This window comes from Paraburkholderia sp., assembly GCF_050742655.1.
GTDB lineage: Bacteria > Pseudomonadota > Gammaproteobacteria > Burkholderiales > Burkholderiaceae > Paraburkholderia.
The window spans coordinates 227135-283385 of record NZ_JBOIGG010000008.1 but is presented as its reverse complement, the minus strand read 5'-3'; the positions used below and the strand labels follow the sequence as shown (position 1 = coordinate 283385).

The 56251-nt window shown below is 63.0% G+C and carries 43 protein-coding genes and 1 pseudogene (1 of these 44 only partly in view); 19 read left to right on the top strand and 25 right to left on the bottom strand.

Going from position 1 to position 56251, the window contains the following annotated elements:
- The first annotated feature begins 469 nt into the window (after positions 1-469).
- Entirely contained in the window at positions 470-802 is a 333-nt protein-coding gene (locus ACREXZ_RS14305) for a DUF4148 domain-containing protein (protein WP_431764737.1), read from the top strand.
- 193 nt (positions 803-995) lie between these two features.
- Here ACREXZ_RS14305 and ACREXZ_RS14300 read toward each other — a convergent pair whose 3' ends face one another.
- Positions 996-2066, bottom strand: a complete 1071-nt coding sequence (locus ACREXZ_RS14300; protein WP_431764736.1) for a purine-nucleoside phosphorylase — start codon at positions 2064-2066, stop codon at positions 996-998.
- A gap of 298 nt (positions 2067-2364) precedes the next feature.
- On the opposite strand from ACREXZ_RS14300, the gene ACREXZ_RS14295 reads away from it, so the two are divergent.
- A complete protein-coding gene (locus tag ACREXZ_RS14295; protein ID WP_431764735.1) occupies positions 2365-3345 on the top strand; it encodes an aldo/keto reductase in 981 nt (326 codons plus the stop codon).
- A gap of 5 nt (positions 3346-3350) precedes the next feature.
- A complete protein-coding gene (locus ACREXZ_RS14290; protein WP_431764734.1) occupies positions 3351-4352 on the top strand; it encodes a LysR family transcriptional regulator in 1002 nt (333 codons plus the stop codon).
- Positions 4353-4381: 29 nt separating this feature from the next.
- Here the strand turns inward: ACREXZ_RS14290 and ACREXZ_RS14285 are convergent, their stop codons facing one another.
- From ACREXZ_RS14285 to ACREXZ_RS14265, 5 genes are all read right to left on the bottom strand, one after another.
- Positions 4382-5209 carry an oxidoreductase gene (locus ACREXZ_RS14285; protein WP_431764733.1) on the bottom strand — a complete coding sequence of 276 codons (828 nt, stop codon included), beginning with the start codon at positions 5207-5209 and terminating at the stop codon, positions 4382-4384.
- 229 nt (positions 5210-5438) lie between these two features.
- Positions 5439-6269, bottom strand: a complete 831-nt coding sequence (locus ACREXZ_RS14280) for a hypothetical protein (protein ID WP_431764732.1) — start codon at positions 6267-6269, stop codon at positions 5439-5441.
- Positions 6270-6342: 73 nt separating this feature from the next.
- Positions 6343-6807 carry a hypothetical protein gene (locus tag ACREXZ_RS14275; RefSeq protein ID WP_431764731.1) on the bottom strand — a complete coding sequence of 155 codons (465 nt, stop codon included), beginning with the start codon at positions 6805-6807 and terminating at the stop codon, positions 6343-6345.
- Between the two features lie 330 nt (positions 6808-7137).
- Entirely contained in the window at positions 7138-8058 is a 921-nt protein-coding gene (locus tag ACREXZ_RS14270; protein ID WP_431764730.1) for a cation diffusion facilitator family transporter, read from the bottom strand.
- 72 nt (positions 8059-8130) lie between these two features.
- The gene (locus ACREXZ_RS14265; RefSeq protein ID WP_431764729.1) at positions 8131-12981 is read right to left on the bottom strand and encodes an NAD-glutamate dehydrogenase; all 4851 of its coding nucleotides are present in this window, start codon (positions 12979-12981) and stop codon (positions 8131-8133) included.
- A 469-nt stretch (positions 12982-13450) separates the two neighbouring features.
- Here ACREXZ_RS14265 and ACREXZ_RS14260 point away from each other — a divergent pair, with 469 nt between their 5' ends.
- The gene (locus tag ACREXZ_RS14260; protein WP_431764728.1) at positions 13451-14776 is read left to right on the top strand and encodes an acetate kinase; all 1326 of its coding nucleotides are present in this window, start codon (positions 13451-13453) and stop codon (positions 14774-14776) included.
- A 29-nt stretch (positions 14777-14805) separates the two neighbouring features.
- Here ACREXZ_RS14260 and ACREXZ_RS14255 read toward each other — a convergent pair whose 3' ends face one another.
- From ACREXZ_RS14255 to ACREXZ_RS14230, 6 genes are all read right to left on the bottom strand, one after another.
- Entirely contained in the window at positions 14806-15420 is a 615-nt protein-coding gene (locus tag ACREXZ_RS14255) for a hypothetical protein (protein WP_431764727.1), read from the bottom strand.
- Positions 15421-15428: 8 nt separating this feature from the next.
- Positions 15429-16124, bottom strand: coding sequence for a C39 family peptidase (locus ACREXZ_RS14250; RefSeq protein ID WP_431764726.1), 696 nt, complete (start codon positions 16122-16124; stop codon positions 15429-15431).
- Positions 16125-16127: 3 nt separating this feature from the next.
- On the bottom strand, positions 16128-16610 hold the full coding sequence (locus ACREXZ_RS14245; protein WP_431764725.1) for a hypothetical protein: 483 nt from the start codon (positions 16608-16610) through the stop codon (positions 16128-16130).
- A 170-nt stretch (positions 16611-16780) separates the two neighbouring features.
- Positions 16781-18034 (bottom strand): hypothetical protein, encoded by a 1254-nt coding sequence (locus ACREXZ_RS14240; protein ID WP_431764724.1) that lies wholly within the window; start codon positions 18032-18034, stop codon positions 16781-16783.
- Between the two features lie 691 nt (positions 18035-18725).
- Positions 18726-19514 (bottom strand): alpha/beta fold hydrolase, encoded by a 789-nt coding sequence (locus ACREXZ_RS14235; RefSeq protein ID WP_431764723.1) that lies wholly within the window; start codon positions 19512-19514, stop codon positions 18726-18728.
- Positions 19511-20545: a M14 family zinc carboxypeptidase gene (locus tag ACREXZ_RS14230; RefSeq protein WP_431764722.1), complete on the bottom strand. Its 1035-nt coding sequence runs from the start codon at positions 20543-20545 to the stop codon at positions 19511-19513. The genes ACREXZ_RS14235 and ACREXZ_RS14230 overlap by 4 nt, the downstream gene beginning before the upstream one ends.
- 261 nt (positions 20546-20806) lie before the next feature.
- On the opposite strand from ACREXZ_RS14230, the gene phnC reads away from it, so the two are divergent.
- The 3 genes from phnC to phnE are packed head-to-tail and all read left to right on the top strand — an operon-like array spanning position 20807 to position 23514.
- Positions 20807-21682 (top strand): phosphonate ABC transporter ATP-binding protein, encoded by an 876-nt coding sequence (gene phnC / locus ACREXZ_RS14225; RefSeq protein ID WP_431764721.1) that lies wholly within the window; start codon positions 20807-20809, stop codon positions 21680-21682.
- A gap of 51 nt (positions 21683-21733) precedes the next feature.
- Complete coding sequence (phnD, locus tag ACREXZ_RS14220; protein WP_431764720.1) at positions 21734-22696, top strand: phosphonate ABC transporter substrate-binding protein; 963 nt, start codon at positions 21734-21736, stop codon at positions 22694-22696.
- A complete protein-coding gene (gene phnE, locus ACREXZ_RS14215) occupies positions 22693-23514 on the top strand; it encodes a phosphonate ABC transporter, permease protein PhnE (protein WP_431764719.1) in 822 nt (273 codons plus the stop codon). The genes phnD and phnE overlap by 4 nt, the downstream gene beginning before the upstream one ends.
- Positions 23515-23520: 6 nt before the next feature.
- Here phnE and ACREXZ_RS14210 read toward each other — a convergent pair whose 3' ends face one another.
- Entirely contained in the window at positions 23521-25038 is a 1518-nt protein-coding gene (locus ACREXZ_RS14210) for a PLP-dependent aminotransferase family protein (RefSeq protein ID WP_431764718.1), read from the bottom strand.
- Between the two features lie 155 nt (positions 25039-25193).
- On the opposite strand from ACREXZ_RS14210, the gene ACREXZ_RS14205 reads away from it, so the two are divergent.
- Positions 25194-26477 carry a 4-aminobutyrate--2-oxoglutarate transaminase gene (locus ACREXZ_RS14205; protein WP_431764717.1) on the top strand — a complete coding sequence of 428 codons (1284 nt, stop codon included), beginning with the start codon at positions 25194-25196 and terminating at the stop codon, positions 26475-26477.
- Between the two features lie 103 nt (positions 26478-26580).
- Positions 26581-28041 (top strand): NADP-dependent succinate-semialdehyde dehydrogenase, encoded by a 1461-nt coding sequence (gene gabD, locus ACREXZ_RS14200; RefSeq protein WP_431764716.1) that lies wholly within the window; start codon positions 26581-26583, stop codon positions 28039-28041.
- 40 nt (positions 28042-28081) lie between these two features.
- Here gabD and ACREXZ_RS14195 read toward each other — a convergent pair whose 3' ends face one another.
- Positions 28082-29683, bottom strand: a complete 1602-nt coding sequence (locus ACREXZ_RS14195; protein ID WP_431764750.1) for an ABC transporter substrate-binding protein — start codon at positions 29681-29683, stop codon at positions 28082-28084.
- Positions 29684-29930: 247 nt separating this feature from the next.
- Between ACREXZ_RS14195 and ACREXZ_RS14190 the strand changes: the two genes are divergently transcribed.
- Positions 29931-32381, top strand: a complete 2451-nt coding sequence (locus tag ACREXZ_RS14190; RefSeq protein WP_431764715.1) for a patatin-like phospholipase family protein — start codon at positions 29931-29933, stop codon at positions 32379-32381.
- Here ACREXZ_RS14190 and ACREXZ_RS14185 read toward each other — a convergent pair.
- The 3 genes from ACREXZ_RS14185 to ACREXZ_RS14175 all read right to left on the bottom strand — a co-directional run bounded on the left by ACREXZ_RS14185 (position 32375) and on the right by ACREXZ_RS14175 (position 35272).
- Positions 32375-33565: an ATP-binding protein gene (locus tag ACREXZ_RS14185; protein WP_431764749.1), complete on the bottom strand. Its 1191-nt coding sequence runs from the start codon at positions 33563-33565 to the stop codon at positions 32375-32377. The genes ACREXZ_RS14190 and ACREXZ_RS14185 overlap by 7 nt on opposite strands.
- Before the next feature lie 42 nt (positions 33566-33607).
- The gene (locus ACREXZ_RS14180) at positions 33608-34405 is read right to left on the bottom strand and encodes an alpha/beta hydrolase (RefSeq protein WP_431764714.1); all 798 of its coding nucleotides are present in this window, start codon (positions 34403-34405) and stop codon (positions 33608-33610) included.
- A gap of 156 nt (positions 34406-34561) precedes the next feature.
- Complete coding sequence (locus ACREXZ_RS14175) at positions 34562-35272, bottom strand: response regulator (protein ID WP_431764713.1); 711 nt, start codon at positions 35270-35272, stop codon at positions 34562-34564.
- A gap of 241 nt (positions 35273-35513) precedes the next feature.
- On the opposite strand from ACREXZ_RS14175, the gene ACREXZ_RS14170 reads away from it, so the two are divergent.
- The 3 genes from ACREXZ_RS14170 to ACREXZ_RS14160 all read left to right on the top strand — a co-directional run bounded on the left by ACREXZ_RS14170 (position 35514) and on the right by ACREXZ_RS14160 (position 38713).
- Positions 35514-36467 carry a DUF535 family protein gene (locus tag ACREXZ_RS14170; RefSeq protein ID WP_431764748.1) on the top strand — a complete coding sequence of 318 codons (954 nt, stop codon included), beginning with the start codon at positions 35514-35516 and terminating at the stop codon, positions 36465-36467.
- 177 nt (positions 36468-36644) lie between these two features.
- Entirely contained in the window at positions 36645-38069 is a 1425-nt protein-coding gene (fliD, locus tag ACREXZ_RS14165) for a flagellar filament capping protein FliD (RefSeq protein ID WP_431764712.1), read from the top strand.
- A 272-nt stretch (positions 38070-38341) separates the two neighbouring features.
- Entirely contained in the window at positions 38342-38713 is a 372-nt protein-coding gene (locus tag ACREXZ_RS14160) for a DUF2917 domain-containing protein (RefSeq protein WP_431764711.1), read from the top strand.
- 98 nt (positions 38714-38811) lie between these two features.
- On the opposite strand, the gene pcaF is transcribed toward ACREXZ_RS14160, so the two are convergent.
- The 3 genes from pcaF to otnI form a co-directional block, all read right to left on the bottom strand.
- Positions 38812-40014 (bottom strand): 3-oxoadipyl-CoA thiolase, encoded by a 1203-nt coding sequence (gene pcaF, locus ACREXZ_RS14155; protein WP_431764710.1) that lies wholly within the window; start codon positions 40012-40014, stop codon positions 38812-38814.
- Between the two features lie 227 nt (positions 40015-40241).
- Positions 40242-41222, bottom strand: coding sequence for a D-erythronate dehydrogenase (gene denD / locus ACREXZ_RS14150; protein WP_431764709.1), 981 nt, complete (start codon positions 41220-41222; stop codon positions 40242-40244).
- 24 nt (positions 41223-41246) lie between these two features.
- Complete coding sequence (gene otnI / locus ACREXZ_RS14145) at positions 41247-42035, bottom strand: 2-oxo-tetronate isomerase (RefSeq protein ID WP_431764708.1); 789 nt, start codon at positions 42033-42035, stop codon at positions 41247-41249.
- Positions 42036-42253: 218 nt separating this feature from the next.
- On the opposite strand from otnI, the gene ACREXZ_RS14140 reads away from it, so the two are divergent.
- Positions 42254-43078: an IclR family transcriptional regulator gene (locus ACREXZ_RS14140; RefSeq protein WP_431764707.1), complete on the top strand. Its 825-nt coding sequence runs from the start codon at positions 42254-42256 to the stop codon at positions 43076-43078.
- Between the two features lie 36 nt (positions 43079-43114).
- Here the strand turns inward: ACREXZ_RS14140 and ACREXZ_RS14135 are convergent, their stop codons facing one another.
- On the bottom strand, positions 43115-43990 hold the full coding sequence (locus ACREXZ_RS14135) for a lipid A biosynthesis lauroyl acyltransferase (protein ID WP_431764706.1): 876 nt from the start codon (positions 43988-43990) through the stop codon (positions 43115-43117).
- Between the two features lie 597 nt (positions 43991-44587).
- Here ACREXZ_RS14135 and ACREXZ_RS14130 point away from each other — a divergent pair.
- Positions 44588-45736, top strand: a complete 1149-nt coding sequence (locus tag ACREXZ_RS14130) for a hypothetical protein (RefSeq protein WP_431764705.1) — start codon at positions 44588-44590, stop codon at positions 45734-45736.
- A 69-nt stretch (positions 45737-45805) separates the two neighbouring features.
- Here the strand turns inward: ACREXZ_RS14130 and ACREXZ_RS14125 are convergent, their stop codons facing one another.
- From ACREXZ_RS14125 to ACREXZ_RS14110, 4 genes and pseudogenes are all read right to left on the bottom strand, one after another.
- Positions 45806-47095 carry an MFS transporter gene (locus ACREXZ_RS14125; RefSeq protein ID WP_431764704.1) on the bottom strand — a complete coding sequence of 430 codons (1290 nt, stop codon included), beginning with the start codon at positions 47093-47095 and terminating at the stop codon, positions 45806-45808.
- Positions 47096-47186: 91 nt separating this feature from the next.
- On the bottom strand, positions 47187-48386 hold the full coding sequence (locus tag ACREXZ_RS14120; RefSeq protein WP_431764703.1) for a M20 aminoacylase family protein: 1200 nt from the start codon (positions 48384-48386) through the stop codon (positions 47187-47189).
- Between the two features lie 153 nt (positions 48387-48539).
- Complete coding sequence (gene argG, locus ACREXZ_RS14115; protein ID WP_431764702.1) at positions 48540-49874, bottom strand: argininosuccinate synthase; 1335 nt, start codon at positions 49872-49874, stop codon at positions 48540-48542.
- Positions 49875-49917: 43 nt separating this feature from the next.
- A pseudogene (locus ACREXZ_RS14110) lies at positions 49918-50247 on the bottom strand (hypothetical protein); the annotation flags it as partial.
- A gap of 174 nt (positions 50248-50421) precedes the next feature.
- Between ACREXZ_RS14110 and ACREXZ_RS14105 the strand changes: the two are divergent.
- The 4 genes from ACREXZ_RS14105 to ACREXZ_RS14090 form a co-directional block, all read left to right on the top strand.
- Entirely contained in the window at positions 50422-50955 is a 534-nt protein-coding gene (locus ACREXZ_RS14105) for a hypothetical protein (protein ID WP_431764701.1), read from the top strand.
- 1564 nt (positions 50956-52519) lie between these two features.
- Positions 52520-53440, top strand: a complete 921-nt coding sequence (locus ACREXZ_RS14100) for a CPBP family intramembrane glutamic endopeptidase (protein ID WP_431764700.1) — start codon at positions 52520-52522, stop codon at positions 53438-53440.
- 67 nt (positions 53441-53507) lie between these two features.
- Positions 53508-54770 carry an HlyD family secretion protein gene (locus tag ACREXZ_RS14095; RefSeq protein WP_431764699.1) on the top strand — a complete coding sequence of 421 codons (1263 nt, stop codon included), beginning with the start codon at positions 53508-53510 and terminating at the stop codon, positions 54768-54770.
- A gap of 14 nt (positions 54771-54784) precedes the next feature.
- Positions 54785-56251 carry the 5' portion of a peptidase domain-containing ABC transporter gene (locus ACREXZ_RS14090; protein WP_431764698.1) on the top strand. It continues 720 nt past the right edge of the window, so the window shows 1467 of its 2187 coding nt (coding positions 1-1467); its start codon is at positions 54785-54787; its stop codon lies off the right edge, out of view.

The window sequence follows — 56251 nt, the reverse complement described above, 5'->3', positions numbered from 1 at the left end:
CCGCGGGGTGGGCGGGCCCCGTGTCACTCCGGTTTGCGACGCGAGGGACGATCTCGTCTCGGACCACTACCGTGTCAGTGCGAGGACGACACTTAGGTGCGGGCCATCTCGGGCTACGCGCGGAAAGGACCTGGTAACGTCTCGAGCGGCTTTCTTTGCCTCCTTTCTTTGCCGCGGCAAAGAAAGGAGGTGCCGCCCCGCACAGGGGCAACGCCTGCGCCGCGAGGCGCAAATTAGCACCCGCCCACCAGGGCAAACAGCCAAAAAGCAAACCCAACACCACCGCCCACGGCAATAAAAAAAAACTAAAAACCTTATACAGAACAAGGAAAAAGCGATTTCGATTGTTCCACCCCACCAACAATTCATTTCGCGAATCCGCGATTTATCAAAACCAGTTCAAAGCATAAATTTCACCCTGCCGCAGCGCCAACCCTTCGGCGCCGCAATCGAATCACAGGAGTGAATCATGAAACGCCATCTCGTCGCCGGTCTGCTTCTCTCGATGCTCGCGAGCACCGCTGCCTTCGCAGGCGGTGGCGGCGGCATCGGCCGCGCAGGCACCTACAACGATTATTCGTGGGCCCACATCGATACGCAGCACGCTAAAACACGCGCCGAAGTCCACGCCGAACTCGTGCAGGCCTATCGCGACGGCTCGCTGCCCGCACTCAGCCGCAACAGCTATCCGGACAAGAGCCTCATCGCTCGCACGCAAGCCGAACGTCTCGCGATCCAGTCAAACGACGAAGACGCAACCCGCCTCGCACGCGACCAGAAGCAACCGGTAAGCGACCAATAAGCGCTCACCATTCACCCATACCACGCGTGTCCAGCATCCATCCGCCTGCCGGACACGCCTCTCTCACAAGGAGCCTGCCATGAATCCGTCCGAACTCGACGATTGGTCCACCGATGCCCCGGTGTGGACGCCCTATCGCGCCCACTGAGGCGCCCACCAAGACGCCCACTGAAGCACCGGCGGTACAGCGAGGTTAGCGGCGCGGCACACCGTCGCGCCACTCGCTCCAGTGCGTAACGATGTCCTGCACGAGCGGATTGCCCGCACGGTACAGGTTGTCGACGGCGATCGAGAAACCGCCCTGCGCCGCGTAGTTCAGCAGATTGTCCGCGCTCGTCTGGCCGTCGTACGGCCGGTCGAAATCGGACCCCGAACGCAGCACCGCAACACGATTCAGGTCGACGCGGTTGACGCTCGCCGCACGCTTCAACGCTTCATACGTGGCGTTGTCTTCCTGCTGCGTCGTGCAGTACACGCCCTTGCCGTCGGTCAGGATTTTCGTCCAGTCGCGGGCGCGCTGGCCGAGGTCGGTACCCGACCACCACGTGTCGCCAGCAAGCGTGTCGCATTGAATGACCTTTGGCGACTGGTTCGCGGGCGCATACGAGAACTTCGCACGCGCCGCTTGCGCCTGTGCGTTGTCTTCGAGCGTGACGTTGCGCGACAGCGCGAACGCGGCATCGGCGAGCTTTGTGTTCAGCTGGAATACTTCGGTGCGATAGTCGAGCGGCGGCTTCTGCGTCGGGCTCGTCGTGTTGATGCCGAGGTAGCCGGTGGTCCAGCCCGGCGGAATTTCGCGGCCATCGAGTTCCCATTGAATACCGAAATCGACCAGCCACTTCGCCCACGCCGCGGAGCCCAAGGTGCCCTGCTGCGGATCGATACCCGCGATGCCGGCCACCATGAAGTATGTATGCCGCAGATCGAAGCGCGGCGAGAACGTCAGCGCCATCGTCGACGTCGCAGCGTTAGCATGACCCATGCCGGTCGTCATCACGCAGATGTCCTGCTTGTTGCAGCTGATCGTCGGGTAATCCGGCGACAGCCCCGCGACGGTAATCTTCTCCCACGGCCCAAGATGGTCGAGCCACACCTGCCCTTCCGGGGCAAACATCGAGATGATCATCACTTTGACGTGACGGCCGTGCGACGAGTCGCCTTGGGCAAAGCTGTCGCCGTCATCCGCATTCGCGGAGAGCGGCGAAACGGCCGCGCACGCGGCCAGCATCAACGCAGGGACAACACTGAAGGTACGGGTCAGCATAATGGGGCCTTCCTTTGTTCTATGTCGCGTTGGGAGGAACTGCCTGATGTGCTGCGGGTGCAGCAGGACGCCGGCACGCGTCTCGACGCTGCTGACCGCAGACGAAGTGAAGCGGTACAAGTATAAGTGCAGCGATTTTTTTTGCCACCCGACATTCGCGTGCAATCTGCGTCATTATCAAATCTGCCTCAGCAATCTATGCGCGCCGGCTTGTCAATTCCGGCGCCCGGATTTCTATAATCGAACGCTCGCCTTTGCTTGCCTTTCCCTCCAGCACGTTTCGACAGGAGCAGCACAAATGGACTACATCAAACTCGGCCGCACCGGCCTCGACGTCTCGCGGCTGTGTCTCGGCTGTATGAGCTATGGCGCGCCGGACCAGGGCACGCACGCATGGTCGCTCGACGAAGAGCAGGCCCGCCCGTTCATCAAGCAGGCACTCGACCACGGCATCAACTTCTTCGACACCGCCAACGTCTACTCGGCGGGCACGAGCGAGGAGATCGTCGGACGCGCGCTGAAGGACATGGCGCGCCGCGACGAGATCGTGCTCGCCACCAAGGTCTTCAACCGGATGCATCCAGGCCCGAACGGCGCGGGCCTGTCGCGCAAGGCGATCTTCGCGGAGATCGACGCGAGCCTGCGGCGTCTCGGCACCGATTACGTCGATCTCTACCAGATCCACCGCTGGGACTACGACACGCCGATCGAGGAAACAATGGAAGCGCTGCACGACGTCGTGAAGGCGGGCAAGGCGCGCTACATCGGCGCGTCGTCGATGTACGCGTGGCAGTTCTCGAAGGCGCTGCATGTCGCGGAGCGGCACGGCTGGACGCGCTTCGTCACGATGCAGAACTACGTGAACCTGCTGTATCGCGAGGAAGAACGCGAGATGCTGCCGCTGTGCGAAAGCGAAGGCATCGGCGTGATTCCGTGGAGCCCGCTTGCGCGCGGACGTCTCACGCGCGACTGGGACACCACGAGCGCGCGCTCGGAGACCGACGAGTTCGGTCGCACGCTGTATCAACAGACGGGCGACGCGGATCGTCGCATCGTCGAGCGGGTCGGCGAGATTGCGGCGGCCCGCGGCGTGCCGCGCGCGCAGGTCGCGCTCGCGTGGGTGCTGCAGAAGAAGCCGATCAGCGCGCCGATCGTCGGAGCAACGAAGCCGCAGCATCTGGACGATGCGGTGGCCGCGCTGTCGCTCGAACTGACCGCCGAAGAAATCGCGAAGCTCGAAGAGCTGTACGTGCCGCACGCGGTCACTGGCTTCAAGTAAGCGCTATGGAACCGGATGCACTCGACGGGCTCGGCGTCTTCGTGCGTGTCGCCGAAGCGCGTAGCTTCACGGCGGCAGCGATCGCGATGGGCGTCACGCCGTCCGCGATCAGTCACACGATCCGCCAGCTCGAAAATCGCCTCGACGTGCGGCTATTCAATCGCACGACGCGCAGCGTCAGCCTCACCGAGGCCGGCGCCGCGTTTCTCGCGCGCATCCAGCCGCTTGTCAGCGAACTGAGTAACGCGGTCGAAGATGTTGCGGGGTCATCCGGCAAGCCGGCCGGCATCGTGCGGCTGAACGTGCCGCGCACCGCCAGCATCGTGCTGCTCGAACCGCTGCTGCGCGAATTCCTCGATGCGCATCCGGACATCGGCCTCGACATTACGCTCGATAACGGACTCACCGACGTCGTGAGTCAGGGGTTCGACGCGGGCATCCGCTTCGGCGATGTGCTCGAGAAGGACATGATGGCGGTACCGCTGCAGCCGGATCTGCGCGTCGCGATCGTCGCGTCGCCAGACTATCTCGCGCGACGCGGTGTCCCCGACCATCCATTCGCATTGCGCGAACACGATTGCGTGCACTTCCGGATGGGCAGCACCGGCACGCTGTACCGCTGGGAATTCGAGCGCGGCGGCGAGAGTGTGCAGATCGAAGTCGGCGGACGGCTCACGACGAACGATTCGCTGGTGGTCCTGCAGGCAGCGCTCGACGGCGTCGGCATCGCGTATCTGTTCGACCGCTACGTGGAGCGTTTTATCCGTTCGGGGCAACTGGTGCGCGTGCTCGAAGAGTGGAGCCCGACGGCCGGGCTCTACCTGTACTACTTCAATCGCAGCAGCATGCCGCCGAAACTGCGCGTGCTGATCGACTTCCTGAAGGACGCGCTCGCGCGGCCGAAGCCCGCGCGGCACGCGTTGTCCGCGTTGCGCACGACGTCGCCCGTGCCGACGGAAATACCCGCGTCGAAGCGTGCGCCCGCACGCAAGCGGCCGGCACGCTGAACTCCTACCCGCGTACCGGCCGCCCCCGTTCAATCGAAATCGGTGCTGGCCGACACCGGCGCCCACTTCATCACTTCAGCCTGCAGCGCGCCGAGCTTCTGCCCGACGAACAGCAGCGCATCCTTGCCAAGCAGCAGATGCAGCGGCGGCTCCGGTGCGTCGACTGCACCGATGATCGCATCGGCGGCCTTGCGCGGATCGCCGGGCTGACGGCCGCTCATCTCCTGGCGGCGTTTGCGCGCAGCGCCCACGGTCGAGTCGTAGTCGTCGATCGGGTTCTCGATGCGCGTCATCGACGCACCCGCCCATTGCGTGCGAAAACCGCCCGGTTCGACGAGCGTCACCTTGATGCCGAGCGGCGCAATCTCCTTCGCCAGCGACTCGGAAATGCCTTCGAGCGCGAACTTGCTGCCGTGATACAGGCCAAGGCCCGGAAACGTCGTGATGCCGCCCATCGACGACACGTTGACGATATGTCCGGCGCGCCGTTTGCGCATATACGGCAGCACTGCCTGAATCGCCGTGATCGGGCCGAACACGTTGACCTCGAACTGGTGACGCGCCTGATCGAGCGTCACTTCCTCGACGGCGCCTTCGAGCCCGAAGCCCGCGTTGTTGACGAGCACGTCGATGCCGCCAATGCGCGCTTCGGCGGCGTCGATCGCGCGGTGCACCGCTGCCTCGTCGGTGACGTCGACGACGACGCCGAACGAACGGTCTGGTGCCAGCGCGTCGAATGCGGCGGCGCCGGCGTCGTTGCGGAAGGTGCCGACGACGCGTTCGCCGCGCTCGACAAGACGTTCGGCGAGCGCGCGGCCAAAGCCGCTGCTGACGCCGGTGATGAACCATGTACGCATGAAAGGCTCCTGCAGTTGAATGCGAAACAAGTAGCGGGAAACCGACGGCGCTTCACCGTCGATCTGTGCTCCATTATTCGCATCGCCCATCGCCGCATCAACCGCCTCGCGTGCAATGCCCTATTGAGATTCGCTAACAAATCCGGTCATCCGAAGACGCGACAGAGACGCTACTTCATTGCGGCCAGCGCTTCGGCCCGGATACTGCTTTGCGGCGAGGTGCAATCCTTCATTGAGTCCTGGTCTGCGGACAGGCCTCACGCGCGGCCTGAAGCCCATCGGCATAAGCCGCTTCAAACACGCTGGTCTTCATGTTCGCACCGAATTGCGCCTGCAGCCGCGCCCTCGACCATTTACCGTTTCCTGCCGCTGCCGCCAGCAAGTCGAATGCAATCGCCTGCGACGGGTCCTGCGCATTGAATCTCCCCGAGCTGTAGTTCGTGGCAAGCAATCCGGCTGCGAGCGGATCACATTGCCCGGCCGCATCCTTCAGATGATCCAACGCATCATCCTTCCAGCGCTTGACATCGGGACTATCCGGATCGGTTTCCGCTGACGGAATTTCTCCCGTTCCATCGGGTCCCTCCAGAAAGAAGTCGACCTGCGCGCCCGCCTGACCGGTTCGTGCGGCCAGTGCGAGAAATTGAAGGCGCTCCTGAACTTCAGCGGGCGTAACCGCCGCACATAGATGCGCCTGATCGACAGGTACGGCAGATGAAGCACGATCGCCCTGAGTCGAATCGCGTCGTGCGGAACCCGCGGCACAAAGCGACTCGGCAAGATAGACCTTATAGGCGGCGGCCGCGTCACCGAGGCGCGCGGCGCCTTCGTACCGGGCAACGTACTGCGCGACAGTTTTGCCGCCCAGATCGACTATACGGCCGCTGCTGCCCGTCAAGGACGGTCGCGCCTGGTTAGCCGTTCCTGTTGCAGCCGACGGCTCGAGCTGCGAGAAAACCGAGGTACCGCCCTCGCCGGTTCGCAAGCCGGGGGCTGACACAGCGGCCGGCACCATCGGCGCCGGCCCACGGGCGGTGTAATAGACAGTGGCCAGGACCATACTCGTGAATCCTGCCGCGGCGAGGAGTGCACGCTTCTTATTCATGAGAATGGCCTGACCTTGCGCGCGTCGCTTACTGCCAGAGATAACAGTACGTTTCGCTGCTCTCGAGATTGTTGCCCAGCGCGGGCTGCGACAGGTCGCGGGTCCAGCCGTTCGGATCGGTCGGCGTCGGCGTGTCGCCACAGTTCGTATGGACCCAGTGGATCCCAACGTCACCGCCCGTGTAGAGTTCCCCGCAGAGTTCGAGTTGATCGCCGACAAGGATCTTGTTCAACGGAGACGGCACGCTAGCCTGGTTTCGTTGATAACCGTTGGCGAAAACGTCGTCCATTGCGACGTCGTACACCTGGCCGTCGGTTCCCTGCAAACTCACGTGCGTGTGATCCAGATAGATGCCATTGAGTTGCGATCCCGGTTTGTATGTGGGCGCAGTTAGAACAGTACCGGTCAGCAAGGTGCCTCCTTGACAGACATCGGCTGCCAGCACGGGAAGGGATGCAACGGACAATGCCAAAGCAAGAAGAATGTTCTTCAATTAAACCCCCTCGAAGGTTGAACGGAATATACGACGTGGAATCCTTTCACATCTTTCGGACGCGACGTGTGCAGTCATATAGCGAGTCGCATTCCTTAAGATTCCGCTCTTGAAGATACAGAAGAGATAATGACCATGGAATGAAATTCCTTGCGGATAAATGCATCCCGCATGCAGTGATTTTTTCTGACGCAGATTTGATTCAGCTTAAAGATGGACAACGCCTCGCCGAAGAGCCAACGGCACGTGAAGAGCAGTCGAAGTGCTGCAGCACCTCGAAATCTCAATCTTTCTCAACACCGGGTTAGTGGCAGGACTAAAGCATCAATCTCATCGATCGGCAGCAGCGACGCGCGGCACGTCCGGTTCGAAAAACACCCATTTAACCTGCGGAAACGTCGCCTGCAGATCGGCTTCGACCACGTTGATCGCATCGACCATCGCGCGGCCGCTCGCGTAATCGATCATCTCGGCCTGCACCGCAACCACGACGTGCTTGCCCCATTGCAGCGTGATCAGGTTGATGATGCTGCGGATCTCGCCGCGCGCGCGCAAATGCGCTTCGATCGCGCGTCGCACTTCCGGGCTCGCCGATTCGCCGATCAGCATCGACTTCACTTCGCGCGCGACGAGCCACGCGATCACCATCAGCAGCACGCCGACGCCGATCGAACCGAGCGCGTCGTACACCGGATTGCCGCTCACCATGGTCGCCAGCACCGCGACGAACGCGATCGCGAGACCTGCTAGCGCCGCAATGTCTTCGCCCGCGACAACCAGCAGATCGGACTCGCGCGTTTCGCGGAACCAGCGCCACATCGATTTGTCGGGGTACTGCTTGCGGATCTCGCGAACCGCGCCCATCAGCGAAAACGTTTCGAGCACGACCGATACGCCGAGCACAACGAGCGCGACGAACGCATGCGACAGCGGTTCGTGCGCGACGAGCCGGTGCAGCCCTTCGTACACCGAGAACGCGCCGCCGACGAAGAACAGCAGCAGCGCGACGATCAGTGAATAGAAGTAGATCGCGCGCCCCGCGCCGAGCGGATGCAGCACGGTTGCGGGACGGCGCGCCTGCCGCAGCCCGAACAGCAGCAGCAACTGGTTGCCGCAATCGGCGGTGGAGTGGATCGCTTCGGCGAACATCGAGCCGGAACCGGTGAACGCCGCGGCCGCGAACTTGCAGACGGCGATGCCGAAGTTGGCAGCGAGTGCGTAGAAAATGGCTTTCGGCGATTCTTCTGTCATCGTCGGACGGTGCGGGCGGTCGTGGAAGGAAACGCCTTTGTATCACAACCGCTCGTGCGCCAAACCATGTTGTCAAGCGCGCTCCAGCACCGCCATGTCGCGCACCACGACGAGCAGCATCGACAGGCTCGCGCCGCCCGATGCACGCAGATCCGCGAGCAGTCGTTCGTAGCGTTCGAGCGCAGCCGCGCGATGTTCGCACCATGCATCGACAAGCGCGTCCGGTGTAGCCGCATGTTCGTCCTGCGCAAGCGCGCTTGCCGTCAACGCTCGCTTGAGCCGCGCGAGTTCGGCGAGCGCCGTGGCGCGCGCGAGCAGGTCCCAGTGCGTCGGTGTCGGCAACGTGGCTGCACGCTCACCGATCCAGCCGTAGTTCAGCCGCGTGCCGAGCGCGAAGTACACACCCGCGACAAGTTCGAGGTCGCGCCCGCTCGTCGCTGCCACTTCGGCGATGTCGAGCAGCGCCGCCGAGTTCTCACCGCTCGCAACCCGCACCGCGAGACCACTGTCGACGCCCGCATCGACAAGTTCGCGCTGTCGCGCCGATAACGCATCGAGATCCTCGTGCGGCAGCAGTGCCGGCCATTGCGGCGCGAGCCGCTGCGCCGCGTCGCGGCATCGTTCGAGCAGATCCGTCACGCCACCATCGCGCACCGCACCGGACAGCAGCTGGCGCAGGAACCATAGCGCCGAGCGTTCGAGCAACCGTGCGACCTCGACGAACATGCGCGCCTGCACGTCGTCCGCGACGCGGTTGTCGAGCGCATCGATGTCGGCCCATACGCGGTCGAGATCGAACACGTCGCGCGCCATCAGACACGCACGCACGATATCGCCCGGCTGCGCGTCGGTCTCCTCCATCAGCCGGTGCACGAACGCACAGCCGACACGATTGACGAGCGCGTTCGTCAGATAGGTCGCGAGAATTTCTCGACGCAGCGGATGGCGCCGCATCGGCTCCGCGAAACGCTGACGCAACGGCTGCGGAAAATAGTCGACCAGCATCCCGCCAACGAGCGGATCTTCCGGCAAGTTCGATTCGAGCAGCGTGTCGTACAGCCACATCTTGCTGTACGCGAGCAGCACTGCGCGCTCCGGCGTCGTGAGGCCGAGCTTCGCGGCCTGGCGCTCGGCGAGTTCGTCGTCGGCAGGCAGAAATTCGATCGCGCGATTGAGCCGGCCCGCGCGTTCGAGCATGCGCATCAGCCGCGCTTCCGCATCGAGCTGTTCGACGCCGTAGCGCCCGGCGATCGATAGCGCCTGGGTCTGATAGTAGTTGTCGTGCAGCACGAGCAGGCCCACTTCGTCGGTCATTTCCGCAAGCAATGCGTTGCGTTGCTTCGCGGTCATCTCGCCGTCGGCCACGACGAGGCCGAGCAGAATCTTAATGTTGACCTCATGGTCCGAACAGTCGACACCCGCTGAATTATCGATCGCATCGGTATTGATGCGGCCGCCGCGCTGCGCGTACTCGATACGACCCAGTTGCGTGAGGCCGAGATTGCCGCCCTCGGCGACCACCTTGCAGCGCAGCTCCGCGCCGTTCACACGCACCGCGTCGCTGCTGCGGTCGCCGACCTGCGCATGCGTCTCGCGCGTCGCTTTCACGTAGGTGCCGATGCCGCCGTTGTACAGCAGGTCCACCGGCGCGAGCAGCAGCGCGCGGATCAGATCGTTCGGCGCGAGCGCGGATGCGCCGATGCCGAGCACCGCCTGCATCGCGGGCGACACAGGGATCGTCTTCGCGGTGCGCGGAAACACGCCGCCGCCCGCGGAAATCAGCGCGGGGTCGTAGTCGGCCCAGCTCGAGCGCTCGAGCGCGAACAGCCGGCTTCGCTCGGCGAAACTCGCGGCTGCATCGGGGTTCGGGTCGAGGAAGATGTGCCGGTGATCGAATGCCGCGACGAGCCGGATGTGCGGCGACAGCAGCATGCCGTTGCCGAACACGTCGCCCGACATGTCGCCGACGCCGACCACGGTGAAGTCCGTCGCCTGCGTGTCGACACCCATCTCGCGGAAATGCCGCTTCACCGATTCCCACGCGCCGCGCGCGGTGATCGCCATCTTCTTGTGGTCATAGCCGACCGAGCCGCCCGACGCGAACGCATCGTCGAGCCAGAAGCCGTAGTGCTGCGAGATCGCATTCGCGTAATCAGAGAACGTCGCGGTACCCTTGTCCGCGGCGACCACGAGGTACGGGTCGTCCGCATCGAGGCGCACGACATCCGTGGGCGGCACGATCGCGCCGGCCACTCGGTTGTCGGTCAGATCGAGCAGCCCGCGCAGGAACGTCTGATAGCACGCGATCCCTTCGCGCATCCACGCTTCGCGGTCGCCGGGCGGCGGCGGGTTCTTCACGACGAAACCGCCCTTCGATCCGACCGGCACGATCACGACGTTCTTCACCATCTGCGCTTTCATCAGCCCGAGCACTTCGGTGCGGAAATCCTCGCGACGATCCGACCAGCGCAGGCCGCCGCGCGCAACGCGTCCGCCGCGCAGATGCACGCCTTCGACGCGCGGCGAATACACCCAGATTTCGAACATCGGTTTCGGCTCGGGTAAGCCGGGCACCTTCGATGGATCGAACTTGAACGACAGATACGCTTTCGGTTTTCCCTCTTTGTCGCGTTGATAGTAATTCGTGCGCTGCGTCGCACCGATCACGCCGAGAAACTGCCGCAGAATGCGGTCCTCGTCGAGATTCGGCACCTTGTCGAGTGCGCTTTCGATGTCCTTGTGCAGTTGTGCGGTGCGCGCGTCGCGGACCTGCGGTGTGCCGGTCGTGGCCGGGTTGAAACGCGCGACGAACAGATCGACGAACCCGCGCGCAATCGCCGGATTGCCGGTCAGCGCGCGCTCGATATACGCATCGCTGAACGTCGAACCCACTTGCCGCAGATACTTCGCATACGCGCGCAGGATCGTCACTTCGCGCGCACCGAGATGCGCGCGCAGCACCAGCCGGTTGAAGTCGTCGTTTTCGATCTCGCCGGTCCACACCTGCTCGAACGCGTCCTCGAACAGATCCTTCACGCGCTCGATGTCGAACTCCGCATCGTCCGCGAGTTCGAGCCCGAAGTCGTGAATCCACGCGGGCTTCGCACCAGGCGCTTCGATCAGGTACGGCCGCTCCTCGTCGACGCGCACGCCGAGATGCTCGAGCATCGGTAGACTGCGCGACAGCGCGATCGGCTCGCCGGTCCGGTACACCTTGAAACGGAACGCGCGTGGGCCCGATTCGATCGGTCGATACAGGTTCATCGCGAGCCGCTCGCTGCCCTGCACGCGTTCGATCAGTTCGATGTCGCGTACCGCCGTGCGCGCCGGATAGTCCTCGCGATAGCCGGCGGGAAACGAATCGGCGTAGCGCTGCAGCAGCCGGTTGCCCTGCTCTTCGCCGGACGCATCGAGCAGCGCATCGGCGAGATCGTCCTGCCAGCGGCGCGTGACCTGCACGAGCCGCGCTTCGAGTTCGCGCGTGTCGACCTCGGGCATCGTGCCCGACTGCGCATGCACGACGAAATGAATCCGCGCGAGCGTCGATTCCGACAGGAGCGGGGTGAACTCGACGGTCGCACCGTTGAACGTGTCCGTCAGCAGCGCGGCGATGCGTCGTCGCAGATCGGTGTTGTACTTGTCGCGTGCGACGAACACGAGGCACGACACGAAACGGTCGAAGCGGTCGCGCCGCACGAAAATCCGCGTGCGCTGATGTTCCTGCAATCGCAGCACGCCGAGCGCGACGTCGTAGAGTTCGTCTTCGTCGGCCTGGAACAGCTCGTCGCGCGGCCAGGTTTCGAGCACCGTCACGAGCGACTTGCCGAGATGGCCCTTCGGCAGGAAGCCCGCGCGCCGCACGATGTTCGCGCACTTGCGCCGAACGATCGGAATTTCCGCGCTCGACACCATGTAGGTCGTGGACGTGTACAACCCGATGAAGCGCCGCTCGCCGCGCACGTTGCCGTCTTTGTCCGTGAGTTTCACGCCGACGTAATCGAGGTAGCCCGGCCGGTGCACGGTCGCGCGCGAATTCGCCTTGGTCAGAAAAATCGGCGACGCGCCGCGGATGATTTCAGCCGCGGCCGGCGGCAGCGGTGTGATCTCGGCGGCGCCCGGCTCGCGCAGCGCTTCGCGCAGGATGCCAAGGCCGGAGCCCGGCACGCCGCGCAGGCCGAGGCCGTCGCCATGCGCGACGAGTTCGTAGTCGCGCTGGCCGAGGAACGTGAAGTGATCGGCGGCCATCCATTCGACAAACGCACGCGCCTCGACGCCTTCGGCGCCGGTCTCGCGGGCCTTCATCTCCTTGATCGTCGCGCGCGCCATGTCGACGATCTTCGGCCAGTCTTCGACGGCTGCGCGTACGTCGCCGAGCACATGCGCGATGTCGTCGGATAACGCCGCGAGCCGCGCCGCATCGCCACAGCGGTCCACCTCGAAATGAATGAACGATGTCAGATGCGAGTGCGTGTCGCCCGCCTCCTCGCCGCCCTGCGCGACCCGGGCGATCGTGCCGTCGGTGTTGCGCCACAGCCGGAACACCGGGTGCACGACCGAATGCAGCGCGAGCCCGAGCCGGTTCACCGCCATCGATACCGAGTCGACGAGAAACGGCATGTCGTCGTTGACGATCTCGACAACCGTGTGATCGGAATGCCAGCCATGCTGTTCGAGAATCGGGTTGTACACGCGCAGGCGTTCGGTGCCGGGCGCGAAGCGCTGCGCCGTTTGCCAGTGCGCCATCGCGGCGCCGTAGAGATCCGCGATGCCGCGACTATGCAGGTCGTCCGCGTCGACGAAGTCGTAGTAATGCCGCAGAAAAGGTTCGACGACGCCGAACGCGGGCTCGGGCAACCGGCCTCGTGCGAATTCGACGATGTCGTTGAACAGATGCGCGACAGCATCTTCGTTTTTCGCTTGCATGACGTCCTCCACAGCGGGCGACTATCGATTGCATCGTCGGGATGGGCATTATGCGCCCGGCTCGTGGAAAAGCGATGTGCATCCGCACATCGCTTTTCCACCGACCGCTCGCTGCAACGTTGCACTGCGAAAAATGCCTGAAAACATGATGTGTTCTGTTATGCAGCGATCACAGACGAGGGTTCGCCTGATTGGCGGGCCACGTATGCCGCGATAGTCTTTGAACGTCGTCGACGGGCTGCTTTGCACGCCTCGAAGCGACGTTCGAAATTCCGATCTTCTTAGCGACACACATAGCGACACACGACCGTTCGATGGGTCGCAACGCCAGGCCAGGCACTTACCGATTTCGCCAGTAGACGGCACGTCTCCTGATCGCCCGCTCAGGCCCGGCATCCGTGTCCGCGCAATGTCGCGGCCGGCTTTCTCGTACCGGGGTAAACCTGCAGGCCTCGTCATGGAGACCCCCATGAAGCGCATGCCATCTCGCTGCGTCCGAACGCTGGGCTACACCGCTGTGCTGCTGTTCAACGCGGAAGCGTTCGCGCAGTCGCTGGAAGATCAAACCCCGCAGGAAAACGTCGCGACGCTGCGTCAGGAACTCGACCGGCGCGTGCAGGAACTCGACGCGCTGAAGCGCAGACTCGCCGATCAGGAAGCGGGCCTTGCGCGGTTGAGCCGCGCGCTGGACAGCGGTACGCTGGGGACGTTGCGCGGGGCTGGCGAGGGCGAGCCGTCCGGCAATGCGCCGGCCGCTGGCGCCGCGCAAACGGCACAGCAGTCCGCTCAGCCTGTGCAGCCGTCTCAACCCGTCGGCCAGGCGCCGGTGACCGACAGTGCTCCGCCCGCAGTCGCGCCGATCTTCGATCAGCCCGGCGTGCTCACACCGCGCAACAAGTTCGTGCTGGAGCCATCGTTCCAGTTCAGCTATTCGTCGACGGATCGTGTCGCGCTGGTCGGCTATACGATCATTCCCGCGTTGTTGATCGGACTCATCGACGTGCGAGAGGTCAAGACAACAACGCTCACCGGCGGGCTCGCACTACGCTACGGGATCACGAACCGGATGGAAATGGAACTGCGCGTGCCCTACGTCTATTCGACGAACGACACGGTAAGCCGCGAGATCTTCACGGGCAGCGCGCAGGACAATGTGTTCAGCAGCAACGGACGCGGCATCGGCGACGTCGAGATGACACTGCGCTATCAACTGAACGAGGGCGGCCCCGACAGGTTCTACTACATCGGCTGGTTGCGCTTCAAGACGGCGACCGGCAAGGGTCCCTTCGACGTGGTCACCGATTGCGTGACGCGCTGCGTCGGCAACACGACCGGCACGGGTCTGCCGCTCGAACAGCCGACCGGGTCCGGCTTCTATGCGGTACAGCCGGGGCTCACATGGCTGTTCCCGAGCGACCCCGTCGTGTTCTTCGGCAACTTCAGCTATCTGCACAGCTTCGCGCGCAGCAATCTGAGCCTGACGATTCTCGATGGCGAAAAGGACTTCGTCGGCCGCGTGCAACCGGGCGACATCTGGGGCTTCAATGTCGGCATGGGGCTCGCGCTCAACGAGAAAGCGTCGGTCAGTCTCGGCTACGACCAGAGCATCGTGTTGCCGACCAAACAGAACGGGCAGACTGTACCGGGCTCGGTGCGCGTGATTCTCGGCACGCTGCTGCTCGGCTACTCATACCGGCTCTCGCCGAAGACCACGCTGAATTTCACGATCGGCGCGGGCCTCACACGCGATACGCCGGATCTCACGTTGACGGTGCGCGTGCCGATCTCGTTCTGATGACGGCGGTGCGCTGTCGAGCCGCGCGATCAGTGCGGATGCACCGCGTTTGCGAGCGCGCCGGTCAGCGTCGACATCACGTTCATCCCTTTGAACATCGACAGCGAATTCACCGACGTGTCGATCGTCGTCATCGCCTGGATCTGCTGGTTGTTCAGCGAGTTCTGCAGCACGGAGCCGGTCAGCGCGGGCAACGCGCCGGCCTGCACGACGTTGCCGTGACCGACCTGTACCAGTGCGCCCGCGTTCGCGGCGATCAGCGCCTGGGCCTGCTGCGCGGTAATCGCGCTGACATCGGGGATGTTCACACTGGTTGTCGTGACGAGGTTGCCATTCACGTACGCGACACGCGAAATGCCGAACGACACCTTGAGCCCCGACGGCAAGTCGAAACCGCCGCGCATTGCATCGAGCCGCGCTTCGCCGAGCGCGACGGTTGCGGTGCGAGGGGGCCACTGTGGGTCGTCGGGTGTGCGGGTGGTGTGAGACTGCTCGACAGGTGGCTCCGGTCCGTTGTGCATGACGACAATCTCGCCAGTCGCAACAGCCGGCGAATCGTTCCCGGTCGCGCCCGTGACGAGCGACGACGCCGCGCCGCCCATCACGGCGGCGAAACAGGCCAGCATTCGCATTGCGGTTTTCATGATGGTTCTCAGAAATCGCCCGGACCGAGCTTGGGTATCGTGACGTTATAGAGACTGTCGCGACTGATGCCGGTATACAGCGGCGCAGCAGGCGCGACGCGCCAGTCGCGCGGATCGTTGAACAGCGCCTGCCCCGGTTTGTTGTGGATCACGAAGAACACGTGGTCCTCCCATTTCTCCTCGAAGCTCGCGAGCGGAATCGGCCGCGTGCCGGTCGCCGGATCGCCGACGAGCACACGTCCGTTGCGCAACCCTTTGACGACGACGAAGTGGTGATAGCCATGCTCGGTGATCAGCACGATCGCGGGCGTGTTCGTCTCCGCGAGTTTTTCTAGTGGCAGCTCGTAGCCATCCGCGACGAAACCGTTCGCGTCGAGAAAGCGCCGGATGTCGAGCAGCGAAAAACCCTGCTGACGGATCTTCGCCTGATCGCCGTGCTCGTACATCTGCGCGAACGCGGTCTGTTCGCTGACCGGATAGTCATACTGATAGGTCAGCAGCGTCGCCACCGCCGCGGACCCGCAACTGAAATCGTATTGCTGCTTGATGGTTCGCTTGAAGCGCGCTTCCTTCAGGCTCGTGACGTGCATCGTATAGCCCGCGCCGGCCGCATCGACGACGTCGATCGGGTCGGCCCGTGCGACGCCCGCGAGCAACCCGCACGCAAGCGCGGGAAACATCAGCCGTGCGACGCGCGGATTCATCGCTCAGTTTCCGAAGCGGACGTTGAGGATCGTCGCGTTCTGGATCAGCACGTTCGCGCCGGAGTTCTGGATCACCGTCGGCAGCCCGCTCGAGTTAGCGAACGAGCCTTGCGTGATCGCGTTGGAACCCGTCGTCACGTTCTTCGCGCTGTTGTCCGACACAGCACCGGTGAGCGTCATGTTGCTGATCGTCTGGTCACCGCCGCGATGAGTGTCCAGTTGCTCGGGCGTCATCGCAACGCCGAAGCTGGAATCGGAGTCGGGCTGCGTCGGCGCGGCGCGCTGCTCTGCAACCGGAGCAGCCGGCGATCGCGCGTCGGACGTTGTGGCGGAGACATTGCCTATAGCAGGCACAGCCTCCTCGATCACGCTGCCCAGTGCAGGTACCGGCGCGGCGACCTCGGCCGCACAGACATCGACCGCAACAGCTGTCCATCCGATCGCGACAGGCAGCATCCACTGCGCAGCGCGTCTGAACGCTTGCATGATTGTCTCCTTGCCCCGCGTGAGCCGGCCGGCTCGCTGCGGGTGCGTTTCTGGTCTCGCCTCGTGCGAAAACGCCGGGACGATCCGTTGACACGCCGCGAAGCGCTAAACCTCGCGGCGTGCCGGGTACTGCTGAAGATGCTGAAACTGCTATGGGTTGGCCAAACGACTCAATGTCCGACGGTCAGATTCGCCTGCACGGTGACCGCCTGCTGCACCAGCGAAGCAAGACCGCTGTTCTGGTTCGCGACCATGATGCCCGCCGCGGACTGTCCGACACTCGCCATGCTGTTGGACATGTTGAACGTGCCGGCATCGACCGCAACGGCCCCGCCCGCGCCGCCCGTACCGCCGGCCGCGCCATTGCCTACGCCGCCGTTGCCTACGCCGCCCGCGCCACCTGCCGCACCCGCGGCACCGACTGCGCCGTTACCCGCGGTCGCGCTGCCGTTGCTCGCCATCGTCGACGAGCTGCCGTTGGTCGCCTGACCGCCGGTGCCGGTACCGCCCGTGCCGCCCGCACCGCCTGCGCCGGCCATGCTCGTTGCCGCCCCGCCTGCACCGCCCGTGCCCGAACCTGCTCCACCGGTTCCTGAGCCCGCGCCGCCCGAGGCTGTCGCCGTGCCTGCCGAGCCTGCACCGCCAGTGCCGGTCGCTGTGCCCGAACCGGTGCCGGTGCCGGTGCCTGCACCGGTGCTTGCCGTTGCGGTACCGCCACCGCCGCCGGCATGCGACGTGCCGTTACCCGACGAGCCGCTGCCGGCGCCGAGGCCCGCAGCAAGACCGCCGCCGCTGCCGCCGGCCGCGCCGCTTCCCGCCAGCGCGCCGCCGCCCGTGCCGCCTGCCGAGCCACCGCTGCCGGTGCCCGTGCCGCCCTGCGTGCCACCCGCGTGCGCGCTGCCGCCGCGTGCGCCGCGACCGCCGTTGCCGCCGAGGCCGTCGCCGGCCGTGGCACCGCCGTTGCTCGCGTAGCCCGCCGACGCGCTGCCGTTGGTCGCGCTGCCGCCGCTGCCACCCGAGCCGCCTGCGCCACCGTTACCGCCATTGCCGCCAAGGCCGGCGCCGCCGTAACCCGCGCCGCCCTTGCCGCCCTTGCCGCCGCTGGCGTTGCCCCAGTTGCCCGCCTGGTTGCCGATGCCATAGACGCTGACGTTGCTCACGTAGCCGTCCAGCTTGCTGAGCGCAACGACCTTGGTGCTATTGAAGGAGTCCTGGTAGACCTGTGCGCCGGACGTCACTTCATTGGCGTTGGCGCCGGTGGTGCTGGTCTGTGTCGAGGTTGCCGCATTGCTGAGTGTGTTCGCGCCGCTGGTGGATTTCTGGGTGCAGGACGCGTCCGAGTTGTCGCTGCATGGATTTGCCATCGCGTAGCCGCTGAGACCGAGGGCAACGGCCGCAGCGGACGCCATTAAAGTCTTTCGCATGGTTTCCTCCTGATGTGGTGGGACGGTTTGGCCGACTACGCCAATCCGCGGCACCACGATGCATAGAAGGTGCCATGCACGTAATCTGTCGAAAGGTAAAAGGGTCTGCGGAATGTCGGCCGAGCGAAGGCTTATTTAAGGTGCACAAATGCGTATTTATGTTTCTTGTTTGAAACGCACTAAATACGCGTTACGCGAATTTCAGAAGAATAATTTTAAGATACATTTATTTTAATTCATGGATTTAGTTCTATTTTTTAGAGTGAATTCACATGAATTTAAAATGTTTCTGTTTTGCTGCATTTCCGTAGCACTTCTGGCCCGCTTATCTTCATCGCGGTGCGTGCCATGCCTGTTGAGTCTTTCAAAACCTTACCGACAGAGGCTCACAAAGCTTGACTGCCCGCTTTTGGCATGTTTTACGGCAGTTCGAAAACGTATCTTTTACGATCTGTTTTGTCTGTGAGGTCAAAATTTCCTGAATTTAGACTTCACAAAATGCGTAATTCACCAGATAAATTATTATGATAATAATATAGAGGAATTTGAAACGCCGCCACTAAATTCGCATTTCGTCAATTGGCGCGAACAAAGAATCAGACGAAACAATTTAATACAAATATAGCAGGTTCAAGTCCGTCGAATTGTTAATTCACGCACGATAATTGCATGGATTTTTAACCGGACTAATTCACTGCTGGTTGCCGGACACTGCACCGACCTCACCGGCGGATTCCTTCAGCCATGACGTCACGGCGCGAACGACCCACTCGGGATCGTCGTGCGGCAGATCGTGTCCCGCCCACGGGTGACGAACATGCGACGCGTCCCACCCCGTCGCGAGCTTCGCCGAACACACGGGGTTCACCAGTTGATCCGCATCCGACGACAGGACCAGCGTCGGGCATCGAGGCGGACTCGCCGCTGCGCTGAAGCGCGCCGCCGCCCACAGCTGACTCAACGCATTGAGCCGCGTGACTGGTGCGTGTTCGCGGATCGCGGTCCAGTCGGCGAGATCGCGCACCCACGTATCGCGACGGTTGCACGTCAGCCGGTGAATCGCTTCTTCCGCCGCATACGCTTCGCGCCAGTGCAGCGCGACGTTCAGCAACGTGGGCCAGGCTCGCGGACGCAGCCGCTCCGTTACGCGACTGAACGGCCGCATGCTGGTGTTGATCAGCACGAGCCGCTCGATCTCGCGCGGATACTGCTGCGCCCACGCGGTCGCAACCATTCCGCCGAGCGACATCGCGAACAGCCGGTACGGCGCCGGTGCACCGCTTTGCAGTGCAGCGAGACGCACGAAGCCGACGGTCCGCGCGACGTCCGCCGGCGAGCGCAGCTGCGCGAATACGCCGTTGCCCGGCAGGTCGATACGCAGAACATCGCTCACCCCTGCTGCGTCGCGCAGCAGCGAAGGTAGCGGCCCCCAGTGCCGCACTTCGCGAGTCAGACCGCGCAACAGGATCCACGTGCTCATGTGCCGGCCTTGCGATACCAGTACTCGATCGCGCGCTGCTGCAGTTGCTGTCGACGCGGGCCTTGTGGCAGCCAGCGCTGCGATGCGAACGCAGCGCGCGTGAGAAAGTCGAGAAGGTTCGCGTGACGCCGCAACACACGTGCGGTGCGATGCGCCTTCAGCGGGTTGAACATGCCCTGACGCGAAAAGATCTGCCGCGGATTCTTCTTGATCCACACCCACGAACCGAGTTCGAGCGTCATCGGCAGGAAGACGTTTTGTGCGGGCGCGCGATCGTACGCGAAGTCCCACAGGTCGCCGTGCAGCAGGTATTGGTGGCTTTGCGGCTCGAACATGTAGCCGTGATGCGGATGCGCGCCCTCGAACATCGTCTTCAGCGCAAACATTTCGGGCAGATGCGACATCGCACGACGCGTGCGCGCATACGGAAACCAGATGCTGTCGCTCCAGCCGTAGCCCGAATGGCAATCAAGCGCGAGACTGAGCGGCCGCGACGCGAGTTCGCGCTCGACCACGTCGAGCAGCGCCGCCGCTTCGCATTCCATCGGCGCGCCACGTTGCCCGCGATACCACGGCAGCCATGCGCCGAGCCGCTGGCCGCCCGCGAGCAGCGGCACGCGAGCATCGGCGTCCTGCGGCGCGTTGCGCATCAGGTCGACACCGTTCGGGTTCGCGCGGGTCGCGGCCCACATGCCGCCCGGATTGACGATCGGCATGAAGATCAGACGAATGGATTGCAACTGGCGTACTAACAGTTCATCCCATTCGAGCCGGCCGAGCAGCGCGCGCATGTAGTCGAGCACGAGTTGCGAGCCGATGCGTTCCAGCCCATGAATGCCGCCGAAAAAACCGATGGCCGGCGCCTGCGGATCGCTCGAACCGAGGCTCGCGGTTTGAACCTCGAATGTCCGGCCGTGTACCTGCGTTTCGCAGACGGTCTTGATTTCGAAGATTGCACTGCCGTCGTCGAGAATCGACTTCAGGTCTTCGTACTCCGCGAAACTGTCGGGAAGAAAACTGAGCGCCTGCATGACGGTGCCGTTTGCGAACTGCAAGGTTTTTGGGGACGGCTCACGCTGATATGCGCAATATAGCCCGTACGCGACGAACAATACATGACATGTCATCGACGCTGCTGGTAACTGTCACGCGAAAGTCATGGTGACACGCGCGTGACGCTCAAAAAGATATAGTCGTCTAGACGTCGCGATGCCTTCACTCAATAGTCATAGTCGCTTCCTAGAATGGGCCGCATCGCTCAGGGATGGTCCGGGCGTGATGGCGAGGTATTCATGGAAGCAATCCGCATCGAGCGCCTGTCGAAGACGTTCAACAACGGCCGCAAGGCGCTCGACGAAATCGACCTGCGTGTCGAGCCCGGGGAAATGGTCGCGCTGATCGGCGCGTCGGGCTCGGGCAAATCAACCCTGTTGCGGCACATCGCCGGCTTTACCGTCGCGGACCCGCAGCCGTCGCGCATCGAGATTCTCGGCCGCCCGATCCAGCAGGACGGTCGTCTTGTGCGCGAGGTTCGCAGCATTCGCCGCGACATCGGTTTCGTTTTTCAGCAGTTCAATCTCGTGAACCGTCTGACGGTACAGACCAACGTGCTGATCGGCGCGCTGGCACGGCTGCCGTTCTGGCGCCGTATAACAGGCCTGTTTCCGCGCCACGAACGCGAACTCGCGTTGACCGCGCTCGCCGAAGTCGGCATCGACGGACACGCAGGCGAACGCGCGGCGAATCTGTCGGGCGGCCAGCAACAGCGCGCGGCTCTTGCCCGCGCACTCGTGCAGCGCGCGCGCATCATCCTCGCCGACGAACCGATCGCCTCGCTCGATCCGGAATCGTCGCGTCGCGTGATGGAGATGCTGCGCGCACTCAATACGAACCATCAGCTAACCGTACTGGTCTCGCTGCATCAGGTGGACATCGCGATGCAGTATTGCGTGCGTACCGTCGCGCTGCGCCAGGGCAAGGTCGTGTACGACGGACCGTCGGCATCGTTGACGCCCGTACTCCTGCGCGAACTGTACGGCAGTGCCGTGCGCGAACTGCTCCACGGCGCTGCAACGCCCGACGAGATCACCGATGTGCCCGTCGCCACGCCGGCCGGCACACCACCGGCCACCACACCATCGCCGTATGCCTTCGCGCATTCGGTCTGAACGCTCACCGCTCTCCCTTTCTTATCCGCTTCACCACAGGACTCCCGCTCGATGAAATTTCTCCGCACCCTGATCGCAGGCATCGCCGCATTCGCGTGCGTCGCCGCTCATGCCGAAGACCTGAACTTCGGCATCATCTCGACCGATTCGTCGGCGGTGCTCAAGCAACGCTGGCAACCGCTGATCGACGATCTGAACAGGCAGACCGGCCTCAACGTGAAAGCGTTCTTCGCCACCGACTACTCGGGGATCATCGAAGGCATGCGCTTCAACAAGGTGCAGATCGGCTATTTCGGCAATGCGTCGGCGATCGAAGCCGTCGATCGTTCGAATGGCGAAGTGTTCGCGAAGATGCAGTATGCGAACGGCGATGCCGGCTACTACTCGCTGCTGATCACGAACGTGAACAGCCGCTTCAAGACGCTCGACGACGTGTTCCGCAACACGAAGGACGTGACGCTCGGCTTCGGCGATCCGAACTCGACGTCGGGCACGTTGATCCCCGGCTACTACCTGTTCGCACAGCGCCATGCGCCGGTGAATACGTCGTTCAAGACGGTGCTGCCGTCGAGTCACGAAGCGAACCTGCTTGCCGTCGTGAACAACAAGATCGACATCGCGACGAACAACACGGAAATGCTCGACACGCTGAAAAAGCTGCATCCGGACAAGTTCGCGCAGGTGCGTGTGCTGTGGAAGTCGCCGCTGATTCCGTCCGATCCGCTCGTGTGGCGCAAGGACCTGCCGCAGGCGACGAAGGACAAGCTGCGCAACTTCTTCGTGAACTACGCGAAGACCGATCTGCATGAAAAGCAGATCATGGGGAACATCACCGGCTACAGCGGCTTTGCGGCATCGACGGATGCGCAGTTGCTGCCGATTCGCCAGGTCGCGCTGTTTCAGCAGAAGCAGAAGATCGAGGCCGACACGCATCTGTCCGACGACGAACGCAAGACGCAGATGGCGGCGCTCGACGCGAAGCTCGCCGCGCTCGACACAGCAATCAAGCAATGAACGCCGCCGATCTCGACGCAGCCGCTGCAACGGGCGCAACGCAAGCGGCCAGTGCCAAGGCCGGCAAGCGCGGCTGGCTGTCGCTCGTCGGCTGGATCGTCGCGATCGCGGTGCTGGGCCTGTCGTGGCGCGGCGCCGACATGCGTCCGCTCGATCTGCTGTCCGACTCCGGCAACATGGGGCAGTTCGCGAAGGACTTCTTTCCGCCCGACTTCGGCGACTGGCGCATCTACGTGCACGAACTGGCGATCACGCTCGCGGTCGCGGTGTGGGGCACCGTGCTCGCGGTCGTCTGCGCGATTCCGTGTGGTCTGCTGTCGGCGCGCAACATGGCGCCGCAGTGGGTCGTGCAGCCAGTGCGTCGCGTGATGGATGCATGCCGCGCGATCAACGAGATGGTGTTCGCGATGCTGTTCATCGTCGCAGTCGGCCTCGGCCCGTTCGCCGGCGTGCTCGCGCTGTGGGTGCACACCACCGGCGTGCTCGCGAAGCTGTTCGCCGAAGCGGTCGAAGCGATCGATCCACGTCCCGCCGAGGGTGTGCGTGCGACCGGCGCGACCGGCCTCGACGAGATCGTCTACGCCGTGCTGCCGCAGGTGCTGCCGCTGTGGATTTCATACGTGCTGTACCGCTTCGAATCGAACGTACGCTCGGCGATGGTGGTCGGTATGGTCGGCGCGGGCGGGATCGGCGTCGTGCTGTACGAGGCGATCCGCTCGTTCGACTACGCGCAGACCGCGGCGGTAATGATCATGGTCATCGTGGTCGTGACCGCGATCGATCTGATGTCTGCGTGGCTGCGTGAGCGGGTGATCTGAACGGCCTCACGCGGACAACGCGATCCGCTCCAGCGGCCCTACCGTGGCGTCGAGCGCATCGGCAAGCGTGTTGAACGCAGGCGCGATCTCATCGTCCGGCACGCACGCGTAGCCGAGCAGCAGCCCCGACGGCGCGCTCGCAGGCTGCGCGTAATAGCCGGACAGCGCGCGCACGACAATATTGCGTTCGAGCGCCACCGCAGCCGCCGCGCGATCGTCGGTGCCGTCCGGCAGGCGCATCACCAGATGCAGCCCGGCATCGCCGCCCACTGCCGCGAACGCGTCGCCGTAGCGCTGCGCGGCGGCATCGAGCAGCGTCTGCCTGCGCTGCCCGTACAGTGTCCGCATCCTGCGGATGTGCGACGTGAAATGCCCCTCCGCGATGAACTCCGCGAGCACCGCCTGCTGCAGCAGCTGCCCCTCGCGATACAGCTCCGCGCTCGCGGTCGCGAAGCTCTCGGCGAGCGCTTCGGGCACGACCAGATAGCCGACCCGCAGCCCCGGAAAGAGCGTCTTGCCGAAGCTGCCCACGTAGATCACCTGCCCCGCCGTGTCGAGCCCCTGCAGCGATGCGAGCGGCCGGCTGCCGTAGCGGAATTCGCTGTCGTAGTCGTCCTCGATGATCCAGCATTGATTCTGCCGCGCGTACTCGAGCAGCATCCGGCGTCGCGCGAGACTCATCACCATCCCGAGCGGGTACTGATGCGACGGCGTCACGAGCATCAGCTTCGGCGGCTGCGCGAGATCGGCGGACGATGGTGCAATCCCTTCGTCGTCGACGGGAATCGGCCGCGACTGCAGCCCCGACACGTGCAGCACGCTGCGCACGCCCCAGTAGCACGGGTCCTCGGTCCAGATGACGTCGCCGGGATCGGACAGCAGCCGCACCGCGAGATCGACCGATTGATGGATCCCGGTCGTGATGACGATCTGCTGCGGCGTGCAGCGCACCGAGCGCGACGTATGCAGGTAATCGGCGAGCACGTGACGCAGCAGCGCGAGACCGCCGCCGGGCGCGTAGGTGAGCAGTTCCGGCCGCGGCGCGCGCCAGTACTTCGCGTTGAGCCGGCTCCACACGCGCGCCGGGAAACGCGACACGTCCGGCACGCCCGGCATGAACGCGCCGCCCTGGCGCCTCGACACGCCGGCCCCGGCGATCAGCCGCGCGCCGCGCGTCGACAACGTGCGCGGCGCGTCGGCCGACGTCGGCGCGACCATCTGTTCGGGCGCGGCGTCGAGACCGATCACGTCGTCTGGCGCGCTTTCGGCGACGAACGTGCCGCGCCCCGTCGCCGACGTCACGTAGCCTTCGAGCACCAGTTGCTCGAACACCTGCGTCACTGTATTGCGCGCGATGCCCAGCTCGGCCGCGAGCAGCCGCGACGACGGCACGCGGCTACCGGCCGGCAGTTCGCGCGACAGGATCGCCTGCTGCAGCAGCCGGTGCAGCTGCCGGTAGACCGGCTGGCCGCTGCCGCGGTCGAGGCGCTGCGCCAGCCAGTCGGACAGAACACTTGCGCGCATGAATTGGCTCCTACGTTTTTATTGAAATGGCTCTAAAGATAAGAGCCAAAGTTGATTATAGTCGTAGCATGCGGCGCGGCGACCTCTCTCGCCCGGCCGTCCCATCCGACCGGGTACGACACACCTGCGACCCACCGAAAACCAAGGAGATCGACGTGAAGAATGCCGAACTGAAGAGCCGCAAGGACGCCGCCACCCCGCGCGGCGTCGGCGTGATGTGCGATTTTTATGCGGAGCGCGCCGAGAACGCGGAGCTTTGGGACGTCGAGGGCCGCCGCTACATCGACTTCGCCGCCGGCATCGCGGTGAACAACACGGGCCACCGTCATCCGAAGATCGTTGCCGCGATCCGCGAGCAGCTCGATCACTTCACCCACACTGCGTATCAGATCGTGCCGTACGCGTCGTACGTCGAGCTCGCAGAGAAAATCAACCACCGCGCGCCCGGCGACCATCCGAAGAAAACGGCCTTCTTCACGACCGGCGCCGAAGCGGTCGAGAACGCGATCAAGATCGCGCGTGCGGCGACCGGCCGCCCCGGCGTGATCGCGTTCACCGGGGGCTTCCACGGTCGCACGATGATGGGCATGGCGCTGACCGGCAAGGTCGCGCCGTACAAGCTCGGCTTCGGCCCGTTCCCGTCGGACGTGTTCCATGCGCCGTTCCCGAACGCGCTGCACGGCGTCTCCGTCGAGGACTCGCTGAAGGCGATCGAATTCCTGTTCAAGGCCGACGTCGATCCGAAGCGCGTTGCCGCGATCATCTTCGAACCGGTGCAGGGCGAAGGCGGGTTCTATCCGGCGCCCGCGGAATTCGTCCGCGCGCTGCGCAAGCTGTGCAACGAGCACGGCATCCTGCTGATCGCCGATGAAGTGCAGACCGGCTTCGCGCGCACCGGCAAGCTGTTCGCGATGCATCACTACGACGTCGTGCCCGATCTGATGACGATGGCGAAAAGCCTCGCGGGCGGCATGCCGCTGTCGGGCGTGGTCGGTCGCGCGGAGATCATGGACGCAGCCGCGCCTGGCGGCCTCGGCGGCACGTATGCGGGCAACCCGCTCGCGGTCGCGGCCGCGCACGCGGTGCTCGACATCATCGACGAAGAGCAGCTGTGCGAACGCGCGGTCACGCTCGGCAATCGCGTGAAGGCCGCGCTCACCGCGTTGCAGCGCGACGTGCCGCAGATCGCCGAAGTGCGCGGTCCGGGCGCGATGGTCGCGGTCGAGTTCTGCAAGCCGGGCACGCACGAGCCCGACGCGGAATTCACGAAGCGCGTGCAGACGCGCGCGCTCGAACGCGGGCTGCTGCTGCTCGTGTGCGGCGTCTATTCGAACGTGGTGCGCTTCCTGTTCCCGCTGACGATCCAGGACGCGGTGTTCGACGAAGCCATGTCGATTCTCGACGAAGTGCTGAAGGAAAGCATCGCGGCAGCCGCCTGACGCATCGCGTTCCACGCTTCAGTCTTTCGTCTGCGGCGGCGCGGCTTCGCGCCGTGCCGCCGCCTCTATTTCCTTTCTCTTGCATCGACTCTGCGAGACGACCATGACCGCACCGCTATTTAACGACCCCTCCCTCTTCAGACAGAAGGCCTACGTGGCCGGCCAGTGGGTCGCATCCGACGACGAAAAAAGCTTCGCCGTGAACAACCCTGCGACCGGCGAAACGCTCGGTAGCGTGCCGAAGATGGGCCAGCAGGAAACCCGTCGCGCGATCGAGGCGGCCAACGCCGCATGGCCCGCATGGCGCACGAAAACTGCGAAGGAACGCGGCAGGATCCTGCGCACGTGGTCCGATCTGATGCTCCAGCATGCGGACGATCTCGCGCTGCTGCTGACGCTGGAACAAGGCAAGCCGCTCGCCGAGGCGAAGGGCGAGATCCAGTACGCTGCGTCGTTTTTCGAGTGGTTCGGCGAGGAAGCGAAGCGCGTGAACGGCGACACGATTCCGACGCCGGCGAACGATCGCCGGATCGTCGTGACGAAAGAGCCGATCGGCGTGTGCGCGGCGATCACGCCGTGGAATTTCCCCGCGGCGATGATCACGCGCAAGGTCGGACCCGCGCTCGCGGCTGGCTGTCCGATCGTCGTCAAGCCCGCCGAAGCGACGCCGTTCTCGGCGCTCGCGCTCGCAGTGCTCGCCGAGCGCGCGGGCGTGCCGCCTGGTGTGTTCAGCGTCGTCACCGGCGACCCGCGCGCGATCGGCGCGGAGATGACCGGCAACCCGATCGTGCGCAAGCTGTCGTTCACCGGCTCGACGCCGGTCGGCCGTCTGCTGATGGAGCAATGCGCGCCGACGGTCAAGAAGGTCTCGCTCGAACTGGGCGGCAACGCGCCGTTCATCGTGTTCGACGACGCCGATCTCGACGCGGCGGTCGCGGGTGCAATCGCGTCGAAGTATCGCAACAGCGGACAGACCTGCGTGTGCACGAACCGTTTCTACGTGCACGATAAAGTCTACGACGCGTTCGCCGCGAAGCTGAGCGCGGCCGTCGCGCAGTTGAAGGTCGGCCGCGGCACCGATGAAGGCGTGACCCAGGGTCCGCTGATCAATGAGGCCGCAGTGCTGAAGGTCGAAGCGCACATCGAGGATGCGCTTGCGAAAGGCGCGCGCGTCGTCGCGGGCGGCCACCGGCATGCGCTCGGTCACGGCTTCTTCGAACCGACCGTGCTCGCGGACGTCACGCCGGCGATGAAAGTCGCGCGCGACGAAACCTTCGGGCCGCTCGCGCCGCTATTCCGCTTCTCGTCCGACGACGAAGTGATCCAGTTCGCGAACGACACCGAATTCGGACTCGCCGCGTATTTCTACAGCCGTGACATCGGCCGTGTTTGGCGCGTCGCGGAAGCGCTCGAGTACGGAATGGTCGGCATCAATACCGGGCTGATCTCAAACGAGGTCGCGCCGTTCGGCGGCGTCAAGCAGTCGGGGCTCGGCCGCGAAGGGTCGCAGTATGGGATCGACGATTACGTCGTGATCAAGTATCTGTGTATGGGCGGGATTTGAAGCCGACGCCGGCGTTGGTCTTGCCAACGAGCCTATATCGCTAGTCCAGCGACACCCCATCGAACCGATGGCTGCCGAGCGGCGACAGCAGCATCCCCTTCACGCGCTTCGACACCGGCAGCGACACGATCGAATGCGCGATCGGCGTGTACGGCACTTTCTCCTTGAACACGACCTGCGCCTGCTCGTACAGCGCGGTGCGTTTCGCCGTGTCCGGTTCGGAGCGGGCCTTGACGATCAACGCGTCGAAGGTCGGATCGCACCACTTCGACACGTTGCTGCCGTGCACGGCGTCGCAGCCGAGCAGCGCGCCGAGCCAGTTGTCCGGATCGCCGTTATCGCCCGACCAGCCGTACAGGATCGCGTCGTGCTCGCCGTTCGCTTTCGCGCGGCGATTGTATTCGCCCCACTCGTAGCTGACGATCTTCGCGCGCACGCCGATCTTCGCCCAGTCCTGCTGGATCAGCTGCGCCATCAGTTGCGCGTTCGGGTTGTACGGACGCTGCACGGGCATCGCCCATAGCGTGAGGTCGAAACCGTTTGGAAAGCCCGCCTGCGCGAGCAGCGCCTTCGCTTTCGCGGGATCGTACGGCGCATCCTTCAGCTTCGCGTTGTACGACCATTGCGCGGGCGGCATCGGGTTGGTCGCGATGCTCGCCTTACCCGCAAAGACCGAGCGGATGATCGCCGGCTTGTCGATCGACATGTCGAGCGCACGCCGCACATCAACGTGATCGAGCGGCGGATGCTGCGTGTTGTACGCGACGAAGCCCACGTTGAAGCCGACACCCGACACGAGCGTCAGCGACGGATTGTGCTCGACGGTCGCGAGATCGGCCGGCCGCGGAAACGCGGAGACCTGGCATTCGCCGGTCGCGAGCTTCTGGATGCGTGCGGCCGGATCGGGCGTGATCGCGAAGACCAGATGCGCGACCTTCACGTCGGCGGGAAGCCAGTAGTCGGGATTCGCGTCGAAGCGGATCAGCGCGTCCTTCTGGTACGAGCGGAACACGAACGGCCCGGTGCCGACCGGCAACTGGTTGATGTCCGCTTCGCGGTGCGCGGCGCTCAGCTGCGCCGCGTATTCAGCCGACAGGATCGACGCGAAGCTCATCGCGAGATTGCGCACGAAGATCACGTCGGGCGCTTTCAGATGGAAGCGCACCGTGTAGTCGTCGACCTTCTCGATGCGCTCGATATTCTTGTCGAAGCCCAGATCGCTGAAATACGGAAAGCTGACTGGGTACGCCTTGCGGAACGGCAGATCGGGATCGAGCATCCGGTTGAACGTGAACAGCACGTCGTCGGCGTCGAAGTCGCGGGTCGGATGGAACCACGCGGTGGTCTGGAATTTCACGCCGTGCCGCAGATGGAACGTGTACGTGCGCTGATCGGCGGACGTGTCCCAGCTGGTGGCGAGCGTCGGTTCGAGGTCGAGCGTGCCGCGGCGGAACTGCACGAGTTCGTTGTAGACCGTGTAGGTGCTCGCGTCGAAATCGGTGCTGGTCGTGTGCTGGCCTGGATCGAAGCCGGCGGGACTGCCCTCGCTGCAGAACACGAGCGTCTTGCCGGGGGCCGCGATAGCGCTGATCGAGTACGCGGTGAACAGGCCGGCCAGGGCGACGCGGCGCACGGTGTGCATGAAAGAAAGTGGCTTCATGTGGGCGGTCAGGGCAGGGAGAAACGATGAGGGAGCGCGTTCGCGTCGTTCGAGCATAGCCCGCCGATTTTCCGTGCGCACGCGCAGCGTCGCCAACAATAAATCCGTACAACAATATGCGCGATGCTTCTAAGGATCGATCGCGTCGCCCCGATACCCCTACGTGATGCCGCTTATTACCGGCAGAAAAACCATGTAATCTTCCGTATTTTCTTCCGGCATCAAACGAATGATTCGACCGTCGGCGCGCGCGATCATACAGGTCTCGACAGGGGTGTCGCTCGACCGCGCGACGGGGAAGGCCTTTACCTTTATCCACTCGCAGCGGGCATTCCAGTTCGCTGCCCTCGCGATTCTGCTTGCAGTCGGCTGCACCGGCTTCGCGTCGCGCGCTGCTGCGGCCACACCCTCAGCGACGACCGCCGCCCCTGTCACGCCAGACAACGCCTGCGGCGCGACCGGCGGCGCCCCGCACCGTCCATCGGTGGGCCTCGTGCTGTCGGGCGGCGGCGCACGCGGCTACGCGCACCTCGGTGTGCTGAAAGTACTGGAAGAAAACCGCATTCCGGTCGACTGCATCGCCGCAACCAGCATGGGTGCCGTCGTGGGCGGTCTGTACGCGAGCGGTATGACCGCGAAGGAAATGCAGGACCGGCTTGCATCGGTCAATCTCGCGGACATCGCGTTCGACGTGACCGCACGCGCGGACCTGCCGCAGTCGCGTCGCGAAGATGAGCAGCTGTACGTGAACAGCCTGTCGTTCGGGTTCGGCAAGAACGGCCTCCGGCTGCCCGCCGGGCTCGTGCAAGGCAACCGGCTGCAGGCGCTGCTGCAGGACTGGACATCCACGGTGCCCGCGAACCAGTCGTTCGACCATTTGCCGATCCCGTATCGCGCGATCGCGACCGATCTGCGCACCGGCCAGCAGGTCGTGCTCGAGCAGGGTTCGCTGCCGCTCGCGATCCGCGCGAGCATGGCGCTACCCGGCCTCTTCGCGCCGGCGGACGTCGATGGCCGCACGCTCGTCGACGGTGGACTCGTCAGCAATCTGCCGATCGAAACGGCGCACGACATGGGCGCGAACGTCGTGATCGCGGTGGACATCGGGTCGCCGCTGCGTCCGCTCGATGCGCTCGCGTCACCCGCCGACGTCGCGCAGCAGATGATCGGCATCCTGATCCACCAGAACGTCGCGCTGCAGCGCAAGCAGCTCGGACCGAACGACGTGCTGATCGAGCCGCAGCTCGGGGCGCTCAGCTTCACCGATTTCGCCAACGCAAAACAGGCGATCGCCGCGGGCGAGGCCGCGACGCGCGCCGCGCTGCCGGCGTTGCGGCATCTCGCGCTGTCGCCGGAACAGTACGCTGCATATCGCTCGGCGCACGCAGTACACGAGTCAGCGCCGATCCGCATCACGAATATCGATATCGCGACACCCGGTCGCGTGCCGGAAAAACGCATTCGCGACGCGCTGCATACCCATCCCGGCGACGTCTACGATCCCACGGCGCTGAACAAGGACCTGCTGTCGCTCACGACAGCCGGCGACTTCGAAAGCGTGACGCAGCAGATGATCACCGACGGCGACACGCATACGCTCGTCATCGACGCGAAAGAAAAATCGTGGGGGCCGAATTTCCTGCTGTTTGGCCTTGGGTTGTCGAGCAGTTCCACCGACGAAGGCGGCTTCCGGCTGCATGTCGGTTACCGGCGGCCGTGGATTACGCCGTCAGGACTCGAAGGACGCATCGACAGCACGCTCGGCAGCGACCTGGTCAACGTACATGCAGAGTTGCGGCAGCCGTTGTCGGATACATTCGGATATTACGTTGCGCCTTATCTGGGTCTCGAGCGGCGCTACATCAACCTCTACGATCCGGACACCAATTTCAGGATCACCCAGTATCACCAGCAGACGGAACGGGCCGGCCTCGATCTGGGCGTGCCGCTGTCGACATTCGGCGACTTCCGGATCGGTGTCGAGTACGCGCACGGTTACGGATCGGCCGTCTACAACTTTCCCAACACCGACGCTCAGGGCAACCCCATCGCAGGAGGTGTCTTCCCCTCTTACTACGGGCGGCAGGTCAATGTGCACGCACGGTTTACCATCGATCAGCTCGACGATCCGCTCTTTCCCCGCAAAGGATACTTCGTCAATCTGCGCGTGGAACGGTCGCTAACAGGGGGGAGCAACGGCGGATTCGCGGACAGCAACGCCCGCTACACCGAGGTCTACGGAAAGGGACTGGTCGCGGCCAGCTTCGGGCGGCACAGTTTCAGCGCGAGCCTCGAAGCAGGCAAAGATTTCGGAGGCACTAACCAGGTCAATCCGTTCGGCTTTACGCTGGGCGGCTTCCAGCATCTGTCCGCCTACGCCGCCGACCAGCTCGCCGGTAGCACGATGATCTATGGGCAGGTCACCTATATGAACCAGCTTGCAGCCTTTAACACGTCGGTAATCCATGGGCTCTTCGCGGGTATCAGCATCGAAGCCGGCAATGTCTGGGACAACGGCTCCTCAAGCGCCGATCTGGCCGGTATCGGCAAAGGTCCGCTCAAACGCAGCGTCACCTTCTTCACCAGCGTGACCAGTTCATTCGGCCCGATCTACTTCGGCGTCGCGCTCGCACCGGGCGGCCGCAACAACGTCTACTTCCAGCTGGGCCACACCTACTGAACGTCACCGTCGGCGGCCGCGCGAGGCTGCCCGGCAGGCCAGCTCAACTCGAAGCGCGCGCCGCCGAGGGTCGCGGGATCGGTCATCGCGATGCGCCCTTTATGCGCGTGCAGCACCTGACGCGTGATCGCCAGGCCGAGACCGTAGCCGCCGGTATGCCGGTCGAGCCGCACGAATGCGTCGAAGATGCGCTCCCGCTCGTCGGGCGACACGCCCGGACCGTCGTCCTCGACGAAGATCTCGACGTTGCCGTGCTGCACCGCGAGGCCGACAGCGATCCGGCCGCGCGCATATTTGCTCGCGTTGCGTAGCAGGTTGCGCATCGCGTACGACATCAGCCGCTTGTCCATCGTCACGCGCAACATGCGGTCCACGTCGACCGTCGCAACGATCTCGCAGCTCGTGTAGAGCAGCGTCGCATCGTTCACCTGCCCATCGAACCAGGCGGCCAGCACGGTCGGTTCGAGATTCGATTGCAGCGAACTGTATTCGAGCCGCGCGTAGGTGAGGCTCATGTCGATCAGTTCGTCGAGCTCGGTCACATCCTGATCGATGCTCGCGAGCGCGCTGTGATATTCAGCGGCCGATCCCGGTTCGCGCAGGATTTCCACTGCGAAGCGCACACGTGCGAGCGGTGTGCGGAGTTCGTGCGAGATGCCGTTGGTGAGTTCGCGCTGCGCGGCGATCAACCGTTCCATCCGCATGGCAAGCGCGTTCAGCGTGCGTGCGAGCGGCCCGATGATCACGCTGTGCGACTCGCGGGCGCGTGTGTTGAAGCGGCCGCCGGTGAAGTCGATCGCGCGTTCGCGGACCATCACGAGATCGAGCCAGACCGGCCGCATCCAGCCGTACGCGGCGAGTGCCGGTGCGCCCAACGTCACCAGTGCCGCGAGCGTCAGGCCGCCCGGTAGCGTGCATAGCGCATGACCCACAGTGTGCGCGCCCAGCACGGCCATGAGACCCAGCAACGGGACAGCGGCGACCAGCAGGACGAGCGTGAGCAAGCGCAGATAAACACGCACGTAGAGCCGTGACCAGCTCGGAACGCGATCCGCGCGCGTATCAGTCCACGACCGCCGGAAGCGCAGCAGGCGCCATTTGCAATAGCGGTAGACGGAGAGTTTTCGCGCGGCAGCGTTCATGGTCACGGACGAAGGATCGGCGAGTGGCGCACCCGGCAGCATCCGCCGATCCAGGTAGCGGTCAGCGGTCACCGCTCGCGCGGCTCACGTTAGCACATCGCCACGGGCGACGAAGTCGAGCGTGCGGGCAGCCACGGTGTCGCGTTCGTTGTCGAGCGTGATCATGTGATAGCTGTCGGTGAGGCGCACGAAGGTCACGTCGCGCGTGCCGAGGTGTTTGCAGATGAATTCGGCGGAGCGGATGCTCGTCACTTCGTCCTCCTCCGAATGCACGACCAGCGTACGACATGCGACGCGATGCAGCGCGCGCTTCACGGCGAAGCGCATCCAGTCGACCTGTGCGATCGCCGAGAGCGGCACGTACGGATAGTGCACACCGCTTCCCTTCTGCAGATGCCGCCGGATCAGATTGCGGATGCGCGCGTTCTTGATGCCGAACGGCTCGCCCTCGGGCACGCGGATCAAATGACGCAGGCCAGGCACGCAATACAGCAGGTAACGCAGCGGCTGCAGCGGAGAACCATTCCAGCCGTCGAGGAACAGCGGCGGCGACAGCAGGATCAGTCGGCCGCGCGTCACGCGTTCGCGTGCGCACAGCATCAGCGCAAGCAGTGCGCCCATCGAAATCCCCGCGACGTCGACGCGCGCGTAACGCGCCAACAGCTCGCGATAGGTCTTGCTCAACAGCTGCATGTAGTCGGCGAGGCTCACGTCGTTCAGTTGATCCGGCGACGAGCCGTGGCCCGGCAGCGACGGCAGATAGACGTCGCAGCCGCTTTCCTCGAGCTTTCTGTCGAGCGAACCGAAATCGTGACGCGTCCCGCCAAGACCATGAATCATCAGGACGGCGTGGCGGGCAGCAGGGAGGGAACAGACGGACATGACGCGGGCGCATATAGCAGTGAAGCCCGGATGGTAGAGAGGACGTGCGCGCGCGACTGTCGATTTGCAGCGCCGTGTGTAGAGTTTTGTCGAGCGCGCGTTACGCGAAATTTCAGCTATGCCGGAAACGCGGGAGGCGTTCCATGAAGGCCATGCCTACTCCCACGCGATCTTGCTGAACTGGTAGCCCTTGCCGCGGATCGTCTTGATGCGCTGAGGGTTGCTCGCGTCGTCGTGCAGCTTGCGGCGCAGCTTCGAAATGCCGCCGTCGATCGTGCGGTCGAGACCGTCGAACTCGACGCCACGCAGCGCGCGCATCAGATCGTCGCGGCTCACCACTTCGCCGGCATGGCTCACGAGCACCCACAGCAGGTCGAATTCCGCCGACGTCAGGTCCGGTACGCTGCCGTCCGGCAGCATCACCGAGCGACTCGCACGATTGATCACGAACTTGCCGATCGCATGGCTATCCGGCTGGCTCGCGGGTTCGACGCCGCGCGACGCCACGCGGCGCAGTTGCGCCTTGATCCGCGCGAGCAGGATGCGCGGCTCGACGGGCTTGTGCACGTAGTCGTCGGCACCGAATTCGAGGCCGAGCAGTTCGTCGAACTGTTCGTCGCGTGCAGTCACCATGATGATCACGCCGTCGTAATGCTGCTCGCGTGCTTCACGGCAGATCTGGAAACCGTCCTTGCCCGGCAGGTTCACATCGAGGATTACGAGATCGGGACGGCGCCTGAGGATCGCCGGCACGGCGTCGCTGCCGTGCAGCACGACGTCGACGTCGTAGCCGTGCTTGCCGAGATAGCCGGCAACGAGAGCGGAGAGGCGGTTATCGTCTTCGACGAGCAGGATCCGGAAGGGCATGGATGAATCGTTCAAGGCGAGTTGGATTCGTGGCGCGATTGTCACGCGGTCGCCATGATACCAGGGCGGCGAACCTGGCTCACGCCGAAGCCGGCATACCGCGGCACAACGGATTGACGGAAACGTTCTGCGCTCCTTCGCGGCGTCACAAAACCTGACAATTCTGCGCTCAATTCGACAACCGCAGTAAACCCGCGTCGCTAGCATCCAGCCCATTGCAATACCGGGAGAACGACGCGTGATGCCCCTGTTCGTCGACAAGCTCGCCGCGCGCCTGCCGCGGCTCGCAGATTTCGCCATGTCTTTTTCGATGATCCAGCGCGCCGGACACACGCTGTATCCTGGCGACACGCTGTTTCACCGGCTGCGCCGCATGCGGTTGTGGCTGCGCTCGATTGTCTGGTGGCACTCGACCACCGTCTGGCTCCGGCGCTGTTCGAACTCGTCGCTGCGCGAGATCGTCCGGCGCCATCCGCTCGCGATCGAACGACCACATCGGCCGTTCCTGCACGGCGGCTTCAGTTCGCGCGAACGGATCGCCGCGAGCCTCGACCATCAGACGCTCACCGAGCAACGCGTGCCGCAGCTCGCACAACGCATCGCCCGCGAAGGGCACGCGACGATCGCGCAGTTCGCGGTCGGTGCCGAACGCTGGCAGATCACGCTCGAATCGCTCGACCAGTTCCAGAAGGAAGGCGACTGGACCCTCTGCATCCGCGACGCGAACGGCCGGCGCGTTGTGTCGTGCACGTTCAGCCTCGCGTATCTCGGCGGCAAGGTGCGGCGGCCGCGGCTGTGCGTCGGGTCGGTTCAGGGTCCGGACACCTCGATCAACGGCCGCGAACTGTTTCGCGCACTAACGAAGCGCTGGTACGGACTGCGGCCGAAGGTCTTCGTCATCTATCTCGCGCAGTGCATCGCGTCCGGACTCGGGACGGGCGGCACCTTCATCGTGTCGAAGCGCGCGCACATCTATGCGAACTGGCGCTACTGCCTGCGGCGACGGCGCGTCGCCGCGGACTACGACGGCCTGTCGCTCGAATGCGGCGCCGTCGCCCGCTGGAACGGCTGGTTCGTGCTCGCGCCGCCAGTCCGGCACACGCGCGATGCCGACGGCGGCAACGCGCTGCGACGCAAACGCAATTCGCTGCGCGAAGACCTCGCCGCACAGATCCGCAACAGTCTCGAAGGCTGATAACCCACGCTGCTTTCCGCCTTGTCGATCACGAACCCTGGCGCACCGTCAAGGGGTTGAGGCCTTACGAAAATTTTTCATCGATTACGTTAAGTTTCATGAAAGGTCGTCGTAAACATTAAAAGAGGGCTGGGTTGCGTTGCCCTTCCTCCTGTCCCGACAAGAACGGAGCTTTGCATGGCCAGCACGACCCCGACTTCCACAGATACCGCCAACCTGCTCGCGCAGGCCGCCCAATCGATCATCAGCGGTTCGACCAACTCTTCGCTCGACGTCGACAAGCTGGTCCAGGCGCTCGTCACCGCAAAGACCGCGGGCCGCACCGCGCAGATCGCGAACAAGCAGACGCTCGACAACACCCAGCTGTCCGCGATCGGCAAGCTGAAGGCGGCACTGTCGGCACTGCAGACCGCGGTCGCGGGCCTCGCCGACGGCACCGCGCTGTCGCACTTCGCCGCGACGGCGAGCGGCAAGGGCGTGACGGCCAGCACCGGCAAGGGCACCACACCCGGTAGCTACGAACTCGACATCGCGACCGTCGCGACCGCGCACAAGCTGTCGTCGAACGGCTTCGCGGCCGACACGAAATTCGGCACCGGCACGCTGACGGTCGGCGTCGGCGACAAGTCGTTCGCGATCAACGTCGATGCATCGAACAACTCGGTCACCGCCATCGCCGCGGCGATCAACAGCTCGGCGAACAACCCGGGCGTGACGGCAAGCGTCGTCAATGCGGCCGACGGGCAGCATCTGGTCGTTACGTCGAAGGAAACCGGGGAGGCGAACGTCGTGTCGTTGAAGGCAAGCGGCGGACTCGACACGCGGCTCGACTCGTCGGGCTTCCGCGAAGTGAGCAAGGCACAGGACGCGCAACTCACGATCGACGGCAACCCGGTCAAGAGCGCGACCAACACGATCTCGAGTGCGCTGCCGGGCGTGACGATCAACCTCGCCGCAGCCGCCGCGAACACGAAGCAGACGCTGACGGTCGCAACCGACGACACCGCGACCAGCACCGCAGTCGGCAACTTCGTGACCGCCTACAACGCGTATGCAACGACCGCGCATTCGCTGTCGGCCTACGACCCGGCCGCGACCGATGGCTCGAAGGCCGCGCCGCTGCTCGGCGACGCGATGCTGCGCGACGTGAGCAACGGCCTCGCGAACATCGTCAGCCAGGGCGTCGCGTCGGGGGGCAAAACGCACAGCCTGTCGGCGCTCGGTATCGACCTGCAGCACGACGGCACGCTGAAACTCGACAGCGAGAAACTGAAAACGGCGCTATCGACGACACCGGGTGCGGTCGCCGCGCTGTTCAACACGAGCAACGGCATCGGTGCGTCGCTGAATCGCTTCGCGACCACCTATGTGCAGAAGAGCGGCCTTATCGATACGCGCACGCAGGCGCTCAACGCCGATCTCGCTTCGCTGCAGCAGCAGTCGACACAGCTGCAGACGTACACCGGCACGCTCACCAGACAGTACAACGCGCAGTTCACCGCGCTCAACAACCTGATGACGACGATGAACAACAACAAGCACTATCTGACGCAGCTATTCGGCGGCGACAACAACGCGGGCGCGCTGTCGCGTAACAAGTAATGCAGCTACGCCGTGTTTTCGTATTGACAACATAGCGGCGTCCCGCCACACTCGACCCCATGCTGACCTACACCTCTACCTGCGCCAACGCATTCAATCGAACAATGCATGCCACCTATGGCGGGCATTGGGGATTGCGTATGCGTTAGCAGTCAGCGTTAAAAGCAAACGAACCCCAAAGGCCCCGCCGGAAACGGATGGGGCCTTTTGCTTTTTACCAGTCGTGAAAATGGAAAAGGCGCCTCCGTCAGACGGCTTTATCGACGGAGAGCATGATGAAAGAGGTAAGCTCACAGTACCCGGAATACGAGTGGCAAGACGAACGGTTGCCGGAAGTCGTTGTGCATTTCATGCTGTGGCCGGGTGCCACGCATTCGTGGCGCGTCGCATACGATGCGCGGATGCACGTGCATGACGCGCGGATCTGGCTCACGCGCGCGCAAAGCCCGTACGACCACTGGCTCACGCCCGGCGCGGAGTTGCAACTGACGCGCGGCGAGCGCGTCTGGATGAGCACGGATGGCGACGGTGCCACGCGCGTTTCGGTGCGCAGCAAGCTGCCTGCGTTGCGTCATCCGCTGCGGCGCTGGCTCAGCCGGTTGCTGCGGTTGAATACCGAGATGGTCGAGCCGGTTTCGCGTTGACGACGCGTGTCCACCATTCACCGGCACGATGCAATGCACGGTCCCGTGCGGCGTACCCACGCCGCACGGGACCCCTTCACGCATGAATTCAAACCGCGTCAGATGCGTTCGATCGCGAGCGCGATGCCCTGCCCGACGCCGATGCACATCGTGCACAGCGCGAAGCGGCTGTTCGTCCGGTGCAACTGGTGCATCGCCGTCGTGACGAGCCGTGCACCGCTCATCCCGAGCGGATGCCCGAGCGCGATCGCGCCGCCGTTCGGATTCACGCGCGGATCGTCGTCGGCAATGCCGAGCAGGCGCAGCACCGCGAGCCCTTGCGATGCGAACGCCTCGTTAAGTTCGATCACGTCGAACTGGTCGATGGTCATGTTCAGACGCGCAAGCAGTTTTTGCGTCGCAGGTGCTGGGCCGATGCCCATCACGCGTGGCGCGACACCCGCAGTCGCGATGCCGAGCACGCGGGCGCGCGGCGTGAGGCCAAAGCGCTTCGCACTCTCCTCGTTCGCGAGCAGCAAGGCCGCGGCGCCGTCGTTGACGCCCGATGCGTTGCCCGCCGTGACCGTACCGTCCGGCCGCACGACGCCCTTCAGTTTCGCGAGCGCGTCGAGACTCGTTTCGCGCGGATGCTCGTCCTGCGACACGACGAGCGGATCACCCTTCTTCTGCGCGATCGTCACCGCGACGATCTCCTGCGCGAGCGTGCCGTCGCGTTGCGCACGCGAGGCCTTCTGCTGGCTGCGCAGCGCGAACGCATCCTGGTCGGCACGACTCACGCCGTATTCCTGTGCGACGTTCTCGCCGGTTTCCGGCATCGAGTCGACACCGTATAGCTGCTTCATCAGCGGATTGATGAAGCGCCAGCCGATCGTCGTATCGAATACGTCGGCCTGACGCGAGAACGCGCTCGTCGCCTTGCCCATCACGAACGGCGCACGGCTCATGCTTTCGACGCCGCCCGCGAGCAGCAACCCCGCCTCACCCGACTTGATCGCGCGCGCCGCGATCCCGACCGCGTCCATGCCCGATCCGCACAGGCGATTCACCGTCGAACCCGGTACGCCCTGCGGCAGCCCCGCAAGCAGCAGCGACATCCGCGCGACATTGCGGTTGTCTTCGCCAGCCTGGTTCGCGCAGCCGTAGATGACGTCGTCGACCGCGTTCCAGTCGACCTCCTTGTTACGCTCGATCAGCGCCTTCAACGGCACTGCGCCGAGATCGTCCGCGCGAACCGACGACAGCGCGCCCGCATAGCGGCCGATCGGCGTGCGAACGGCGTCGCACAGGAAAGCTTCGGTCATGAGATGTCTCCGGGAGAATGCCGTGTGCGTGGCAACGGGGCGGCTGCATGCCGGCCCAACCTGGTACAGGGCTTGAAAAGCATTGCTTCGATTACGGTCCAATTGTTCTATATAAGAACAAATAATCGTATATCGAACACTCGGATCCGATGATAGGCCCGCGCCGGAAAGCATGTCAAGCCGCGCGGGCGCACGCACCGGGAGAACGCACATCGACAAACAAGGCGTCAGCGAACCTCGATCCGTTCGTCGTCGATATAGCCGCGAATCACGTCGGCGAACGTGCGGTCGCCCGACAGCCCGAGCCGTTCCGCACGCGTCGTGTCCCACTGCCCCGGCCAGCTGCCGACAATCTTCTCGACGCGCACATCCGGCTGCCAGACGATCCGCTTCGCGACGTCATCGCCGGCCACCTCGCGCAGCGCCGCGACCATCTCGTCGACGCTCACCGAAATGCCCGGCAGGTTCAGCACGCGCTGATTGCCGAGCACGGCCGCATCGAGTTCGAACCCGGCGATCAGACTCTCGATCGCCTTGCGCGGTGACAGCAGCCACAGCCGCGTACTGCCCGCGACCGGACACACCGCAGGCTCGCCGTTCAGCGGCTCACGGATAATCCCGCTCGCAAACGACGACGCCGCCGCATTCGGCTTGCCCGGCCGCACGCTGATAGTCGGCAGACGCAGCACGCGGCCGTCGATAAAACCGCGTCGCGAGTAGTCGTTCAGCAGCAATTCGGCGATGGCCTTCTGCGCGCCGTACGACGACTGCGGATTCAGCGCCGTATCGTTCTGCACGACGTCGGGCAAGTCGCCGCCGTACACCGCCACTGAACTCGTAAACACGACACGCGGCCGATGCCCGCGCTGCCGGCACGTGTCGAGCAGCAGACGCGATGCATCGAGGTTGATGCGCATCCCGAGATCGAAGTCGGCTTCCGCCTGGCCGCTGACGATCGCGGCCAGATGAAAGATCGCCGCCGTGTCGCCGTCGATCGCATTCGCCAGCACGTTCGCCTCCGCGATGTCGCCGACTTGCGTGCGCACCCGGCTGTCGCCGAAGTCGGCTGCACGCACGACGTCGAGCAGCACGAGTTCGGTGACCGGCTGCGCCACGCCGTCGGCATCTTTCAACGTGCCTCGCGTCAGCAGTTCGCGCGCGAGACGTTGACCAAGAAAACCCGCACCACCGGTGATCAGTACGTTCATGATGACGTTCGTCCTTTGCTTCGATCAACCCGCGTCGCGAAGGTACGGTCTGAGCCAGCCCAGTCCCGCCGACGTGCCCGCGCGCGGCCGGTATTCACAGCCGATATAGCCGTCGTAGCCGAGCGAGTCGATCAGATCGAACAGGTACGGATAGTTCAGCTCGCCGATGTCCGGTTCGTGGCGCTCGGGCACGCCGGCGATCTGGATATGGCCGATGCCGGCCATGTCGCGCTTCAGCTTCACCGCGAGATCGCCCTCGACGATCTGGCAGTGATAGCAGTCGAACTGCACCTTCAGGTTCGCCGCGCCGACCTCTGCGCGGATCGCCTGCGCATCGTCCTGGCGGTTCAGGAAAAAGCCCGGGATGTCGCGCGTGTTGATCGGCTCGATGACGATCGTGATGCCATCGGCAAGCGCGGCCTGCGCCGCATACGCGAGATTGCGCAGATAGACCTCGCGATGGCGTTCGCGCGACTGGTCCGCGCGGATCAGGCCCGCCATCACATGCAGCTTGCGATTGCCGAGCACGCGTGCGTAGTCGAGCGCGGTGTCGACACTGCGGCGGAATTCGTCCTCGCGTCCCGGTAGCGACGCGATGCCGCGTTCGCCGTTCGCCCAGCCGCCGGGCGGCGCATTGAAGAGCGCCTGCGCGAGGCCGTGCGCGTCGAGCCGGGCCTTCAGATCGGCTGCGGGGAAATCGTACGGAAACAGAAACTCGACGGCCTTGAAGCCATCCGCTGCCGCGGCGGCGAAACGGTCGAGAAATGCGTGTTCGGCATACATCATCGTGAGATTCGCGGCGAAGCGGGGCATTGGAACAGCTCCTTGATTGATCGTTGGCAGCACACGTGGCGCGCGGTTCGTCGGGTTGCAGGTCGGGTTATCATACAAAGACCGCAACGCATCCGCAGCTTCGTCACCCGGGCAACGCGTCGGCGAAGTTGGCGAAACCCGATGCATACGCTATCTTCACGGCTTTCGCTGCGGCCCGGTGCGGCCGTCTCCGCGTCTACTGCAAAGCCCTGAGGCCCATGACCCAAGCTACCGAAGCATCGGCCGCGGAGCCGGCCGGCTCTGCGGCAATCCCCGAAAAACCCGGCGACTCCTACGTGCAGTCGTTCGCGCGCGGCCTCGCGGTGATTCGCGCGTTCAACGCGGAGCGCCCCGAACAGACGCTCACCGACGTCGCGGCCGCGACCGGCCTCACACGTGCCGGCGCACGGCGCATCCTGCTGACGCTACACACGCTCGGCTACGTCGAAGCCGAAGGCCGCCTGTTTCGCCTGACACCGAAAATTCTCGATCTCGGCTTCGCGTACCTGACATCGATGCCGTTCTGGAATCTCGCCGAACCGGTGATGGAGGATCTGTCCGCGCAGGTGCACGAGAGCTGTTCGGCCGCGGTGCTCGACCGCACCGAGATCGTCTACGTGCTGCGCGTGCCGACGCACAAGATCATGACGATCAATCTGTCGATCGGCAGCCGGTTGCCTGCGTACTGCACGTCGATGGGTCGCGTGCTGCTGGCCGCGCTCGACGACGCCGCGCTCGACGCGACGCTCGGCCTCGTGCCGCTCTACGCACACACACCGCGCACGATCACCGACAAGGACGAGCTGAAGAAAGCGATTGCGCAGGTACGCCGCCAGGGCTGGGCGATCGTCGATCAGGAACTCGAGGTCGGACTGATCTCGCTATCGGCGCCGATCCGCAACCGCCAGGGCCGCGTGATCGCCGCCATGAATATCAGCGGCAATGCGCAGCGCAATTCCGCGAAGCAGATGGTGAAGTCGTTTCTTGAACCGCTGCAGAATGCGGCGCAGACGGTGTCGGAGAGGGTTGCGCGGCGGAGTTGAGGGTTGCGTGGCGGGCGGGTGACACGGGGAGTGAAATCAATAAACCCCCGGCACCCCGGGCGGCCGATGTTTGAACCGCCGATGCACCCAGTAATACTGCTCGGGGAATCGCAAGATCTGAGTCTCGAGAAACGCGTTCATTCTCGACGCGTCGTCGGTGTCACTTGCGGACGGGAAGTCGGCGAGCGGCTCGAAGATCGTCAACTTATACCCTTTGAAATCGGGTAGCACTTCCGTCACGAACGGCACCACGCGCGCGCGGCCCAGTCTCGCCAGCCGTGAGACGGACGTCAGCGTGCAGGTGGCCACGCCGAAGAACGGCACGAAGACAGAGTTCTCGACACCGTGATCCATATCCGCCGCAAGCATGACGGGCTTGCCGGAGCGAAGTATTCCGATGATTTTTCTGGCGCTCGTGGACCGTTCGATCATCTCCGCGCCAAACCTGCCGCGCTGTTGTTTTGCAAGGTCGCACATGCGCGTGTTCGACATGCGTGTGTACAGTGACGCGACAGGCAACTGCGTCGAGTACAGCATGCACCCGACCTCGATACCCACGAAGTGGAATCCCATAAAGATGGTCGGTGGTGCATTCGTATCTTCGAGATCGAGCTTGCTGTCGATCTGGACAATATTCTTTATCGCCTGCTCGCTACCGAACCACTGAATGCCTCGCTCGAGATAGCTGCGGACAACCTGCCGGAAGTGAGCCTTCGCGAGGGCGTCGTGTTCATGTTCGGTCTTTTCCGGAAAGCAAAGACGCAAATTCACCAGTACCACATGCTTTCGACGGCTTGGAAGCGCGTACAACGCTGCACCGAGGGCGCTGCCAAACCTCGCGACCAGCCGGTAGGGAAGCACTGAGAAAGCGCGCAGCAGCATGACGAGGAGGACGTAACCGAGTTGTTCCACCGTTGTTCCTGCGTGCAATGGCCAACTACGCCATGTGTGAATGCGATCGTTCGTCGACGACGAACGCCCTTTGAAGCAAATTGCAGAAACACGCCGTTGTCTTGACGCGCCAGATTGAAGCGATGCGTGGCGTGATGGACGATCCAACCTCGGGATCAGGTCTCACGGTCTGATCGGCGCAATAGCCGGTGGAAGCAGGCGGGATATAGGTGGGTGCCCTAAGGAAGTAAGGAGGCAGCCATAGATTTACCGCAAACGTGCGCATTATCGCACGCGGCCGTGGGGCTACTCACTTCGAGGCCTGCCGGCGATCTTCATGCCCTGCCTGAGCCGCTCCCGCTGCGCATCGCGGCAACCGCCCTGATCTCGACAAAGAGAGTCGGCCTGGCCAGCAGGAGCATAGCGAAGACGACGAAGAAAGCCGTGTATAAACTCACTTGCGGCTCGGCAACAGGGCTCCGATACTCCGATACGCAGGCGAAGGAAAATGAAAGATGTAGACGGCCTTTTGCAATGCCAGACGGCTACCCCCGAAGTGCTCGCGAAGGATGCTGTCCTCCCGGGCACGCCCGCTTTTCTATAGTGATTTCGTAGAAGATGACCACGACGCATTTGAATACATTCGCTTCAGCAGCCAACCCGGCGAATGCAGCCACCGCTCTACCCGATCAGCAAAGCCCCGTTGAAGCGAAAGCACAACCGGTGCAGGGAATTTTTTTGCACGCGGGATGGAGGACTGCGGGAACGTGGTTGTGGTCGCGATTCCGTGCGCTGGAATCGGTCAATGCGTTCTATGAGCCGCTGAGTTCACTGGTCGGTGAACTCGCCCCTGCCGATATTGCCGATATCCGCCCCACCTACAGCTCCGGCCATCCGCCTTTGAGTTCAGCTTATTACGAGGAATACCGACCGTTCCTGCAATCGACCGCGCGCGGCGTACGCGGATACCGGGGGAGCTTCGGGATCGATCAATTTGGTGGACAACCCGATAGAGATTTCCCGGCGTTGCAAACGTATTTGAACGACCTTTGTGAGACTTCGGCAGGTCAACGCAAAATCGCGGTTCTCAAGTTCTGCCGATCTCACGGGCGCATGCCATGGCTTAAAGAAGCCTTTCCCGGAGTCATGCATGTCGGGATTCTCCGCAACCCTGCTTCTCAGTTTGCATCAGGCTGGTTACTGAGGCAGCAATGGCGAAACGCATTCTTCGTTGCAGCGCCATTTCGTGTGCTGGGCTTTCAACAGAGCGAGCCTATTGTCAGGCAGGTTATTACGGAATGTGGCGTGAAATTACCGCCTGTTGCGCCGACCTCGTACGATACCTACGCGGCCGCTTGCGATCACTATGCGCAAACGGTCGAAGGTAGCGACGCCTATCGAGCATTTATCGCCCTCTGGATTCTTGGCGCCTGGAGGATGTTGAAGAGCGCGGATCTTGTCGTTGACTCGGATCTGCTTGGACAGTCTCCCGATCACGCATCCGAGCTCGGCGCGCGATTTCGGGCGAGCACTGGGCTAACGCCGGACCTCAGTGCTACCCGAGATCTGGTTGACGAGGCGAAGCGCAACGTAAGACGGATGACGGCAATTGACGGCCGCCTGTTGCGTCCAATCAATTCCGCCGCCCTGAAGTTTTTGTTCAGGCAACTCGATACGACGGACGCCTTGCAGGCGGACCTCGCTGAGACTGTTCGGAAAAAAGTAGCGCTCGCGAATGACATAGCTGACGAGTGGCGCTACTACTGACGCATCGCGCGGTGCGATTCCTCGCATCGGACGCCTCTCCATGTCGCGCAACAGCGCCCTCAACCAGCCCTAATCACTCATCTCCCCCGCGGTCTCCCTCAACATCGACACCGCGACCAGCGACACGATCACGCACCCCGCGACATACGCCGCTGGCGCGAGCCGGCTGCCGGTCAGCTTGATGAGCCACGTCGCGACCAGTTGCGCGGTACCGCCGAACATGCACACGCTCACCGCATACGCAATCGAAATACCGGTGGCACGCACGCGTCGCGGGAACGACTCGCACATCAGCGCGAACTCCGAGGCGGAGCCCATCGAATAGGCGACCAGCATCAGCGCGGTCGCCGGCACGATCACCGACAGCGAAGGAAAGCGGTTGATCAGCATGAACGCCGGAAACAGCAGCAGCACGAGGATGCCGCGACCGATCAGGATCGGCTTCTTGCGGCTGCCGATGCGATCCGACAGCAGCCCGAACAGCGGACACGTCACCAGCACCACGACGCCTGCAGCAACGCCGACCAGCATCGACAGCGACATCGGCAGGCCAAGCGTGTGGATCGCGTAGGTCGGCATGTAGAAGGTCAGGATGTAGATCGACACCGTGCCGCCCATCACGGTCAGCGTGATCAGGATCAGCGTACGCAGATGGCCGGCGAACAGTTCATGCAGCACGCCGCGTTCGATGCCGTGCGCGGCACTCGCTGAATCGTCGGCGAGACGGCGTCGCAGCACGAGACCGACCGGCGCAATCAGCAGGCCGATCACGAACGGCACGCGCCAGCCCCAGCTTTCGAGCGCGGCGTGCGGCAATAACGCCGACAGCGCAGCCGCCATGCCCGAGCCAGTCAACGCGGCAGCGCCCTGCGTCGCCAGTTGCCAGCTGGCGCGCTGGCCGCGTCGCGCGGCCGTGCCCTGTTCGAGCAGCGTCGACGTTGCCGCGCCGACTTCGCCGCCCTGCGAGAAGCCCTGCACCAGTCGCGCGAACACGATCAGCAGCGGCGCGGCGACGCCGATCTGTGCGTAGGTGGGGGCGATCGCGATCAGGGCGGTGCCGAACGCCATCAGCATGATGGTCAGCGTGAGCGCGGCCTTCCGACCCCGGCGGTCCGCGTAGAGGCCGAGCAGTACGCTGCCGAGCGGCCGTGTGACGAAGCCGGCCGCGAACGTGCCGACCGACAGCAGCAGCGACGTCGTCGAGTCCGATGCGGGAAAGAACAGCTTGCCGATGATCACCGCGAAATAGCCGTACACGGTGAAATCGAAAAACTCGAGCCAGTTGCCGATCACCGCGGCGGCTACTGCGCCGCGGCTCGTGCGTTGGGGGGTGTCGAGAGCGTGACTGACGGTATCCATCCCGGATCGTCCTTCGCTAGTGGCGTGTCGTGACAGCGATAAGCGGCAATGAGCGACGGGCGCTACGCGTGCCGCCGCGGCCCTGCAGATTTCAGCGGCCGAGCCAGCGCTCGACGAGCCGTGCCCAGAACGCCGCACCGACCGGCAGATTCAGGTCGTTGAAATCGTAGTGCGGGTTGTGCACCATGCAGCCGTCCTCGCCGACGCCGTTGCCGATTCGCAGGAACGTGCCGGGACGCTGCTGCAGCATGAACGCGAAGTCCTCGCTGCCCATCAGCATGTCGGTCTGCGCGACGACCTTGTCGTCGCCGACCAGTTCGCGCGCGACGTCGATGGCGAACTGCGTCTCCGCATCCGAATTGACGACGACCGGATAGCCGTCGATGTAATCGACCGTCGCCTTGCCGCCGTAGCTCTCGGCCTGGCTTTGCGCCAGTTCGGTGATACGTTGCTTCAGCAGCGCGCGCACTTCCGGGCTGAACGAGCGCACGCTCAGTTCGAGTTTCGCGGTGCTCGCAATCACGTTGTTCGCGGTGCCCGCGTGCATCGAGCCGACCGTCACGACCGCCGGCTGCGACGGATCGACGTTGCGTGCGACGATGGTCTGCAGCGACATCACGATGCTCGCCGCGATCACCACGGGGTCGACGGTCAGATGCGGACGCGCGGCATGTCCGCCGACGCCTTCAATCGTGATGACCGCCTTGTCGCCCGCCGACATGAACGGTCCCTTGCGGAACAGCAGCACGCCAGGCTCCGCGCCCGGGTGGTTGTGCACACCGAATACCGCGTCGCACGGAAAGCGCTCGAACAGACCATCTTCGATCATTTTCTTCGCACCGCTGTCGACGCCGCTTTCTTCGGCCGGCTGAAAATACAGATGCACAGTGCCCGAGAAACGGCGGGTCGCGGCGAGGTGCTGGGCGGCGCCGAGCAGCATCGTCGTGTGGCCGTCGTGGCCGCATGCGTGCATCTTGCCGTGCGTCTCGCTTGCGTACGGCAGGCCGGTCTCTTCGATGATCGGCAGCGCGTCCATGTCCGCGCGAATGCCGATGCGGCGCGTGCCGTCACCCACCTTCAGCGTGCCGACCACACCGGTACGGCCCACGCCGCGCGTGACCTGCCAGCCCCATTGTTCGAGCCGGTCCGCGACGAGCGTCGCGGTCGCCACTTCCTCGTACGCAAGCTCCGGGTGCCGGTGAATCTGATGACGGATTTCGCGCAGGCTGCCGGCGGCACCTTCCAGATCAGCGACTCCGGTCAGTGCAGCGGCACTCGATGCTTCGCTCATGGCGACTCCAGATGATGTCCCAACGATCGTGCCGCCAGCCGGCGACGAACTGGCAAGCACTATACCGGCGCCATTTTGTTCAAACAAATGTTCGGCGGATTTCGAACCGGGGATCGCGAGCGAGGCCGCGGATCGCCCGGTTCGCGAGACGACTTACTTCGCGTCGTCCTTCAACTGCGGAAGTGCCGACGTTTCACCCGGCGTGAGCAGGCCGGCTTGCGAATAGACGCGCAGCTTGTCGCGCGTGTCGGTGATGTCGAGATTGCGCATCGTCAGCTGGCCGATCCGGTCGCGCGGCGAGAAGGTCGACGCAACCTTCTCCATCGACAGGCGTTCCGGCTGATACGTCAGGTTCGGCGATTTCGTGCTCAGGATCGAGTAGTCGTTGCCGCGGCGCAGTTCGATCGTGACTTCGCCCGTGATCGCGCGCGCGATCCAGCGCTGGCCCGATTCGCGCAGCATGATCGCCTGCGGGTCGAACCAGCGGCCCTGGTACAGCAGACGGCCCAGACGACGACCGTTCTCGCGATACTGCTCGATCGTGTCTTCGTTGTGGATGCCGGTGATGAGCCGTTCATAGGCGATATGCAGCAGCGCGAGGCCCGGAGCTTCGTAGATGCCGCGGCTCTTCGCCTCGATGATGCGATTCTCGATCTGGTCGCTCATACCCAGACCATGACGGCCGCCGATGCGGTTCGCTTCGAGCAGCAGTTCGACCGCGTCCGGGAAGGTCTTGCCGTTCAGCGCGACCGGCTGGCCTTCTTCGAAACGGATCGTGATTTCTTCGCGGTCGACCTTGACGTCGTCGCGCCAGAACGCGACGCCCATGATCGGGTTGACGATCTTGATGCCGGACTCGAGGCTCTCGAGATCCTTCGCTTCGTGGGTCGCGCCGAGCAGGTTCGAATCGGTCGAGTAGGCTTTCTCCGCCGACATCTTGTACGCGAAGCCCGCCTGACGCATGAACTCCGACATTTCCGCACGGCCGCCGAGTTCGTCGATGAACTGCTGGTCGAGCCACGGCTTGTAGATCTTCAGGTCCGGATTGACGAGCAGGCCGTAGCGGTAGAAGCGCTCAATGTCGTTGCCCTTGTACGTGCTGCCGTCGCCCCAGATGTTGACGCCGTCTTCCTTCATCGCGGCGACGAGCATCGTGCCCGTGACGGCGCGGCCGATCGGCGTGGTATTGAAGTACGTCACGCCGGCCGTCGAGATATGGAACGCGCCGCACTGCAGCGCCGCGATGCCTTCCGCGACGAGCTGCGCGCGGCAATCGATCAGGCGGGCGCCCTCGGCGCCGTATTCCGTCGCGCGGCGCGGGATCGAATCGTAGTCGTCTTCGTCGGGCTGGCCGAGGTTGGCGGTGTAGGCGTACGGCACGGCGCCCTTCTGGCGCATCCAGTGCAACGCGGCACTGGTGTCGAGGCCGCCTGAGAACGCGATGCCAACTTTTTGACCCACCGGAACGTTTTCGAGAATCGTGCTCATGGACAAAGCCCGTCAAATGGAAGAAATAAGCGAGGGCATTAGTTTACTCGATGCGGACGGGGGCCTGCCGAAAACGGTCGTCCACCCCTCGCCGACCTGACGATACCCGAAGCGCTTCCAGGAACGCAGCGCCGGCTGCTTCGAGCGTGCCGGAGTTGTCGATTGTTGTCAGCCGCGCGTTTTCTGGTAATGCGAACGGCGCTTCGCGCGCGAGGCGCGTGGCGACCTCGGCGGCGGTTTCGCGTGCACGACTTCCGTGTGCGGACAGCGCGGGCAGATGTTGCCGCGAACCGTTGACGACGACCGTACAGCCCAGCGCGAGCCACGCGTCGAGTTCGATGCCGGTCCCGTAGCGCAGTGCGTGACTCGACCATCATGGCTTCCGGTGTCGCCCACCAAGATCTATCGAGGGTGTCCAGACGAAACAGTTTTTGCGTACGTTGAAATTTCGGAGTTCTCCTGCTTTGGGTGACTGCCACAGCAGGATTTGATAAATATTAATGAGATAGCAGAAATAAACCTCATTTACTTGACTCACTCATTTTCGATGCTTACTCTTTCTTCGCAGATCGCCAATAAGATTTCGCGACAATATTTGGAGTGGTTTTGTCGAATTTATCACAATGGGATTGATATGATTAATCAAGCCTCAGCAATATTTTCATCGCACTTGTCACGAAAAACCTCCCTCAAAAAATTCCACGGACAATTCAAGTCAATTGTGCCCATGTGTAATTTTCAGAATTTTCGGGAAGGTCAATTTTTACGAAACGCAAAGTCTTTTCATCAAACATTGGGGATATTTACGCGCATACTGACCGAAATGGAAATTGATGTGGTCGCGGGTAGTAATGGCGGTGGCTTTTGGAGCGGTGTGGGGACCTCGCTGGACAACGCGGGGCGCGGCGCCCTGGTTGGTGGTACGTTGGGAATGGCACTTGGACCGGAGATGGGAGCCTTGGGCACTGCCGCAGGGGCGGTTATTGGAGCAGGAGTCGGGTTCCTCGGGGCTAGTATGCCATCGGGAATCGGAGCGTGGGGGCGGGACACACCCCCACAGCTATATGACCGAATGCCGTAATGGGTACGCTAATACTCTGATTGATCGGGGACCGTGTTGCCATTTTCAGATGACAAAGATCGCTTAATCATACCCGGGGTAATTTTCCCTCCCGGGGCTTAGGTAGCTTTGCTATTTGGGGCGGAGTCAACTCACTCAGCAGCAGTGAAGGTACGGCACTGAAATTGATTGATTCAATCAATTTCATGACTCGCAATGTATAGAAGAGTATTTACTTACTTTCTGGGTAAATTATTTTACAAACAACTCGGCGAAAAGAGCGAAAAAATATATTCAAGATGACGATTTTTAGCGAGATTGAAAATTTCTTTTCAAAACATTCGGTTAATAGTTGGATTGGTCTGTTGGGGAGTGTGGTTTTCTGTCTTTGCGGGCTACTGACCGTATTTGGAGTACTTACGCAGCATCCCTCCATATTTAGCAAAGCCGGAGGCGCTGTGTTTGCACTGCTGTTTCTATGGGTCGGTAGCACCTATGCCAGGAAGCTGATGAAGTAGCTTCAGCAACATGAGAGAAACAACGGGGGACGCTGCCCGTCCACGAACGCACGAGTGCGTCTGTGTATGGTCGCGAACTAGAGACGAATCCGATGCGAAGCTGCCGCATCGGGCAGCGCGCCAAGAATTGAAGATCTCAAAAGAGTTCGCGTTGACGGCTTTTCGCATAGTGGCCGAAAGACCCTTGGCAACAAGGGGGCGGTATGGATGGCTCTGAAAATCATCGGTGACCAGCATGCTGGATTGTCCCGAAGTGACAGGCCGGAAGTGCAGCGGATGCGACGAATGATTTACATCTGTAGCGGCATTCAAGCGTTCGAATGACGAGAAGTGAAATTGATGATCGACGGACTGCCAAAAATTTCCAGAAATTCAACCATCGGTCAGCGCGGCAGTTCGTCGCCCCAAGTCTGACGATTTGTGGTTTTAGGGATTCTGATTTGCATGCCAGACCAGTAAATCGGAATAAATGCAGCACCACAGTTGTGTATCTTTTTCTACAGGAGTTTGCCATGCAAGTCATTGAAGATCCGAGCATCCTCGCATTGATCGCAGGCGGAGCCGGGGCAGCATCTGCACCTGCGCCTGCCTCTGCTCCTAGTGCGGGCTGGCATCCTGGTGGGCCGGACACGAGCATCCCAGGGTACCCGCCGTCTTCGGTACCGTCTTTTATCAGCAATCCCCCTGGATGGATAGGTGCACATCTGAGCGGAATCGGAGCCTGGGGGCGGGACACTTTCCCACAGATCTTTGACAGACAGCCATAATGAGTGCGCTAGTACTCTGACTGATCAGTGTCATGCTGCTGGCGTCACCGCTCTCACCGTGATGCACAAGGTATAGACGACACATCCAATCCGCAACCTGGACCGGGATCGCGAGCAATCGGAATCCTCCGTGATGATCGCGGTCCTCCCAGATCGGGGGTATCGGTCCAATCCTGGTTGGGGATGCAGCGAATCCGACAGGCAAGTGTTTTGATTGACTGCAAAAAACCGCTCTGTTCATCAATTGTGTGGTGATGCCGCAGCCCGCAGGGCCTGCGATTTCGCTCGTAAAAAAGTGGAATGTCCGTCTGCCAGGACTACCAACAGTTTCGAATGTTTATGGTGATAAAAAATCAACCCGACAGGTCTGGCTGGCGCTGGACAGTTGTTGCTATTGGAATGATCTGCGTTTCATTAGGGATTGGCAGCTTCGTTGTATACGCAATCGCCGGTTTTCATCAAGTGAGAACGGGCAGCAACTGGCCGGCATACCGACTGGTTGTTCTAAGCATATTCATTAACACAGTGGCAGCGTGGGTATGTCTGAAATTCGTCTTCAAACACATCGAACGTCGGCCACTCCTGACGCTCGTTGCATGTGACGGCACACTAAGGATCGGCAGAGTCTTCTGCGGAGCCATGTTCTGGCTCGTTTCATTTGCGACAATGCTTCTGGTCCTGGCATGCAAAACAAAACTACAGACTGATGTCTGGCCCGACATGTATGCCAGACCACACTGGCCTGGAACGGGAAACGTCATTTTGCTCGTGCTGTTTATCCTGACGCTCATCTTTGCGGCCGGACAGGAAGAAATGATTATCCGCGGATGGTGGGCACAAAAAATCGAGAGGCATACAAAGAACAGGGCAATCACGGCGATCATCATATGCGTTATTTTTGCAATCGGCCACGGCTACACAAGCTTGCCTATTTCCGCAGGCTTTGCGCTGATGTCGCTGGGGTTATCGACGTTGATTGCATACGAAGGGCGACTCGAACTGGCAATGGGGGCGCACGCGATGCATAACGTCTTCCTGTTCGTACTATATTTTACAGTCGCACGACGCGACACGGGTTTTCATGAAGGAGCAGGGTTACTAAACAAGCCAGTTACCTGGGATGATGTTGTCGTCGTTGGTGGAACTTATCTCTTGATGTTGCTGCTGCTGCATGGCATGCGGCGCTTTCAAAAGAGAGCAATGCCACCGCTGCCCGGATAGACGAGCAATCGTACTTTATGAAAAGCCCCGTTCCGGGTTAATGCCAAGGCTTATCTGAGCATCAGCAGTGACCCTCCGAGATAAACTTTTTCGCGCTGAGGCTGAACAGGCGCAACGCGCGAGCATCCTCAGTGAGATCATCCTGGTCCGCCCACTATCGTTCGCGTTCGTGACGGCCGGGGCCGCCTGCATGGCGCTTGTAGTTATCCTGTTCTTCGTGTTCGGCGGCTACACACGGCGCACCACCGTGGAAGGCGTACTGACACCCGACGTCGGTCTCCTGAAGCTCTATGCGAGGGAGTCCGGCATCGTGCTAAGGAAGCATGTCGTCGAAGGCCAAAGCGTGACGCGCGGCCAGGTGCTCTACACAGTCTCCACTGACCTGCAAAGTGTGGGCGGTGGCCAAACGCAGGCCGCGCTCATCGACCGTGCACAGCGACGCAAGGAGTCGTTAAAGCAGGAAATCGGCAAGACACGATTGCTGCAAGGCGACGAACGCGACACGCTGCAGGCGAAGATTGCAAACCTGCACACAGCGCTCGCAGGCATTAATGATCAGATCGCTGCACAGCGTACACGCGTGTCGCTTGCGGCCGACGCAGCTGCGCGTTACGTCGGTCTGCTTGCCAAGGACTACATTTCGAGAGATCAGGCCCAGCAGCGCGAGGCCGATCTACTCGATCAGCAATCGAGACTCAACAGTCTGCAACGCGACCGTGCGACCACGGCGCAGTCACTCACGGAAGCTGTCAACGATCTCGCAGGACTCTCGCTCAGGCAGCAGAATCAGCTATCCCAGATCGGCCGCAGTGTGATCGAGGTCGACCAGAGCCTGATCGAGAGTGAAGCGAAGCGCGAACTTGCTATCAGTGCACCCGAAACCGGAATCGCGACCGCTGTCATCGCCGAGCCCGGGCAGATGATTGACACCGTGCATCCAGTCGCGAGCATCGTGCCAGTTGGCGCGCACTGGCAGGCGTACCTGTTCGTGCCAAGCGCTGCCGTTGGGTTCGTCCGAATCGGTGATCCGGTATTGATCCGCTATCAGGCGTACCCCTACCAGAAGTTCGGGCAGTACGCGGCCAGTGTTGCATCGATCGCCCGCACCGCCCTGTCCGGCGCAGAACTCGCGACGAGCGGAGGCCCCACCGATCGCAACGGCACGTTCTACAGGATCACGGTCTCGCTGAAATCACAGACCGTCACCGCCTACGGCAAGCCCCAGCCGTTGCAGGCCGGCATGGCGCTACAAGCCGACATCCTGCAGGAGCACCGCCGTCTGTACGAATGGGTGCTCGAACCCCTTTACAGCCTGACCGGCAAACTCTGACGCGGCATTCACCTATGTCTTTTCTGGATCGCCTTTCGCTCGGCATCGGCAGCAAGCTCCCGATGATCCTGCAGACTGAAGCCGCCGAATGCGGCCTTGCGTGTCTCGCGATGATTGCCGGTTTTTATGGGCATCACGCCGATCTGGCGACGCTGCGCGGCCGGTTTCCGATATCCCTGAAGGGGGTAAGCCTCGGTCGTGTCATCGAAATCGCACAACGCCTCGATCTTGGCACCCGTGCGCTGAAACTCGATCTCGACGACCTCAACCAGTTGCGTGTGCCATGCATCCTGCACTGGAACTTCAATCACTTCGTCGTATTACTCGGTGTAAACGGCAAGACCGCAACGATTCACGATCCCGCGCGGGGCGTCCGCAAGATGCCGCTCGACGAAGTGTCGCGTTCCTTCACCGGCGTTGCACTGGAGTTATGGCCAGTGAGCGCGTTTCAACAGCGCGAGGCGCCGCCCACCGTCAAGCTGCGTGCGCTCTTCGGACCGGTGTTCGGCCTGTCTCGCTCGCTAGGGCAGATCCTGTTGCTCGCCATTGCGCTCGAAGTGTTCGCGCTGGCGTCGCCGTTCTTCCTGCAATGGGTAATCGACGAGGTAATCGTCAGCGCCGATCGTGATCTGCTGACGGTGCTCGCGACTGGCTTCGGCCTGCTGTTGCTAATGCAGCAGGCGACAGGCGCGATGCGCACCTGGGCGTTGATGTACCTCGGCACCACGCTCAACATTCAATGGCGCGCCAATGTGTTCACGCACCTGCTGAGCTTGCCCGTGCAGTATTTCGAGCGCCGCCATCTTGGCGATGTCGTGTCGCGCTTCGGCGCGGTCGATACGATCCAGCAGACGCTCACGACGGCGTTCCTGAGCGCGGTGATCGACGGGTTAATGACCATCGTCACACTGGCGATGATGTTCGTCTACAGCTGGAAGCTGGCGCTGATCGCGCTCGTCACGATGCTGCTCTACGGTCTCTTGCGGCTGCTCTGGTACCGTCCGCTAAGGCGTGCGACGGAAGAGCAGATCATCCACGCCGCGAAGCAGCGGAGCCACTTCCTGGAAACGGTACGCGGCGTGAAGACGATCAAGCTGTTCAACCGTCAGGGCGAGCGGCGCTCTGGCTGGCTCACGCTGCTGGTCGAGCAGATCAACGCGAGCCTGCATGTACAAAAGATCCAGTTGCTGTACCAGCAGCTGAATGGTCTGCTGTTCGGCATCGAGGGACTGTTGATTATCTGGCTCGGTGCGAGGCTCGTGATGGACGGTCAGTTCACGGTTGGCGTGCTGATGGCATTCAATGCGTACAAGGGGCAGTTCGACAGCCGTGTCGGTAGCCTCATCGACAGGTTCTTCGAAGTCAAGATGCTGCAATTGCAAGGTGAACGTCTCGCCGACATTGTGTTCACGCAGACGGAACGTGACGCCAGCCTGCGCAACGTGCCGGGTGAAGCGGACAACCTCGTCGCAAGCATTGAG

Excerpts from the sequence above, each read along its gene's own strand:
- ACREXZ_RS14190 (WP_431764715.1), top strand. The coding sequence starts at position 29,931 with ATGATTCGACCGTCGGCGCGCGCGATCATACAGGTCTCGACAGGGGTG.
- ACREXZ_RS14285 (WP_431764733.1), bottom strand. The coding sequence starts at position 5,209 with ATGCGTACATGGTTCATCACCGGCGTCAGCAGCGGCTTTGGCCGCGCG.
- ACREXZ_RS14265 (WP_431764729.1), bottom strand. The coding sequence starts at position 12,981 with ATGCAAGCGAAAAACGAAGATGCTGTCGCGCATCTGTTCAACGACATC.
- ACREXZ_RS14170 (WP_431764748.1), top strand. The coding sequence starts at position 35,514 with ATGCCCCTGTTCGTCGACAAGCTCGCCGCGCGCCTGCCGCGGCTCGCA.
- ACREXZ_RS14255 (WP_431764727.1), bottom strand. The coding sequence starts at position 15,420 with ATGAAAACCGCAATGCGAATGCTGGCCTGTTTCGCCGCCGTGATGGGC.
- pcaF (WP_431764710.1), bottom strand. The coding sequence starts at position 40,014 with ATGACCGAAGCTTTCCTGTGCGACGCCGTTCGCACGCCGATCGGCCGC.
- phnC (WP_431764721.1), top strand. The coding sequence starts at position 20,807 with ATGGAAGCAATCCGCATCGAGCGCCTGTCGAAGACGTTCAACAACGGC.
- ACREXZ_RS14235 (WP_431764723.1), bottom strand. The coding sequence starts at position 19,514 with ATGAGCACGTGGATCCTGTTGCGCGGTCTGACTCGCGAAGTGCGGCAC.
- ACREXZ_RS14195 (WP_431764750.1), bottom strand. The coding sequence starts at position 29,683 with ATGCACACCGTGCGCCGCGTCGCCCTGGCCGGCCTGTTCACCGCGTAC.
- ACREXZ_RS14300 (WP_431764736.1), bottom strand. The coding sequence starts at position 2,066 with ATGCTGACCCGTACCTTCAGTGTTGTCCCTGCGTTGATGCTGGCCGCG.
- ACREXZ_RS14305 (WP_431764737.1), top strand. The coding sequence starts at position 470 with ATGAAACGCCATCTCGTCGCCGGTCTGCTTCTCTCGATGCTCGCGAGC.
- denD (WP_431764709.1), bottom strand. The coding sequence starts at position 41,222 with ATGAACGTACTGATCACCGGTGGTGCGGGTTTTCTTGGTCAACGTCTC.
- ACREXZ_RS14140 (WP_431764707.1), top strand. The coding sequence starts at position 42,254 with ATGACCCAAGCTACCGAAGCATCGGCCGCGGAGCCGGCCGGCTCTGCG.
- ACREXZ_RS14105 (WP_431764701.1), top strand. The coding sequence starts at position 50,422 with ATGCTTACTCTTTCTTCGCAGATCGCCAATAAGATTTCGCGACAATAT.
- ACREXZ_RS14260 (WP_431764728.1), top strand. The coding sequence starts at position 13,451 with ATGAAGCGCATGCCATCTCGCTGCGTCCGAACGCTGGGCTACACCGCT.
- ACREXZ_RS14270 (WP_431764730.1), bottom strand. The coding sequence starts at position 8,058 with ATGACAGAAGAATCGCCGAAAGCCATTTTCTACGCACTCGCTGCCAAC.
- ACREXZ_RS14245 (WP_431764725.1), bottom strand. The coding sequence starts at position 16,610 with ATGCAAGCGTTCAGACGCGCTGCGCAGTGGATGCTGCCTGTCGCGATC.
- ACREXZ_RS14100 (WP_431764700.1), top strand. The coding sequence starts at position 52,520 with ATGTCCGTCTGCCAGGACTACCAACAGTTTCGAATGTTTATGGTGATA.
- ACREXZ_RS14290 (WP_431764734.1), top strand. The coding sequence starts at position 3,351 with ATGGAACCGGATGCACTCGACGGGCTCGGCGTCTTCGTGCGTGTCGCC.
- ACREXZ_RS14160 (WP_431764711.1), top strand. The coding sequence starts at position 38,342 with ATGATGAAAGAGGTAAGCTCACAGTACCCGGAATACGAGTGGCAAGAC.
- ACREXZ_RS14120 (WP_431764703.1), bottom strand. The coding sequence starts at position 48,386 with ATGAGCGAAGCATCGAGTGCCGCTGCACTGACCGGAGTCGCTGATCTG.
- ACREXZ_RS14175 (WP_431764713.1), bottom strand. The coding sequence starts at position 35,272 with ATGCCCTTCCGGATCCTGCTCGTCGAAGACGATAACCGCCTCTCCGCT.
- ACREXZ_RS14280 (WP_431764732.1), bottom strand. The coding sequence starts at position 6,269 with ATGGTCCTGGCCACTGTCTATTACACCGCCCGTGGGCCGGCGCCGATG.
- ACREXZ_RS14130 (WP_431764705.1), top strand. The coding sequence starts at position 44,588 with ATGACCACGACGCATTTGAATACATTCGCTTCAGCAGCCAACCCGGCG.
- ACREXZ_RS14240 (WP_431764724.1), bottom strand. The coding sequence starts at position 18,034 with ATGCGAAAGACTTTAATGGCGTCCGCTGCGGCCGTTGCCCTCGGTCTC.
- ACREXZ_RS14230 (WP_431764722.1), bottom strand. The coding sequence starts at position 20,545 with ATGCAGGCGCTCAGTTTTCTTCCCGACAGTTTCGCGGAGTACGAAGAC.
- argG (WP_431764702.1), bottom strand. The coding sequence starts at position 49,874 with ATGAGCACGATTCTCGAAAACGTTCCGGTGGGTCAAAAAGTTGGCATC.
- ACREXZ_RS14180 (WP_431764714.1), bottom strand. The coding sequence starts at position 34,405 with ATGTCCGTCTGTTCCCTCCCTGCTGCCCGCCACGCCGTCCTGATGATT.
- otnI (WP_431764708.1), bottom strand. The coding sequence starts at position 42,035 with ATGCCCCGCTTCGCCGCGAATCTCACGATGATGTATGCCGAACACGCA.
- ACREXZ_RS14250 (WP_431764726.1), bottom strand. The coding sequence starts at position 16,124 with ATGAATCCGCGCGTCGCACGGCTGATGTTTCCCGCGCTTGCGTGCGGG.
- ACREXZ_RS14185 (WP_431764749.1), bottom strand. The coding sequence starts at position 33,565 with ATGCTGCCGGGTGCGCCACTCGCCGATCCTTCGTCCGTGACCATGAAC.
- fliD (WP_431764712.1), top strand. The coding sequence starts at position 36,645 with ATGGCCAGCACGACCCCGACTTCCACAGATACCGCCAACCTGCTCGCG.
- gabD (WP_431764716.1), top strand. The coding sequence starts at position 26,581 with ATGACCGCACCGCTATTTAACGACCCCTCCCTCTTCAGACAGAAGGCC.
- phnD (WP_431764720.1), top strand. The coding sequence starts at position 21,734 with ATGAAATTTCTCCGCACCCTGATCGCAGGCATCGCCGCATTCGCGTGC.
- ACREXZ_RS14125 (WP_431764704.1), bottom strand. The coding sequence starts at position 47,095 with ATGGATACCGTCAGTCACGCTCTCGACACCCCCCAACGCACGAGCCGC.
- ACREXZ_RS14295 (WP_431764735.1), top strand. The coding sequence starts at position 2,365 with ATGGACTACATCAAACTCGGCCGCACCGGCCTCGACGTCTCGCGGCTG.
- phnE (WP_431764719.1), top strand. The coding sequence starts at position 22,693 with ATGAACGCCGCCGATCTCGACGCAGCCGCTGCAACGGGCGCAACGCAA.
- ACREXZ_RS14210 (WP_431764718.1), bottom strand. The coding sequence starts at position 25,038 with ATGCGCGCAAGTGTTCTGTCCGACTGGCTGGCGCAGCGCCTCGACCGC.